The 57,671-nt window shown below is 40.5% G+C and carries 53 protein-coding genes, 1 riboswitch and 1 other annotated feature (2 of these 55 cut by a window edge); of the genes, 2 read left to right on the forward strand and 51 right to left on the reverse strand.

Annotated elements, in window-relative coordinates:
- The 39 genes from ACPLOV_RS01415 to ACPLOV_RS01605 all read right to left on the reverse strand — a co-directional run.
- Positions 1–757: the 5' portion of an ABC transporter ATP-binding protein gene (locus tag ACPLOV_RS01415; RefSeq protein WP_424910398.1), read on the reverse strand. 47 nt of this gene lie to the left of the window's left edge; only the first 757 of its 804 coding nucleotides appear in the window; the start codon lies at positions 755–757; its stop codon lies beyond the left edge, outside the window.
- A gap of 17 nt (positions 758–774) precedes the next feature.
- On the reverse strand, positions 775–1,620 hold the full coding sequence (locus tag ACPLOV_RS01420; RefSeq protein WP_424909783.1) for an ABC transporter permease: 846 nt from the start codon (positions 1,618–1,620) through the stop codon (positions 775–777).
- A gap of 60 nt (positions 1,621–1,680) precedes the next feature.
- The gene (locus ACPLOV_RS01425; protein WP_424908756.1) at positions 1,681–2,730 is read right to left on the reverse strand and encodes an ABC transporter substrate-binding protein; all 1,050 of its coding nucleotides are present in this window, start codon (positions 2,728–2,730) and stop codon (positions 1,681–1,683) included.
- Positions 2,731–2,952: 222 nt separating this feature from the next.
- Entirely contained in the window at positions 2,953–4,104 is a 1,152-nt protein-coding gene (grdD, locus tag ACPLOV_RS01430) for a glycine/sarcosine/betaine reductase complex component C subunit alpha (RefSeq protein WP_424910399.1), read from the reverse strand.
- Positions 4,094–5,638: a glycine/sarcosine/betaine reductase complex component C subunit beta gene (gene grdC / locus ACPLOV_RS01435; RefSeq protein ID WP_424910400.1), complete on the reverse strand. Its 1,545-nt coding sequence runs from the start codon at positions 5,636–5,638 to the stop codon at positions 4,094–4,096. Before grdC ends, grdD begins: the two co-directional genes overlap by 11 nt.
- A gap of 11 nt (positions 5,639–5,649) precedes the next feature.
- The gene (grdB, locus tag ACPLOV_RS01440; RefSeq protein ID WP_424908752.1) at positions 5,650–6,957 is read right to left on the reverse strand and encodes a glycine reductase complex selenoprotein B; all 1,308 of its coding nucleotides are present in this window, start codon (positions 6,955–6,957) and stop codon (positions 5,650–5,652) included.
- A 15-nt stretch (positions 6,958–6,972) separates the two neighbouring features.
- Positions 6,973–7,443: a glycine/sarcosine/betaine reductase complex selenoprotein A gene (grdA, locus tag ACPLOV_RS01445; protein WP_424908751.1), complete on the reverse strand. Its 471-nt coding sequence runs from the start codon at positions 7,441–7,443 to the stop codon at positions 6,973–6,975.
- A gap of 29 nt (positions 7,444–7,472) precedes the next feature.
- Positions 7,473–8,759 carry a glycine/sarcosine/betaine reductase component B subunit gene (locus tag ACPLOV_RS01450; protein ID WP_424910401.1) on the reverse strand — a complete coding sequence of 429 codons (1,287 nt, stop codon included), beginning with the start codon at positions 8,757–8,759 and terminating at the stop codon, positions 7,473–7,475.
- 17 nt (positions 8,760–8,776) lie between these two features.
- Positions 8,777–9,091 carry a thioredoxin TrxA gene (trxA, locus tag ACPLOV_RS01455; RefSeq protein ID WP_424908749.1) on the reverse strand — a complete coding sequence of 105 codons (315 nt, stop codon included), beginning with the start codon at positions 9,089–9,091 and terminating at the stop codon, positions 8,777–8,779.
- 189 nt (positions 9,092–9,280) lie between these two features.
- A riboswitch (glycine riboswitch) is annotated at positions 9,281–9,370 on the reverse strand.
- A 97-nt stretch (positions 9,371–9,467) separates the two neighbouring features.
- Positions 9,468–10,475 carry an ABC transporter permease gene (locus ACPLOV_RS01460; RefSeq protein ID WP_424910402.1) on the reverse strand — a complete coding sequence of 336 codons (1,008 nt, stop codon included), beginning with the start codon at positions 10,473–10,475 and terminating at the stop codon, positions 9,468–9,470.
- An 11-nt stretch (positions 10,476–10,486) separates the two neighbouring features.
- On the reverse strand, positions 10,487–11,545 hold the full coding sequence (locus tag ACPLOV_RS01465) for an ABC transporter permease (RefSeq protein WP_424910403.1): 1,059 nt from the start codon (positions 11,543–11,545) through the stop codon (positions 10,487–10,489).
- 1 nt (position 11,546) lies between these two features.
- Positions 11,547–12,401 carry an ATP-binding cassette domain-containing protein gene (locus ACPLOV_RS01470; protein ID WP_424905989.1) on the reverse strand — a complete coding sequence of 285 codons (855 nt, stop codon included), beginning with the start codon at positions 12,399–12,401 and terminating at the stop codon, positions 11,547–11,549.
- Position 12,402: 1 nt separating this feature from the next.
- Entirely contained in the window at positions 12,403–13,035 is a 633-nt protein-coding gene (locus ACPLOV_RS01475) for a TetR/AcrR family transcriptional regulator (RefSeq protein WP_424910404.1), read from the reverse strand.
- Positions 13,036–13,168: 133 nt separating this feature from the next.
- Positions 13,169–14,803, reverse strand: coding sequence for a peptide ABC transporter substrate-binding protein (locus ACPLOV_RS01480; protein ID WP_424910405.1), 1,635 nt, complete (start codon positions 14,801–14,803; stop codon positions 13,169–13,171).
- Between the two features lie 27 nt (positions 14,804–14,830).
- Positions 14,831–16,561 carry a methyl-accepting chemotaxis protein gene (locus ACPLOV_RS01485; RefSeq protein ID WP_424910406.1) on the reverse strand — a complete coding sequence of 577 codons (1,731 nt, stop codon included), beginning with the start codon at positions 16,559–16,561 and terminating at the stop codon, positions 14,831–14,833.
- A gap of 99 nt (positions 16,562–16,660) precedes the next feature.
- Positions 16,661–17,863, reverse strand: a complete 1,203-nt coding sequence (locus ACPLOV_RS01490) for a cyanophycinase (RefSeq protein WP_424910407.1) — start codon at positions 17,861–17,863, stop codon at positions 16,661–16,663.
- Between the two features lie 53 nt (positions 17,864–17,916).
- The gene (locus ACPLOV_RS01495) at positions 17,917–22,512 is read right to left on the reverse strand and encodes a cyanophycinase (RefSeq protein WP_424910408.1); all 4,596 of its coding nucleotides are present in this window, start codon (positions 22,510–22,512) and stop codon (positions 17,917–17,919) included.
- Positions 22,513–22,615: 103 nt separating this feature from the next.
- Entirely contained in the window at positions 22,616–24,112 is a 1,497-nt protein-coding gene (yfcC, locus tag ACPLOV_RS01500) for a putative basic amino acid antiporter YfcC (RefSeq protein WP_424908755.1), read from the reverse strand.
- 59 nt (positions 24,113–24,171) lie between these two features.
- Positions 24,172–25,335, reverse strand: a complete 1,164-nt coding sequence (gene iadA, locus ACPLOV_RS01505) for a beta-aspartyl-peptidase (RefSeq protein WP_424910409.1) — start codon at positions 25,333–25,335, stop codon at positions 24,172–24,174.
- 177 nt (positions 25,336–25,512) lie between these two features.
- The gene (locus ACPLOV_RS01510; protein ID WP_424910504.1) at positions 25,513–27,459 is read right to left on the reverse strand and encodes a sigma 54-interacting transcriptional regulator; all 1,947 of its coding nucleotides are present in this window, start codon (positions 27,457–27,459) and stop codon (positions 25,513–25,515) included.
- 228 nt (positions 27,460–27,687) lie between these two features.
- Positions 27,688–27,795: an aldehyde ferredoxin oxidoreductase C-terminal domain-containing protein gene (locus ACPLOV_RS01515; RefSeq protein WP_424910410.1), complete on the reverse strand. Its 108-nt coding sequence runs from the start codon at positions 27,793–27,795 to the stop codon at positions 27,688–27,690.
- A 47-nt stretch (positions 27,796–27,842) separates the two neighbouring features.
- On the reverse strand, positions 27,843–28,460 hold the full coding sequence (hisIE, locus tag ACPLOV_RS01520) for a bifunctional phosphoribosyl-AMP cyclohydrolase/phosphoribosyl-ATP diphosphatase HisIE (protein WP_424910411.1): 618 nt from the start codon (positions 28,458–28,460) through the stop codon (positions 27,843–27,845).
- A complete protein-coding gene (gene hisF / locus ACPLOV_RS01525) occupies positions 28,451–29,212 on the reverse strand; it encodes an imidazole glycerol phosphate synthase subunit HisF (RefSeq protein WP_424910412.1) in 762 nt (253 codons plus the stop codon). The genes hisIE and hisF overlap by 10 nt, the downstream gene beginning before the upstream one ends.
- Before the next feature lie 6 nt (positions 29,213–29,218).
- Positions 29,219–29,944, reverse strand: coding sequence for a 1-(5-phosphoribosyl)-5-[(5-phosphoribosylamino)methylideneamino]imidazole-4-carboxamide isomerase (gene hisA, locus ACPLOV_RS01530; RefSeq protein ID WP_424910413.1), 726 nt, complete (start codon positions 29,942–29,944; stop codon positions 29,219–29,221).
- Positions 29,941–30,549 carry an imidazole glycerol phosphate synthase subunit HisH gene (gene hisH, locus ACPLOV_RS01535; RefSeq protein ID WP_424909745.1) on the reverse strand — a complete coding sequence of 203 codons (609 nt, stop codon included), beginning with the start codon at positions 30,547–30,549 and terminating at the stop codon, positions 29,941–29,943. The genes hisA and hisH overlap by 4 nt, the downstream gene beginning before the upstream one ends.
- A 1-nt stretch (position 30,550) precedes the next feature.
- The gene (gene hisB, locus ACPLOV_RS01540; RefSeq protein WP_424910414.1) at positions 30,551–31,138 is read right to left on the reverse strand and encodes an imidazoleglycerol-phosphate dehydratase HisB; all 588 of its coding nucleotides are present in this window, start codon (positions 31,136–31,138) and stop codon (positions 30,551–30,553) included.
- Entirely contained in the window at positions 31,135–32,199 is a 1,065-nt protein-coding gene (hisC, locus tag ACPLOV_RS01545; RefSeq protein ID WP_424910415.1) for a histidinol-phosphate transaminase, read from the reverse strand. Before hisC ends, hisB begins: the two co-directional genes overlap by 4 nt.
- Entirely contained in the window at positions 32,186–33,502 is a 1,317-nt protein-coding gene (hisD, locus tag ACPLOV_RS01550; protein WP_424910416.1) for a histidinol dehydrogenase, read from the reverse strand. The genes hisC and hisD overlap by 14 nt, the downstream gene beginning before the upstream one ends.
- Positions 33,474–34,130, reverse strand: coding sequence for an ATP phosphoribosyltransferase (gene hisG, locus ACPLOV_RS01555; RefSeq protein ID WP_424910417.1), 657 nt, complete (start codon positions 34,128–34,130; stop codon positions 33,474–33,476). Before hisG ends, hisD begins: the two co-directional genes overlap by 29 nt.
- 11 nt (positions 34,131–34,141) lie before the next feature.
- On the reverse strand, positions 34,142–35,287 hold the full coding sequence (locus ACPLOV_RS01560) for an ATP phosphoribosyltransferase regulatory subunit (protein ID WP_424910418.1): 1,146 nt from the start codon (positions 35,285–35,287) through the stop codon (positions 34,142–34,144).
- Between the two features lie 137 nt (positions 35,288–35,424).
- Positions 35,425–36,216, reverse strand: coding sequence for an SIMPL domain-containing protein (locus ACPLOV_RS01565; protein ID WP_424909912.1), 792 nt, complete (start codon positions 36,214–36,216; stop codon positions 35,425–35,427).
- Between the two features lie 81 nt (positions 36,217–36,297).
- Positions 36,298–36,609 (reverse strand): autorepressor SdpR family transcription factor, encoded by a 312-nt coding sequence (locus ACPLOV_RS01570; RefSeq protein WP_424910419.1) that lies wholly within the window; start codon positions 36,607–36,609, stop codon positions 36,298–36,300.
- Complete coding sequence (locus tag ACPLOV_RS01575) at positions 36,596–37,258, reverse strand: SdpI family protein (protein ID WP_424909914.1); 663 nt, start codon at positions 37,256–37,258, stop codon at positions 36,596–36,598. Before ACPLOV_RS01575 ends, ACPLOV_RS01570 begins: the two co-directional genes overlap by 14 nt.
- Positions 37,259–37,410: 152 nt before the next feature.
- Entirely contained in the window at positions 37,411–38,268 is an 858-nt protein-coding gene (locus tag ACPLOV_RS01580) for a DNA-3-methyladenine glycosylase family protein (RefSeq protein ID WP_424910420.1), read from the reverse strand.
- Positions 38,269–38,320: 52 nt separating this feature from the next.
- Positions 38,321–38,818 (reverse strand): nitroreductase family protein, encoded by a 498-nt coding sequence (locus ACPLOV_RS01585; RefSeq protein ID WP_424910421.1) that lies wholly within the window; start codon positions 38,816–38,818, stop codon positions 38,321–38,323.
- 82 nt (positions 38,819–38,900) lie between these two features.
- On the reverse strand, positions 38,901–42,041 hold the full coding sequence (gene ileS, locus ACPLOV_RS01590) for an isoleucine--tRNA ligase (RefSeq protein ID WP_424910422.1): 3,141 nt from the start codon (positions 42,039–42,041) through the stop codon (positions 38,901–38,903).
- Between the two features lie 57 nt (positions 42,042–42,098).
- Positions 42,099–42,296: a binding site (T-box leader), on the reverse strand.
- A gap of 37 nt (positions 42,297–42,333) precedes the next feature.
- The gene (locus tag ACPLOV_RS01595) at positions 42,334–43,416 is read right to left on the reverse strand and encodes a bis-aminopropyl spermidine synthase family protein (RefSeq protein ID WP_424910423.1); all 1,083 of its coding nucleotides are present in this window, start codon (positions 43,414–43,416) and stop codon (positions 42,334–42,336) included.
- A gap of 158 nt (positions 43,417–43,574) precedes the next feature.
- A complete protein-coding gene (locus ACPLOV_RS01600) occupies positions 43,575–44,690 on the reverse strand; it encodes an S-layer homology domain-containing protein (protein WP_424910424.1) in 1,116 nt (371 codons plus the stop codon).
- Between the two features lie 134 nt (positions 44,691–44,824).
- Positions 44,825–45,244 (reverse strand): PPC domain-containing DNA-binding protein, encoded by a 420-nt coding sequence (locus tag ACPLOV_RS01605; RefSeq protein ID WP_424908957.1) that lies wholly within the window; start codon positions 45,242–45,244, stop codon positions 44,825–44,827.
- 120 nt (positions 45,245–45,364) lie between these two features.
- On the opposite strand from ACPLOV_RS01605, the gene ACPLOV_RS01610 reads away from it, so the two are divergent.
- The gene (locus ACPLOV_RS01610) at positions 45,365–45,751 is read left to right on the forward strand and encodes a HEPN domain-containing protein (RefSeq protein ID WP_424910425.1); all 387 of its coding nucleotides are present in this window, start codon (positions 45,365–45,367) and stop codon (positions 45,749–45,751) included.
- A 6-nt stretch (positions 45,752–45,757) separates the two neighbouring features.
- Here the strand turns inward: ACPLOV_RS01610 and ACPLOV_RS01615 are convergent, their stop codons facing one another.
- The 9 genes from ACPLOV_RS01615 to ACPLOV_RS01655 all read right to left on the reverse strand — a co-directional run bounded on the left by ACPLOV_RS01615 (position 45,758) and on the right by ACPLOV_RS01655 (position 55,116).
- On the reverse strand, positions 45,758–46,546 hold the full coding sequence (locus ACPLOV_RS01615; protein ID WP_424908955.1) for an SDR family oxidoreductase: 789 nt from the start codon (positions 46,544–46,546) through the stop codon (positions 45,758–45,760).
- Positions 46,547–46,585: 39 nt separating this feature from the next.
- The gene (locus tag ACPLOV_RS01620; RefSeq protein WP_424910426.1) at positions 46,586–47,461 is read right to left on the reverse strand and encodes a fumarylacetoacetate hydrolase family protein; all 876 of its coding nucleotides are present in this window, start codon (positions 47,459–47,461) and stop codon (positions 46,586–46,588) included.
- 92 nt (positions 47,462–47,553) lie between these two features.
- Positions 47,554–49,482, reverse strand: a complete 1,929-nt coding sequence (locus ACPLOV_RS01625) for a TRAP transporter permease (RefSeq protein ID WP_424910428.1) — start codon at positions 49,480–49,482, stop codon at positions 47,554–47,556.
- A gap of 24 nt (positions 49,483–49,506) precedes the next feature.
- Complete coding sequence (locus ACPLOV_RS01630) at positions 49,507–49,974, reverse strand: DUF1850 domain-containing protein (RefSeq protein WP_424910429.1); 468 nt, start codon at positions 49,972–49,974, stop codon at positions 49,507–49,509.
- Between the two features lie 52 nt (positions 49,975–50,026).
- Positions 50,027–51,034 (reverse strand): TAXI family TRAP transporter solute-binding subunit, encoded by a 1,008-nt coding sequence (locus ACPLOV_RS01635; RefSeq protein ID WP_424908951.1) that lies wholly within the window; start codon positions 51,032–51,034, stop codon positions 50,027–50,029.
- A gap of 127 nt (positions 51,035–51,161) precedes the next feature.
- Complete coding sequence (locus ACPLOV_RS01640) at positions 51,162–51,893, reverse strand: LytR/AlgR family response regulator transcription factor (RefSeq protein WP_424908950.1); 732 nt, start codon at positions 51,891–51,893, stop codon at positions 51,162–51,164.
- Positions 51,874–53,580, reverse strand: coding sequence for a LytS/YhcK type 5TM receptor domain-containing protein (locus ACPLOV_RS01645; protein ID WP_424910430.1), 1,707 nt, complete (start codon positions 53,578–53,580; stop codon positions 51,874–51,876). The genes ACPLOV_RS01640 and ACPLOV_RS01645 overlap by 20 nt, the downstream gene beginning before the upstream one ends.
- Positions 53,581–53,663: 83 nt before the next feature.
- On the reverse strand, positions 53,664–54,473 hold the full coding sequence (locus ACPLOV_RS01650) for an undecaprenyl-diphosphate phosphatase (RefSeq protein WP_424908948.1): 810 nt from the start codon (positions 54,471–54,473) through the stop codon (positions 53,664–53,666).
- 4 nt (positions 54,474–54,477) lie between these two features.
- Positions 54,478–55,116, reverse strand: coding sequence for a phosphoribosyltransferase (locus tag ACPLOV_RS01655; RefSeq protein WP_424908947.1), 639 nt, complete (start codon positions 55,114–55,116; stop codon positions 54,478–54,480).
- 104 nt (positions 55,117–55,220) lie between these two features.
- Here ACPLOV_RS01655 and ndk point away from each other — a divergent pair, with 104 nt between their 5' ends.
- Complete coding sequence (ndk, locus tag ACPLOV_RS01660) at positions 55,221–55,631, forward strand: nucleoside-diphosphate kinase (protein ID WP_424910431.1); 411 nt, start codon at positions 55,221–55,223, stop codon at positions 55,629–55,631.
- Between the two features lie 3 nt (positions 55,632–55,634).
- On the opposite strand, the gene ACPLOV_RS01665 is transcribed toward ndk, so the two are convergent.
- The 3 genes in view from ACPLOV_RS01665 to coaE are tightly spaced (at most 18 nt apart) and all read right to left on the reverse strand, a layout consistent with a single transcriptional unit that may run on beyond the window.
- Positions 55,635–56,669 carry a nicotinate phosphoribosyltransferase gene (locus tag ACPLOV_RS01665; protein ID WP_424910432.1) on the reverse strand — a complete coding sequence of 345 codons (1,035 nt, stop codon included), beginning with the start codon at positions 56,667–56,669 and terminating at the stop codon, positions 55,635–55,637.
- A gap of 18 nt (positions 56,670–56,687) precedes the next feature.
- Positions 56,688–57,245 carry a lytic transglycosylase domain-containing protein gene (locus ACPLOV_RS01670; protein ID WP_424910433.1) on the reverse strand — a complete coding sequence of 186 codons (558 nt, stop codon included), beginning with the start codon at positions 57,243–57,245 and terminating at the stop codon, positions 56,688–56,690.
- A protein-coding gene (coaE, locus tag ACPLOV_RS01675; protein ID WP_424908943.1) for a dephospho-CoA kinase crosses the window boundary here: on the reverse strand, positions 57,229–57,671 show its 3' portion. The gene runs 163 nt beyond the window's last position; only the last 443 of its 606 coding nucleotides appear in the window; its start codon lies off the right edge, out of view; the stop codon is at positions 57,229–57,231. The genes ACPLOV_RS01670 and coaE overlap by 17 nt, the downstream gene beginning before the upstream one ends.

Below are 57,671 nucleotides of genomic sequence, written 5' to 3' on the forward strand. Positions count from 1 at the left end.
CTTCTTCTAAGAGTTCCCAGATGGTCTTATAAAGTTCGTTATAATGAGGAGATGTTCTGAGCCTCAATAACTCCCTGGGTCTTTCAATATCCACCCTCAATTTCGCTTTTATTCTTCCCGGATGAGCCGTCATCACCACTATTCTGTCCCCCAAAAACAATGCTTCATCTATGCTGTGGGTTATGAAAATAGTGGTTTTTTCGCTTCCTTCCCATATCCTGAGCAATTCCTGCTGAAGTATTAGCCGGTTTTGCTCATCCAGAGCTCCAAACGGTTCATCCATCAAAAGTATATCCGGATCGCTGACAAAAGCCCTTGCCACATTTACCCTCTGCTTCATCCCGCCGGAAATCTGGTGAGGGTAATAATCGGCAAATTTTGTTAAACCCATTTTTTCAAGAAATTCCAGGGCCTTCTCCCGCCTCTGCTTTTTATCTACTCCTTTTATTTTTAAACCGTATTCCACATTTTCAATAACGCTCATCCACGGAAAAAGAGATTCTCCCTGAAAAACCATAGAGGTAATTAGCCCTCCGGGATTTTTGGGTTTAATATATATTTTGCCTTCCGTTTGCTTTTCAAGCCCTGCCAGGATTCTAAGAAGGGTTGTTTTTCCGCATCCGGAAGGCCCAACAATGCATAAAAATTCGCCGTCAATTATCGAAAGGTTAATATTTTTAAGAGCCGTTAAATTTGATTTTTTATTTTTGAAGGTTTTGGTCAGTTTCTCAATCTTTATAATTTCTTCCGGGAGCATTTTACTCTTCCTTCCTATTATCGGTGTTTCCAGGGTATGGCAATTTTTTCTAAAAACTCTAAAGCGTAAGCAAAAACATAACCTAGAAAAGCGAGCATTAAAAGTGCGCAGAACATCCTCTCTATATCAAACATGTCGTATGCCCGCCATATCATCCATCCAACTCCGGCCCTTGCGGCGGAAAGCTCGGCCGCCACTATCAGCAAAAGGGCCGTTCCCATTCCCAGCTTGAATCCCGCAAAAATCATCGGAAGGGCACCGGGAATGGCCACCGTCCTGTAAATTTGTAAAGGCTTTGCTCCAAAACTCTTGGCCACATCAATGTAGATGGGGTCTATGCTCATTACCCCCGCCATGGTATTTATCAGCACCAGAAAGAATACGCCTATGGCAATTGTAAAAATTTTTGATGCCTCCCCCAGTCCGAAAACGATTAATATAAGGGGCATTACAGCCAGCTTGGGAATGGGAAACATTATGGAAATGAGCGGCATCAAAGCTGCCCTTACCGTCGGAATTAAGCCCATAATTATCCCGAGTATTACTGCAGGTACCGAGCCTACCAGAAACCCCAGCAAAATCCTTTCTACACTGACCAAAGTATGATAAATCAATTCACCGCTCAATATAAGGGGAACAAGAGTTTTGAATATCCTGGAAGGGCTTGAAAACAGCCTTACGTCTATAAAATGCCTTCCGGCCATAAATTCCCATAAAAGCAATAAAATCAAGGGTGTGAGTATCGCTACTAAATTTGTAAAAATATTTGTCTCCTGCCACCGTTTAGCATCCTTGTTTTCTTTTTTTTCCACCATTATTTCACTTTTCAAATCCCCGGCTCCTTTGTCGGCCATGATGTTCATGCAAGCCACCTCGCTTTTTATTTTAAAATTTGGCCGAAACCAGAGGTTTCGGCCAAATTCTTATTCATACTTTCCGAGTATAGAAAGGGCATAATCTACAAAGCTGTTATCCACCACATCTTCAGCTTTAATATCTCCCGTCAAAAGGCCGTATTTTTTATACCAGTCAATATCCGCCTGTATGCCTTTCATTCTGACGTATCCGTTGGGGTTTAATCCTACCGGGTACATTTTCTTATATAGCTCCTTATCCTTAACGGTAGAATATTCGGCAAGTATAGAAATTATTTCGTCTTTATTTTTATCTTTAAAGAAGGCATCGTTGTAGTCCCTTAAAGATTTTATATAGGCAAGCATAAATCTTTTTGCCACTTCCGGCCTTTCCATCATGCTTTTACCGTATACCAAAAGGGCAATCTGAGCATCGGGGTCGTATTCCGCTGGATCCTTCCATGGATCGGCGATACCCTTTTCCACGGCGGATGTCACGAAGGGTTCAATTACCATGCCGCCGTCAATGCTTTTATTGCTCATTGCGGCAACTATATCCGGGAATGCCCGTATTACCTGAAGGTCTACATCTTTTGTAGTAATCCCCGCTTTATTAAGTACCCTATCCAGGCAAATTTCATCAAGAGAGGCCGTTCCCACTACTGCAAGCTTTCTCCCTTTCAAATCCTTAAAATCCTTAATTTCGTCCACTAAGTCCTTTCTTATTATAAGTCTGTAATAGCCTTTCCCCGGTACATTTATCCCTTTGTCTGCAACAATTTTTATGGGTATTCCTCTTAGCATAGCATTGAAAAGTCCCGAGGAGGTAACGGTGCACCCCACATCTAACTGGCCGGCACCCAGGGCATTTATCATCTCCTGCCCGGTGTTGAATTGAACCGCTTCAATCTCAATTCCCAGCTCCTTATAGTATCCCTTTGCCATTCCTATTAGCACGCCCGCATCGGATACCACCTGTTTCATCCCGACGGTTACCTTAACTGCAGGGCTTAATGGTGTTACTCCCGGAAAATTTGTTTTTGCATTTACATTACCCCCGGTGTTATCGGTAGAAGTTTGCCCGGTTTTTGCACACCCTCCAATCAGAAGAACCAGCATTGATAAAATCAGCAAGAACGCCAAAATCTTTTTCACCTTGATCCTCCCCCTATTTTGATAGGATTAACCATATAACTATAATATTTATGCGGACGGGCTGTGGTTACAAAGTAATTTTATTTTCCTATAGCAGTAACGATTATCGCGGGTGTAATAGCACCTATAAGTGAGGAATATAAACCTGAATAAAGTAAAAAGCCGGGGAATTCTCCCCGGCTTTTTTTAGCCTGTGATATAACCTTTTTCTCTCAAGATTTGCAAAGCTTTACTTATATCCTCCTCAGCTACCAGTATTACGGGGCCCGTGCACCCCATTCCGCTTTCAGCGTAAATGCCGCTTCCCCAGAGGGCTTTTACTGCATTTTCTATTTCCAGTACATCAATTCCTGCGATTTCTTCGGTTACACCTTTTTTAGGCGGTATTGCTTCGCCTTTTCCCACCTCTTGCGTTTTTCCCGTTATTTCTTTAATAACTTCTTCCATTCCCGCTGCCTTTGCCTTTTCAAATTCCTCTTTTGCGACCTTTTTTATGTTGCCCCTTACCAGCTCTGCGGCAAATTGAATTGCCCCCTCCACCACCGGGGCACCGGAGGCCCTTGATAGAATAAGAATAAGCCTTTCGTAGTTTTCCCCTATCCCCGGTCCGTATCCCCAGCCAAGGGCTTCGTAGTCGCCGCCGGTAGTGAAAGCCGAAAAGATTTTCATCAAAAGGTTTCCGGTAAGCGAATCCGTCACCATAACATCGCAGGAACCGGTCAAAAGGTCATTTCCGCGCATTACCGTTCCCCCATCCGAGCGTATGGAGGAAGCAAAGTTTATTTTATACCCGTTCTTGGAAAGGTTTATTAAGGCTCTCTCCACCTGTCTTGCTCCCTCTACATTCAATATCCCGAGGCCTGGATTTTCTAACCCGAGGGCTTTAGCCGTAATTATCCCGTAAACCGCATTTTTTATCATTGCTTCTACCCTGTTTGCCGACGCGGTGCCGGTGGTGGTAGCAATAAGCATGGGCTTACCTTTTGCAGGGGTTACCACCCTGCCTACAGTAGAGACACCTATGGGGAAATTGTAGTGCATGGTTACCGCCGCATCAATTTTACCGCTGTCAAGAAGCATTTCCATTATTCTATGAGCTTCTTCTAAGGTTTTTGCACTTTCAAAAGAAAGCCCCGCTTTTTCTGCTTCGTCTTTTGGTCCTATCGCCAGCACCTTTATATTCAAGGCCTTTTCTGCTCTTTTTGCAGCAAAAGCTATCATTTCTGCTGGGTGTTCGCTTCCAAGAAGGGTTATACCAATGGTAACGTCTTTACTTTTATTTTTGTTTTCCAGTACATCGGCGAGGCTTTTAAAGAACTGCGCTTTATCAAGGGGCATCGGCCTTCCCCCTCTTTTCAAGGTATTCGGCAAACTCCCTGAAAGCCTCCGCCACATAGGAAGTAAGATCGATATCCTTCGGTACTTCTTTTTTAATTCCGGGGTTCTTCTCCATAATAAAGGATATACCGTCAAAAAGGTTGGTCATCCTGGCCAGGAAAAGGCTCCCTTTTCCGATAATCATCGCCCTTGTCATAGTGCCTTTTAGTATCTTATCCCTCACATGTCCTATGACCGGAACCCCCGAAGGTATATGCCCCTGGGTAGGCGCAAAGCCCGGAACTCCGTGTTTTTCCACAAAAGAATCCATTTCTTCCTTTTTGATATCCCCCCGCTTTACACCGATTGCCGCTATCATCTTGTAATTGGCTTTGGGTACATCCCCCGCTCCGGCAGGTTCCGTTATTTCCGGGTTTTGAAGCTCAGGTGCGAATTTATCCACATCGGTGGGTTTTAAGCCTATAGCATCCAGTGGATTGTAAACCACATACTGCATGACCGCCTGAGGCGATGCGCCGGCGGAAATGGTATGCTTACCTATGGAATCAAGCCTGATAACAGGGTTTATTCCATCATTTTCCGAAACAAGTACTGCAAATCCTCCGAGGACGTCCTCCAAAAGGGGCATACCCTTTGCCACATGGTCCCTGCCGTTCATGCCGAGTTTAGCCGTCGCTCCTCCTGCTACTACCGCCACCTTTTTATATACCCCGCTGTTAACAAGGGCTGTTGCGGCTATCAAAGCATGGGTTGGCCCTGCGCAAAAGCCCCTCATATCTGCCCCGGTGGCATTCAGGCATCCGGCAATTTCACCGATGGCTTTTGCAAAGTTTCCTCCACCCCTTTGGTTCATATCACCGCAGGCTTCTTCCGAGCACTCTATGATGTAATCAATTTCTTCGGGAGCGGTACCGGTATTCTTTAAAAGGTGCTTTAAAGCAAGAACCGCAGATGCCTTTGTGGATATGTTTTCTACCATTACATGGGAGGAAAGGGTTTCATCCCTATCATGGGCTTTCCTGACACATCCTATAAGTTCTCCAGAAGCTTTTAATTCAACTGCCCCTTCCTCTATATATTTTTCAATAACCTCTTTAGGTTGACCAGCCTTTAAACGTTTAAGGTCGTTTTCGTTAATAAGGGGATGTTTGGAAAGTTTTTCCCTAATCCTTTCTGCAAATTCCTTTTCCAGTATAACCAGGTCAAATACATCGGAAATCGCCATGAGCCCGAAAAACTCATCTTCCGGCATGATTTCACCATATGGCCCGAATCTTTTTGCACCTGGAATTGAGTTTTGATACCAGGGCCTTTTAATATTCTTTAAATCATCGGGAAAAATGTTGCCGATATAAGTTTGATTCGGGGCATAAGATACCGCGTCTTCGTATTTTCTGATATGGGAAAATGCTCTTTTATAATAATCCGAACGGGGATTATCTTTTTCTAAAAGCTGGGTGGTGCCAGCCACCATCATGATGTGGGGAACGTGAACCAATATGTAGCTGGCACCGGAAATAACAGCACCCGACATAAAAGCCCTCCTTACTCAAATACAGTCTGCCTGTCTACATCTACGGTCAATGCGTTCAGCGCTTTTAATACCAGTTTCCTTCTTAATTCTTTTTCCTGTTCCTTAGTAAGGGCCGGATTGCCAAGGGGATGCGGTATGGCAACTGCGGGGACGATCCTGTTAGCCCCTACAGTCAGGGATATAGGAACTATTGTACATACGTGAACCGTTGGTAAACCTGCCCTCTCCAGTTCTTTTACCATCGTTGCACCGCAACGAGTGCAGGTGCCTCAGGTAGAGGTAAGGATTACCGCTTGTACACCATCGGCCACAAGTTCTTTTGCTATTTCCTGAGCAAACTTTTTCGCATTTCCAACCGAAGTTCCATTACCCACCGTCGCATAGTAGTATCTGTGGAGTTTGCCGATAACGCCTTCCTTTTCTAATTCCCTCATTACATCTACGGGAAGTACCCGGTTGGGGTCCTGATTGGCATAGGTGGGATCATATCCTCCATGGGCCGTCTGGAAGGTTTCGGGGGTTAAAAAGTCCACACCTTCAATGTCGTATTTACCAAATTTTGATGCGCTTGAAGCCTCAATCCTGTCCGGGTTCCCCTTTGGCACTATGCCTCCCGATGTTACCAAGGCGATTTTTGCCGATTTTAGATCCTTTATCGCCGGCGCGGGAGTTACCCTGTCAAAATCCGGCATGGGATATTCCGTAACAAAGGGTTCACCCTTCAATTTTTTAACCAGCATATCCACGGCCCTTTTTGCACCGTTTTCTTCCACAAATACGTTTTTCCTTATGCCCCTGGCAATATACCCTTCCTCCCGGGGAAGGCCTATTTCTTCCCCTTTAGCAAGTTTTAAAGCCAATTTTGCCATTTTGGGAACCGCTTCTCTCATACCTGCAGCCGATCCTGCGGTCTCAACGATATATACATCTTTTTTGTATACTTCAACTCCCGGGTTTTCGATAAACATACCAGTAACTGCAGGGATATTGAGGGTTTCTTTAACCGCTTTGCAGAGCCTGCCGCAGGCCATGCCGTAGCGCCCCGCATTAAAAGCAGGTCCTGCAATTACCAGGTCCGGTTCGTATTTTTTTATCCTTTCTAAAACGTCCTTTAATGCCTGTTCAAGGTTTTCATTGAAATAGCTGTCACCGCAAATTACGGTTCCTACTATTTCCGCTTCTCCGGAAAAAGCCGCGTTGAAAGCCATTCCCGGACCTACCGGGCCCTCCTTATCTAAAGGAGGAATATCGGCTTTCTCTTCCCCGCCGATCTGACCGAAAAACTGATTAATATAGTGTACCACCCTGAATTTTTTCATAAAAGGGAACCCCCTTTAAGCTTTATATTTGGAGTACTGCTCCCTGTACTTTCTTACTTCCGAGCTGAGCCCCTCCACGTCCAGTACCATTTCCATGATGCCTACATTTTCTTCGTATACGTCCTTATCCACCGCTTCTTTTACTTCAGGTTCCACAATGTGGTAAACGGCAAGTCCAAGGGCGACTCCTGCTAAAGGCCCTGCAAAAGTAGGATCGCCATTGGTAACGGTTTCCGCAGCAATTCCCGCTGCTTCAGGTTCGGCACCTCCGAGAATGACTACGACGTTTTCTGGGCCGTATTGTTCGGCAAATTCTTTTATCCTTTTTTGGACCTCCAGGTCCATTGCACCGGCGGCTGTTCAGACAAAGCATTCGGTGGTAGCAAATACCACTTCACCTTTTGTGGTTTTCATACACGCTTCAATAGCAGGGCCGGGAACGCCGTCCCTGTCTCCTACAATTACTATTTTTTTGCCTTCGAACATATAAATCCTCCTTCTTCTTATTGTTTTTTCTAATAAGTTACTGCACTCAGTTTTGTAAAGCCCACTTCAGAAGTGGCACCGGTGATAGCCTGAATCTCTATCTCAATGCTGCCATCTTCCCTCAAAGATTTCTGGGAACCTCCCGCAATCAAGGTTGCGGTATCCACAAGCCCTATAATTTTCTTCATCGGCGGGAGGACGATTACTTCATTGGCATTTCCGCTTGTTACCACCGCATCGGCCCTTGGATCCGCATCGGCCAGGGATTGGGAAGCCCCATCCCTTCCGGCGTATTCGTCGGTAATTAATACCGTTTTAACGCCTTTTTCTTCAATTTTCCTGCAGTTCATAATAAGATCCGTGTCCGGATTTCCAAATCCTTCTTCCGTTATAATAACTCCATCAAGCCCTAAGTACTCTACTAACTTAGCAGTATAATCCGATGACCTTTCCTTATCGGCAAGGGTGACATTTTCATTAGTAATTATCACACCCACAAAGTTAATATCCTCTCCGTGGCGGCGGTAAAGCTCCTCTATAACAGGGTTATTCATATGCACATAGGTGGTATTTTTATCACAGGCAGACACGCAGTTTCCGCTTACTATAGCTCCATCCATCAATTCCGTGGGGTATATGAGGGTAGGAATTATCTTTTTAGCATCCACCCCGTAAACATAAGTGTCATGCAAAAGTCCCTGGCTTTGCAGCTGATAAACATAGGCTACTTTTGGTAAATACGGGTATTCCGCAATAGCTGCCGGGAAAGGCTTTGTTTCATAAGTCCTGACTTCTTCGGGCACCTTATCCTTTACACACTTGGCTACAAAAGAGGCAGCCTTTAATCCCGCAAGCCTTATGGCTTCCTCGTGCTCATGCTGGGTTAGTCCTTCCACAGGGTTTGCAATTACAACCAGATTTACCAGCTTTGAATAAGGAGTATATTCTGCTCCGGGGCCGCTCATATCAATAATGCCTTCCTGGAAACCTACGATTCTTCCACAGGTAACCACCGCCATCCCCTTTAATACGTGAGTCCTGCCTTCACCTGCCGTCAGGGGCTTACCCAGAAAACCGGGAAAAACCGTGCCCTTTCCGCTCACCTTTACCCTGGGTTCGATAACATCCTTAACGGGTATTATCCTTACCTCTTCTCCCGGCCGGGCAACATCCAAACTAACCTCCTTTATCCTGGCATCCTCCAGCAGGTGATCTGTAAGGCCCTTTTTGTCCACGGTGAGAATGCCGTTTTCAAAACTGGTCCTGTCTCCCAGAACCACATCCTTCACATAAAAAAGCCCTAATTCCAGTTTCATCCTTTCACCCCCGAATTTTAAATATTCCTTTTTATCATGTCCTCAATCATTTCCACCGTAACATCCTTTGTGACCTGATCTACCTTCTCCCCTCCTTTATAGATGATAAGCGTGGGAAGCCCCATTACTTTCTGGCTAATAGCAAGGCGCATGTTTTTAGAAGTGTCCAATTTGCAGAATTTAACCTTATCGCCGTACTTTTTCTCTAATTCTTCCACATGGGGCATCAATGCTTTACAGGGTTCGCACTTTGGTCCCCAGAAGTCTACCAGCACCGGCCCTTCGGCTTTTAATACCTCCTGTTCAAAGTTTTCTGCAGTCAACTCAATCATTCATACCACTCCTTCACCGTCATATTTTTATTTTTTGTTAAATTTCCCCTGTTATTCCGGCGAAAAATAAAAGAGGAATAAAACTCCTTTCAGAGTCTTATTCCTCCCTGTAGCCTTAAAATACTTTTGTGATAATTTTCCTTTAAGGCTCCATCCTTACCCCATTAATTGGATTAATTCTCCAGGGGCTGTCGGGATGCGGTCCTTTTGCCTGAGAGTTTCGCGACCCTTCGCTTTCCCCTTCGGCGCCCCATACAGGGTCTCTCCCGCACCCTTCATCCAAGTATTTAATTTTTCTTTAAAAAAGGAAAAACCTATTTAAATTACCAATAATATTATATATAAACGTGATAATAAAATCAAGAAGATTTTTAATTTATCGATTTAATTGGATAAAATTTATAACTCCCTTTCGTTTAAGCATAGAAAATATGAAAATGCTTAACCCAACAGCCCATGTATTGTAGATGATTATTTGCCTCCAGGAAATATTCCCGATAAAGGTTCCATAAAATCCTTTGAAAGACCAGTATGTGGGAATCCAGTAAAGGAAAATCTGCTTACCTTCGGGAAGCATCAAAGCCCCTACCACGGAACCGGATAAAATTATACCGAGCACCTTTAAATTTGCAATCCCCGCAATTTGATTACTACTTAAAGAACCCACTATAAAACCTACTAAAACGGCTATTATGGTTCCGCATAAAGTCATTACAAAAAGTTTCCCTGAATCTACATTTTTTATCCCAAGAAGCCATATAATAACATACCCCAAAATCAACGGAATCAAAATTCCAATTAAACTTTTCCCGATAATGTATTCATATCCTTTCATCGGAGTAACAGATAAAGCACTTAAAGTCTGGGATTCTTTTTCTTCAATTATATTAAAACCTATTACCGCTCCGCATAATGCAAAAAGCATTAAAAAAAGCGATGCGGCTTCAACTACCGCCACGGGCGAATTCTTCCTCCCCAAATCCTTTACCATGAAATTTACTTCAATATCTTTATGATAAAGGATATCCTGCATAATCCTTTGAGTGAGCTCTTTTGTGTCATTAGATTCATTCCCTTCAAATATTATTCTGTACTCATCCCCGACCTTTATTATCCCCGCAATATCATCCGCACCCCATATCCTTTTTTCAACACCTTTCCCGTCGTCAAAAACTTCCACGCTGCCGTATTTTCTCAATTCTTCAATTATTTTCCCTTCAACATTTTTATCCACTGCAAACTGCAGCGCCGCAGTATCAGCCCCGGCAATAAAAAACCTTAATACCAAAGCTAAAATAACGGGTGCCGCTATCATATACAAAAGCAGCGAATCCCTTAAACTGCCGGATAAATCCCTTTTAAATATATTAAAAATTCGTCGCATTTTTTCACCTCCTATTCCCATAGCAAGTATTTTTCATAAAGTTTTGCGGTAAGGATAAAACCTATTATATTAAAAATAACCAGACCCATAATCCCCGTCCATACAATACCGGAATTCCCCGTTGGAAAAATAATTTCTTTTGCAGTAAAAAGCAAATAATAGGTAGGAATAACCTTTACCAGATTAGGAGTAAAACTGGGATAAAAATATGAAAGAAACGGCAGGGAAAATAATACGCTTACCGCAATTATCCATACACTGGCCTGAGAAATGTTGTCAAAAAAGCTTGCCAATATCAATCCCAGCAAAGCCGCAGCAATACTCCCCAGAACCAAATAAATCATTAACCAAAAATAATTTACCGTATTGCCCATCGTAAGAAGTGTTAAAATTAAGCAAGAAATAATCCCAAGGATTACCATTAAAATTATTTTAGAAAAAAGATATTCGGTAATTTTTGCCGGTGCAACAAAAAGCGCCTTAATGGTCCCTTCTTCTTTTTCCATAAAAATTAAAGCAGCAATCAGGAAATAACCCAGTAATATGGATTCCATTACAATAAAAGCCGGAATCATTATTTTATTAAAGGGGATTTCTTCTACGACCCTGTATTTATTTAAAGTTTCGGTCAATACTTCAGGCATACTTATATTCATATTTTTCAATATTTCCTGTTTAAAAGACAACAGCAAAGCATTTCTTATTTTTTGATTTTCATGTCCTTGAAAGATAAATTCTATTTCTGGTTTTTTAGAAGGATTTTTTATTATTATCCCTAGGCTGTTGAAATCCCTGTTCATTTTTTCTTCCAATTCTTTTATCGAATTTACCTCAAATATTTTGTTATTTTGAAGCTTTGCTTTTTCAATAACACGGTTAACGGCTTGTAAAGAACTGCTTTTATCCTCTATATAGTAAAAAACCTTGGGCTCTATATTTATTTTTTGTGGAAATACGTAATTTGTTAATGCCGCAAAAAGTAATGCAGTAGCCACAACGATCAAAAAAAAGAAATTCCTGTACGCAATTTTTAAATCCTTTTTGAGCAGGGTGCAAAATCTTTTAAACACCTTAACTCAACCCCCTACCCGTCACCTTAATAAAGATCTCTTCAAGGGTTGCTTCCTGAGAGTGAACCGTCTCAATATCTTTTTCCCTAATTAAATAATTTAATCTTTCTTTGTCTTCATCGTTTTCCATTGACAGCAATTCCCTTTTTAAAACTCCCTCTTCCTTATATTCTACCCTTACCATGTTTTTCCCGTATTTCAATTTTAAGTTTCGGGGAGCATCTATAAGGACTATTTTCCCGTCATTAATAAAAGCAACTCTATCGCACAGTTCATCCGCAATATACATATTGTGGGTTGTCAAAAAAACGGTAACCCCTTCCTTTTTCTTCTGCCATATTATATCCTTTATAATACTTGCGGTATTGGGGTCTAAACCGGAGGTTGGCTCATCCAAAAACCACATTTTGGGGTTATTTATCATAGACCTCACGAAAACCAACCTCTGCACCATACCTTTTGAATATTCCCCGGCCCTTTTTTTTGCGTCCTTCTCCAAACCCACCATCCGAAGAAGTTTAATGGGATCTTGTGTAGGTACGCTGAACATTTTTCTGTAAAATTCCAGATTCTCCAATCCTGTTAGCTTTTTATAAACATTGGGCTGTTCAAAGCACACCCCTATAATATTGAAAAATTCCTCCGTAGGTTTTTTAATGTTGATTCCTGCAATGCTTGCTTCACCCTTTTGTAAAGGAAGAAGCCCGGTTAAAATCTTTTGCGTGGTGGATTTGCCAGCACCGCTGGGTCCCAAAAATCCGAAAATTTCTCCCTTTTCAATTTCAAAGCTCAAATCCCGAACCGCATAGTGTTCATCACCGGTATAAGAAAAATAAAGATTTTTTACGGAAAGCATTTTAATTCCCCTTTCCTTTTGCCTTAATACCGTTTTCAATAATATAAAGCATCCTATCCACCAGGTTGTATATCCCCATGAGGTCTTCCCCTTCTCTTGTCTTTAGATAATACTCAGAAATATCAATGCTTAAAGAAATAATGAGCATGGATACTAAGTCTACATCAATGGCAGGATCCACCTCCCCTTTTTCAATCCCCTTTATCAATAGGTATTTGAAAAAATCCCCGCTTTTTTTCCTTGAATCTTCCATAATTTCGTCAAATAACTCGCTATCCTTTTCTTTTAAAAATCTAACCCCGATAGAAAAAGGCTTGGGATTATCTTTTGCATACTTTATTCCAGCTATATAAAGTTCGCGTATAAGCTGAAAAATGTTAAGTTTTTCAAAATCCTTCATAATATGCTGCATATACATTAACTTTTGCTGAGCACTTATTTCAATAATGTATTTATAGAGGTCTTTTTTATCCTCAAAATACTGATAAAAACTTCCTTTAGCTATCCCCGCTTTTTCAACTATCCTGTTTACACTCGCCTCTTTATAAGGGTGTTCGGAAAATTCGTCAACAGCCGCTTCAATAATTTTTTGCCTTTTATCCTCCGGCAAATTAAAAAACGTTGATTTTGGCATTTGATACCTCCTTTGAAAATTTATGACCAAGTGGTCATAATTTGATTAAAAAAATATGACCAAAAAGTCACATGACCTCTTGGTCATATTATATAATAATAGAAAATTTTTGTCAATTTAAATATCTATTGTTTTATTTTTTAAAAAAGGCATACACAAAATCAATATCCACTCCTCCTATAGGCGCTCTTACGAGATTCTGCAGTTCACTTTTTTTCACCCATACGTTCTGGGTAAAATAAAGCGGCACCATCGGAGCTTTATCTAAAAGATATTTTTCAGCTTCAAACATAATTTCTGCCCGTTTTTTAAAATCGGTTTCTTTCCCGGCATTTTTAATCATACCATCGTAGATCTGATCCTCCCACCCGCTGTTTTTCATATTCTCATCGGGAAGCCAGTATTCAAGATAAGTCATGGGATCATTGTAGTCCGGCCCCCACCTCGTTATCATCACTTCGTATTCTCCCTTTCTCATCCGCTGCAGCCTTTCTTTGAAGGTTACCGTTTTTACCTCGATATCGATACCTAAATTTTTCCTCAGCATATCCTGAATAATTTCTACGCCGGTTTTGGTTCCGGAAGTGTCATCTACCATGAGTTCAAAACCGAGCTTGTTTGCTTCGGAAATGCCAAGCTCCTGCATAGCTTTTGAAAGGTATTCCTTCGCTTTTGTTACATCAGCTTTGGACGGGTAATACTCCATAGGAAACTCATGTACGAATTTCTTTTCCACTCCGTTCACATCCGGGGGTATGAATCTGGTAGCAGGATAAGCAGCTCCTTTAAATGCCATCTTTATAAAATCTTCCCGGTCCAGAGCGTAACCTATGGCCTTTCGGAAGTTTTCGTTGGCAAGCCAGGGTTTATCTTTGGATTTCATATTGTATCTTATGAAATACACCCTGCCTGTGTTGTATTTTTGCGTATTTTCCCCGGAAATTACACTTTCTATAAGAGCTTCCGGAACATCAGCAAAATCTACCTGGCCCTTTTCAAACATCTGATAGGCGGTATTTTTATCACCAATTATATATACTCTTACCTCATCTAATTTTATCTCATCTTTATTCCAGTAATTAGGATTTTTTACCAGTACCAATTCCTGCTCATGCTTCCATTCTTTCAAAACAAAGGGCCCGTTGTAAAGAGCTTTATCGGCATCAGTGCCGAATTTGTCCCCCATTCGTTCTACAAAATCCTTTTTTACAGGCATAAATGAAGCCATTCCCAAAAGACCATCGAAATACTTCGTGGGAGCTTTTAATGTAATTTTCAAGGTTTTGTCATCCAGCGCCTTTACACCAACCATTTCGGGATCGGAAATTTTCCCTGTATTAAATTCCTCCCCGTTGAGTATATAATATCCGATGAAAGCGTAATTTGATGCCGTTTTGGGATCTAAAAGCCGTTTTATGGCGTACTCAAAGTCGTAAGCTGTTACCTTTGACCCATCGCTCCACACCGCATCCCTCAAATGAAAGGTATATGTGAGCTTGTCGTCCGACACATCCCAGCTGCTGGCGATGCCGGGTAAAACCCTGCCGTCGTGTACCCTCACCAGCCCTTCGTAAAGGGCATTTGCGATGCTGAAGCTATAAGAATCGGTCATGTGCTGGGGATCAAGAGTTGCAAGGTCCGTAGTAATCGAAAATTTTAGCTGACTACCTTTTGATGTACTTTCTCCGCTTGGAGCACAGCCTTGTAAAATTAAAGAACCCATCAAAAAGAGAATTATAAAAAGCGAAAGAATTCTTTTTTTGGTCATTAATAAACCCCCTTAAATTCAAAATTTTTATTTTAGATATTTATTTACAATCCTTTCATAGGTTCCGTCTTTTTTGATTTCTTCAATACCCTCTTCGAATATTTTCTTATATTTGCTTAAATCCTTTTTCTTGCTGAATCCCAGCCGGATATCCGACGAGGTTTCTTCTATCATTTTGTATTTGTTTTTCCTTACTACCTGATTCAGTTTTTTACTTTTCAGGTAATAATCTCCTACAAATTCATTTAATATAACAGCGTCAACAATACCTTTTATCAATTTCGTGAAAAGAATATCTTCGTTTAAACTTTTATCTTTCAATATGGATTTATCGTTCAAGAATTTTTCATCATAGTTGTATCCCTGTATTATGCCGATTTTGTATTTTTTTAAATCATCATACTTTTCAATGTTTACACTCGAACTTTCAAGGGAATAAACGGCTTTGTAAATTTTGCCGTATTCTTTAGAAAAATCTATGAAATCTTCCCTTTCTTTTTTGTACGATACGGTTGGTATCAAGTCTGCCACGCCGCTTTTTATGGCTTTCAAAGACATATCCCATGTGGTAACCCTTGTTATTACATCTATATTTCTTCTATTAAATATTTCTTTAATAATTTCTATGTCTATGCCCTCCAGCTCGCCTTTTTCATCGTTATAAATAACGTATGGTTCATAAGGAGAGCTTACAAGTATCAATTTTTCATCCTTTTCTTGCAAAAATTCGCTTTCGTTAATTTCAGAAGTCAACTCTATGCAATTGTCTTCCATTTTGCTGATGATATTCAGCAGTTCGCTTATATAATCCTTTTGCTCTTCGATGGCTTTATTAACATTAGAGGTCGAGTTTTCTATTTCTAAAATTTCTTTTGATATATTTTCTATAAAGCCATTTACTTCATCTGCTCTGCTGAAAATATGGGATATTTCTTTTTCGATATTTTCGCTTTCTTTTGTTGAATCATATACGTATTTTTCTATATCGTTTATATAGTTCATTATTAAGCTCAGTTTATCAAAATTCTGGGTGATATTTTTTAAGACTTCGATAATGGAAATATTGATCATGTTGCCTATTTCCTTAATTTGATTCAAAAGTGTACTGACTTCTTTTGAAACTTCCTTCGTATTGTAAGAAAGCTTACGTATTTCGGATGCCACCACTGAAAAACTTTTGCCCCGTTCTCCGGCATGTGCGGCTTCTATAGTCGCATTGAGCGCAAGTAAATTAGTCTCTTCGGAGATGTTCTTAACTGATGAAATTAATTCCCCCGCACGTTTTGACCTTTCTTCAAGGTTCTTTACAGCGCTTTCGGCTACTTCAAGTTTTTTCTTTAAAGTATTTAGATTTTCCATAATGGATATAACTTCACCCTTTTTTGCCGCAATATTTTGATAAATTTTGCCAGAATTATCTACCACCGTTTTTATATTTATACTGGTCTTCTCTATTTTTTCGTACAGGTCTTTTGTAAAATTTTTTGTCGAAAGAATGTTAGAGGTTTGTTTTTTTGCCGCTTCCGAGAGCACTTTACTCTGCTCTGCAATGCTCCTCATCGCAATGGAAATCTCCTCAACGGAAAAGGAAAGACGGCTGAGCAAGCTCAAATACTTTTCGGCTTTCCCCATAATCCCTTTAATCCATTCTTTAATCCCATTTACACTAAAAGAATTTTCCGGTTTAAAAGAAGGATTTTCAACACTCAATAGATCATTTTTTAACACATTTACTGCTGACTTCCATTTAAATATCATAATTTTATCAGCCCCTCATTATCGGTAAAAAGTTTGCCCCAAAAAGTACCCGATGCGGCCCGATTTTTTTTAAAAAAACCGGGCCGCTATCTATATATTTTAGTAGGGCGTGATCTTCAAATATTCGTTTATTACGGTGTAAGAACTATCGCCATCTATACTCTGCCAGTAACCGTAAGTATCCGAATATCTATCCCATCTTAACCTGAAACCGAGTTTTGCTTTCTTATCATATTTTTCTCCTATCGCATAAATTTCAGTTTTGCTGTCCACAAGTTTTACGAAACAATCGTAAGCGGTATATGGATCAAAAACTGCATTTGTGTAAATCGTTCCGCTGTAATACTCATTGCCCCTCAAATTTATCTTTACAGGATTTGGCGTGATGTTTTTAGTTGAAAGATTAAAGGTATCGCCCTTCGAAATATAATGCATTTTAATTCCAAGCAGGCTGAAGTTACTGTAGCTGTAATCTCTATAAGCATTGGTTAGGTCTATTATAGTAATCCCCCTCTTCCCCAAGGCCGTTATGGTATTACCCTGAACTACCATTGCGGTATCCTCATCTATACCGAAAGCAAGGTCAAAGTAATAATCCCATGCAGCCCTTATAAGCCTTCCAATCCTACCCCTTGCGTGAAAATGCTGGTCTACGAGTCCTCCGCTGAAAAATCCGAGCCCTCTGTACAGGGTTACGCCATTCCCCAGTGTGGGGCCCCAGCTTGAACCATACCTTAAAGCATCAAAACTTTCACCACCAATAATCATTGGATTTGACATCAATGCAGCTCCGGCACTGCTCCCCGCTATTACTCCCCCGTTGTTGTAGACATTCCATATAGCCTGCAATGCCGGAGTCATATTCCCGCTGGAATCATACAGAGCCGTTACAGCACGCATTTGGTCGCCGCCGGTAAACCAAATTCCTGTACAGGAATTTATGGTATTTACAATCTGCTGGCTGTAAGCATTAGTAGCGTAATTGTCAATTGTTATGTCTATTAGCACTACATTTCCCGCTCCATAGGAAAGAAATAGATTTCTGTAAAAATCGTAAGAACCGTACGGGTCAGCGCTGTTTACCGGTATAACGCCTATAACCGAATTAGCCCCACCTGCCAGCTGAATAATCTTGTTGTATACCGCGGCATTTGTGTCGCTGAGAGCACCTCCTACGATGACAAGGCTCCCATTAGTTTGCTCCTTTGCATTTGAATTAGATGGTACCCACACGCCAAATGCCAAAAACCCAATAAACGCAAGGAGCATAACACATATTAAACTTTTTCTCCAAGTCTTCATTTTTTCTTCTCCTTTTTTTATTTTTATTTCTTTTAATCACATTTTCATAAAACTTAGCGATTGAATAACCTGTACATCAATGCTGCAGCTTCGTATCTTGTAAGTTTATTTTGGGGATTGAGTTTATTATTGCTTCCCTGGATGATGCCAGCATTAACAGCTTTTATTACCTCTTCTTTTGCCCACCGGGAAATCAATGAACCATCATTGAACTGCTGTAAAGCATTTTCGTCAATTTCAACATCTCTCAAAGCTCTTCCAATAATAGTAAAAGCCTCTTCCCTTGTAATCTTATCATTTGCTTTGAATAGACCCTCTGAACCCTTTATTATCCCTAAATCGTACAGTGCCTGGATATAACCCGCGCCGAAATTTTCTGCCCCAATATCCGCAAACACTCCTTTATATTCTTTTTTTTCAATTCCCAGAGCCCTGCAGAGCATTACTGCAAATTCAAGCCTTGATGTGGTGCTGTTTCCTTTGAAACTTCCGTCTAGATATCCAGTTACCACTCTCTTCGCCGCCATCGATTCCACATACTTGCTGTACCATTCACCCTGCTTTACATCGTTGAATTGCTTTTTATATTCCATAACAAAATATTTTCCTGCCTCATCCGGTTTTATAGTTCCTACTATCTTCCCCTCATATATCTTCCCTCCTTTGAAATCAAAATTCTTTGTGTTTTCGTTATAATAATACAGCCCCGCTAAATCGGGATTAATATTTTCATTAATCTTTACTGCCAAAACTATCTTCTTTTCGAGGTTTTCTATTCCTACATTAATTTCAAATGCATCGCCTTTATTGAATAATCCTAAGGGTAAAATTATATTTAAATCATTTAATTCAACCTTCTTCACATTAATATTTATATCTTTATTCTTCAATTGATAAGCTATATCTTGCCCCGATAATTGTATAGAAATTTCTGGCAATTCGATTTTTACTATTTTACCGCTTAAATCTCCAAAATCCCCCTTTTGTAATACAAGTTCGATTTCCTTAATGCTTTCATCTATTTGGGGTGCTAATAATACTACCTTCTGATCTCCGGGATTTTTAACGATATATTCCCTATTTACCGTAATTTTTGCTTTTCCGCCTTCCTTAACCATATCAATATCCTTCATTTGCGGTTTTGAATTTTCTTTCTCTTCTTTTTCCGATGCCGTCGGGGATATTACGCTAACCGTACATATTGCCTCAAAACCACCATCTACGGTAACAGCCTTAATTACCGCCGTGCCTGAGGTTAAAGCTTTAACCTTTCCACTTTTGTCCACTGATGCTACACTGCTGTTGTTGCTTTCCCATCTTACGTCTTTAATATCCGCGCTTTCCGGCTGCACATTTGCTGTTAAGTTTACTTCTTGTCCCGGTGTTATAATGACAGATGTTTTCGATATGTTTAATCCCATTACCCTTACGGGATTTGGTTTTATGTCCATTTCCAGATTATATACTGCATATTTTTCATCAGCTTTAAATGCCCTTGTATCAGAAGTTTTCCTGTAAATAACTAGGAATGACGGGTCATTTTCTTTTGTAACGCCGTACGCGGTGCTAAAAAAGCTTTCAGCAACACTCTTTATCAGTTTTGTATTTTCCAAACTGGCGAAAACATTGTTAGAAAAATATTCCTGCCCCGAAGGATTTATCTCGCCTTTTTCGGTTATAATTTCATTCGTTCTAAAATCAAAAATATCCCCATCAGTAAGATATGTTACCTTCAGCCCTCTAACCGAAAACGGAACTTTATTATTTTCTTCAGATCTTTCACCGAATACTGCATTACTTGCATCTATTATAAATACCCCATTTTCTCCCACAACTCTTCCTCTGTTACCTTTTATTATTATTGCCGTATTTTCATCGACTCCTATACCTATTGCTTTCCCAGAATCCCTAAGGGCGACTGCAAGTCTACCTATTCTTCCCCTTTGGTCAAAATGCGAGTCCAATATTCCCTGAGTAACAAAGCCAAACCCTTTCATCATAATAGACTGATTTGGCTCGGGTATATAATCGTACTGTGTTACAGGATACATTTTTATATTATTTGCCGTAAGGTCTTCATAGCTTGTTCCACCACCGAACATTGGATCGCTCTGTATATGATCTCCAGCACTTGTACCAGCAATCAACCCTCCGCTTGCGTATATCTCCCTTATTGCCGTCATCAAAGGAGTATCCTTACCCTCATCAGTCAAAAGGCACCTTGCGTGTCTGAACTGATCCCCGCCGGTGAAAAATACTCCAAAGGCTTCATTTACCAAATCGATATTATCTTGTTTGCTTACTTCATTCTGATAATTATCTATGGCAACAGGTATAAATACGGGCTCCATACCGTATTTTACAAAGACCGGTAGATATCCTTTGAAAGAATTCTGCGCATCGGAAAAGCTCGACCTGGAAGTAGGTACAATAGCTATTTTTGGAAATTTCCCGCCCGCTGCTTTTCTCATTTCGCCGTATATGGCATCGTTGTAATCAGATAAGGCCCCTCCTATAGGCATTGCCGTAGATTCTTTAGAAATTACATTTCCAGCACTATCTTTCACTCTATAAGAATTAAATTCTATTTCGAGGTATTCACCAAAGCTTAAATCCATCTCAGGAATTGTTATTATAGCTTTGTCCTGTGCACCTATGGGCTGCCATGTAACTTGAGATAACGAAATATCCACCGGTATTTTTTCACCGCTACTAGTAACTTTATATACCGCTGTTAAAAGGTCGCTTGCACTTTCTATTTCAAGTGTCTCTTCATGAAGCTTTTCATTGAAGAGTATTTGGATATTTGAGATTTTACTTATTCCTGGATACTGAACCTTTCCGATGGGCGGAGTTGTATCAGCACAGACAGGGCTTGAAATCGTAGGTTGGGCTTTATTTCCGCTCGGATCTTTTACCTCATCTTTATAATATATTTTTAATACGCTGCCTTCAGGGATGTTAACAGGCTGTGGAAAAACTATTTTTACAATAGTTTCCGTAAGCCAAAACACAGAATCAGTTGAAGAATATGGAATTATTGTTTCAACATTTTCGCCTTTTAATATTTCAATTTTTTCTATAAAATCAGCAATATTATTAATATTCCTCGTATTTTGAGAAAGCGTCTCGTTAAAAATTATAAACAATCTATTATATAGACCCGCTTCAAGAACTGGTATTTCTCCTATTGGATTTATTTCATCAATAACCGTAAACTTGGCACAGCCGTAATTTTTAACTTCTGATTTGGTATTTTTATCAACAACTGCATATGCAATGAAAACCTTGCCGCAAATCATCGGATTTACTTCTCCGCTGTTTTTGTCCACCGATGCTACATTTTTATTGTTCACAAACCAATAAATATCTTCGTCGTCTCCTATAACTGCAGGAGCTGTTAAAATTTTCTTTTCTCCCGCGTTAAGCTGAAATACTCCCCCTAATCCCTGATTATCCTTATCTGAAATAGAATTTAATGCAGTTTCAAATATCGGTCCAAGTTCACTGTAATTTTCGTAGTAATAGCTGTTTCCGTGCTTAGGTACACCGTATTCGATTAATCCTGCAACTATGAACTGTTTTTCATAAGGTAATGCATTAAAATTGGATATATCTGTTAACCTAAGAGCCCTTATATATTTTTCAGTTTCGTATTTGTAATAGGCATAGTCGTTAATCGCAGCTAGCGCAACAGCCTTTTTCAATGCATCTGCAAATACATCGACGCTGTCGTATCCTCCCTGAGGCTTTAATTCCTTTAAAACTGCAGGCACATCGGTTCCCTTCCCGGTATTTGTTAATTCCGACCACAGGGGTGGATTTAAATTTTCCACTGCATTTCTTATTTCGGTATCATTTTTTGCATTATTTACCGCATTCATTGCACTTTGCCACTTATCCCTTTCAATTTCTGTATTCCACTTGGCCTTCGCCACGGCAAATTCTACAGCATTGGCAAATTCTGCAGAACTTCCAAAGCCCTGTCCTTTTTTCTCATATATAAGACGTGAAGCTTCATTCTTTTCATTATCCGTCAGGCTGTTCCATCCAAAGCCTTTTAGTATCTCAAGTATTTCTTTTACCTCTTCTTCTGTCCTGGCGTTGTTGACCATATAAACGGCCTGTTCTATGGTTATTGAAGAAGGCTGTCTATCGATGGTTCCCGCAAGGACAAGTCCTATTACTCCATTATTACCAACAGTAGCTAAGTATACATAGTATTTCTTTTCTTGATAAGGCTCACCGGTCACTTCCATTGTTGCTCCTATACCGCTTGTTGATATTAATCTGTTGGCTCCACCATCTGCCCATCCTTTATCTAATTTCCTTGCTTTATTATTTGCAATCAACTCATTTTCGATATAATCTTTTTCCCAACTAAATACTTCTTGAGCCACACTTTCAAAATTCTTTGTGGAAAGAAAGACTAAATAATAGCTAACTTCGCTATCGCCAGCCGAAGGTGGTCTAAATCCTATTCTATAATCGTCGACTTTTTTTGCGTCGCCTCCATTAATTAACCAAAAATTTACTTCTGTCGCCGGGTAGTTATTGTTTATTTCAGCCAATGCCATACCTGCTTTAATGGCCGAAGTGAAGAACAAAAATAGTATTAAAGCAGCAATGGTTTTGCTTATTTTTTTCATTGCCCTCTTCGACCCCCCTTACCCTATTTCGCAGACCTTTATTTTCCATTTTAAATATGATATTTTTTCTTAGGGTGCGGATGTTAATCCGCACCCTGATTTTTTAGTTATACCCTATAACATGAGCTATAATTACGAATATGCTGCCCAGGAGGAATAAAAAGCCCTGCATTTTTATCTGCCATTTTGCCCATTTGCTCCAGTCAAGCCTTGCAACACCCAGGACGCCCATAAGACACGCGGAAGTTGGCACTATTACGTTTGTAAGGCCGTCGCCCAGCTGGAATGCGAGAACGGCGGTCTGCCTGGTAACACCCACAAGGTCTGAAAGCGGAGCCATTATCGGCATTGTTAGGGCTGCCTGCCCGGAGCCGGATACAACAAAGAAATTGAATACTGACTGGAACAAATACATAAACCATGCGGAGAGCAAGGAGGGGAATTTCCCTATGCCCTGGGACACGGCATTAAGGATGGTATTTAATACGGTCGGGTCAGACGGGCTCGTTCCTCCCAACACTATAAGTATTCCTTTTGCCATACCCACCACGAGCGCTGCTCCCGTAAGGTCCGATGCCCCTTTAGCAAAGGATGAAGCTATATCGTTTACTGTCATGCCGTTTAGTTTGAAGATTACTCCTATTATGCCTGCCACAAGTCCTATAACAAAAAATTGAGAAGCAATTTCTGGAATGTAATAGCCCTTTTTGGTTACACCCCATACAACCCAAATTATACCTATCAAAAGGGTAAGTAACACCAATTTATGCCCGGTGGTGAATTTAACTTCTTCTTTTTCAGTTTCGGAATTAACCTTCACCTGATTTCTGAAATACTCGTCGGACTCATAAGAAATGGAGTTTAATGGATTTTCCTTAACTCTCACGGCATACCTCCAGGTGTACCATAAACCCGCTGCGGTAAATACAGTCCACATTATTATCCTGAAAGGTGCCCCGGAAAACACCGGCACATCGGAAACTCCTTGAGCTACAGCAAGGCTGAAAGGATTCATCCAGGACGTGGCAAAACCTATCTGGCTTGCAACGTAGGTTATGCATATGCCCACTACTGAGTCGTAGCCCATCGCGATAACCATCGGAACCACAATCATAGCAAAAGGTATGGTTTCTTCGCCCATCCCGAAAACTGCTCCGCCTAAGGAAAACAGGACAAATAAGACGGGTATTATTAAAGACTCCCTTCCCTGCGTTCGGCCAATCATCGCCATTATGCCTGAATCCACAGCTCCCGTTCGCAAAACTATGCCAAAGGCTCCGCCGATAACAAGAATAAAAGCTACCACACCTACAGCAGATCCCCATTTATCCCCCGTTACCAATCCTTCAAATACGTAATTGAGAAAACCGTAGCCGCCGAAATCCTCTGTACCCCATATCTTAGCAGGCTTTTTAACAGGCATGCCTTTTTCGTCGAGTTCATACTGGAAGGACCCGGGAACGACTACCGTTTTAGTTTTTTCCTTTCCATTTTGAATGTATGTCTTTTTTGCCGTTTCAAATTTTCCTACCGGCAAAAGCAAGGTCAAAATCCACGCCGCCAAAACCACATAAAATATGATTACATAAGTATGAGGCATATTTATGTTTTTAAACTTACCCAGCAAGTTTAACCCTCCCTTTTGATTTTTAGCTTTTTTTAATTCCTTTCAAAGGTTCCGAAAACTTCTAAAACGCCTTCCCTTACCATCCACCTCCCCTTTGCCAAAACGCTTTCGATTTCCAGATTTTCATTTAAAACCACCAAATCCGCATCCCATCCCTCCTTTATTTCTCCTTTCCCTTTTAACCCGTGTATAGTTGAGGGATTTTTTGTCACAGTTGAAAGGGCTATTTCCAATGGAATTTTGTATTTAAAAAACATTGCCTGAACGCTTTTTATCAACGCGGAAACGCTCCCCACACCCAATCCCACCAATCTTTTTTGGGAGTCAAATAAGGGTAAACTTCCGTTTCCGTCAGAACTTATGGTGAGGTTATCCGCAGGTACTCCGGCCTTTATCGCTTCATATACGGCTTCGGCTGCCGTAACTTCATCCTCATCGTATACCTCCTCTCCCGCGGTATAATCGCAGTATCCTCCTTTCATACCAAACTCAAAGGACTCCTTCATCAATCTGCGGTTCCTGTTTAAATGCGTGGGCTGAAATTGAGAAAGGGGAATATCCGCGTAATCGGCGGCATCGTATATAATTTTCAAGCCCCTTTTCCCGTCTCCCACGTGTAAATGCACCTTACCTTTTTTGCCGCCAATCATACCACCTACGCGGGCTTCTCCTGCAATTCTTGCAAGTTCCTCAGGCGAGATCCCGGAAGACCGGTGATCGGATATTGCCACCTCTCCTACCCCCACAACCTTATCTATAAAGATTAAATCGGATTTAACGCTGCCCGTCAGGGTTGGAAGCGGAATTTGATAAGCCCCTGTATATATATAAGTAGAAACACCTTCATTTTCCAGGGATTTGGCTTTACTGTACAACCTTGCCATTGACCTGGTCACACCATCCGTGCCGAGACATCCTATAACCGTTGTAACGCCGTTTTTTGTAAGTTCGGAAAGCCAAATTTCAGGGGTCGATGTCTCCGGCCCTCCTTCTCCGCCGCCTCCTGTTATGTGAACGTGCTGATCGATAAATCCCGGACAAAGGTATTTTTCTTTTAAATCCACAATTTCCAAATTAAAAGGGCCACTTATTTCGCATTTCTCCCCCACATAAATTATCCTTCCAGCTTCGATTACAACATCGCATATTCCCCTATCCTCGGGTGCATAAACATGAGCATTTTTAATGTGAATCATAAATTTCCTCCTTAGCTAATAGGCTTTAAATAGTTTTGGTATAATTTAATATTTGCATTATTTATGCCATAATTATGATTATTTTTTATATCCCAAAAACTCAAGAAAAACTTAAACTTTTTCATCTTGTACAAAAAAAATAGGCTTCAATGGGCTTAATTTAAAACCCATTAAAGCCTATTTTTCACCAATTAATGCCCTTCCCTGAAGCGTTAGCGCGGTACCCTGCCTTCCCCTGCCGGAAATTATATATCCCTTTTCCTTCAGATCTTGCAAAAGTTTTCTCACCTTTGAAGGCGTCACGTTAAATCCCCTCTCGCACATCAGGCGGGCTATGCTGTTTCTGCCTAATTTTATACCCTTCACCTCTCCTTCCCTTATGATTTCAAGCACATTAATCAAAAGGTCATTTATTTTCGTTTCCCGTAATAACGAATCTTTATTTTTCCCGTCCTTTAAAGTTATAATATCGGGTAAATCGTAGACTTTTGGAATACCCTGAGCCATTGTCAAAAGGTACTCCACGCAGTTTTTTATCTCCCTCACATTGCCGGGCCAGGAATAATCGAGCAGAATGTTTTTCACCTCTTCGGATAGATCCTTCCAGTGCCAGGGCGGTACGGTACGGGTTTGGTTTATAAAGTAATCAAATAAAAGCGGTACATCTTCCACCCTTTCCCTGAGCGGTGGAAGAAATAAAAACAAAGGGGTTAACCTGTAAAAAAGGTCTTCCCTGAATTTATTTTCTTTCACGAGTTTGAAAGGATCCTGGTTTGTCGCAGCTATTATTCGGACATCCACAGGCACCATTCGGTAGCCGCCTATTCGCATTACTTCCTTTTCCTGCAGCACTCTAAGAAGCCTTGCCTGTATTTCTACAGGAATTTCGCTGATTTCATCCAAAAAAACGGTACCGCGATTGGCCATTTCGAAAATTCCCGGTTTGCCTCCTTTTTTTGCTCCCGTAAATGCCCCTTCTTCATAGCCGAACAGTTCACTTTCCAGCAAATTTGCCGGCAGTGCAGAACAATTTATCGCAATAAAAGGAAATTTGCTCCTTTTAGAGGCGCTGTGTATTGCCTGTGCGAATATTTCCTTACCCGTACCCGTTTCTCCGTATATTAGTACATTTGAATCACTTGAAGCAATTTTCTTAGCTTTCTCTATTGCTTTTAAAATAGCCGGGCTCTTACCTACGATATGATCAAACGTGTATTTTGTAAAAAAACCCTTTTCTTTTGCCTCGATGCGAAGTTTTTCTTCCATCTCGGCTATATCGCTGGCAAATCTTAGGTGTATGACCAAACTTTTTCCCAGTGAGACCTGAGTCATTATCATTTTTTCTCCTTTAAAACTTACTATATCATTTCCCATTCCTGTATTAATAATTTTTTCTACTTCGATCTTTTTTAATATTTTTCTCGCTTGATTGTTTGCGAATATTATTTTCTTATCCTCATCCAAAGCGAATATTGGGTCCTTAACAAGGTCCAAAACCGCCTCTATCTGCTTTTTCGAGTTTATTACATCATCCCGGGCAGAAATTAGATTTTTATTTAATTCAACTAATTCTCTTATATACCTTGCCGAAAGGTAGTTTGCCCTTTCCTCCAGCAAACCCAGTTCCCTTAAAATTTCTACCATCGTCGTAAGGTCTATCAACCTGCACCCTATATCCACCACTTTTTTTATGTAATTCGGAACATAGCTGGATTCCCCGGGCGTAACAGCAATCTCCGCTTCCGGGAATTCCTTTGCTCCAGGATAATACGGAATAAAATTTATATGATTTATTCCCAGTTCTTTAATTTGATAGACCGTCTCTTCAGCGGTAATTTTTGTATCGTTTACGAGTAAAACGGGCAAATCGGAAGAAAGCTGCAAGATAAGGTCCAGGTATTTGTAATTAATAGACCTTTTTGCGAGCATGACTTTTCCGTCAAAATTAATATCTAAATCCTCCAGCAAGGTATAATGGGTAAGTAAAATAATATCCGCTTTTAAATCCCTGGGGATGCCTTTTTCCATAGAATGGGCCTCGATGGTTATCAAATCACCGATAATATCCTTTAGCTGATTTGTCAACATTCGGCTTGTATTTTCCCCTTGAGAAACGAGTACCACTTTTTTCAAAAAAATCACCTCTTAGAGTTGTCCCAAAAAATTCCCCAGTTTCAAACCCTTTTATGTTATTATAATAATTATAATATTTTTTATTCTATGTTAAAAATTGAAAATCCTTTTAATTTATTGAAAATCGGATAAATAATACAAAAAAAAAAGAGACTTAAAAAAATTTTTTAAGCCTCTAAAAAGTAGGTTTCTTAAATTTTTCTTTCTAAATCAAATAAACTATACATTCAATTCCAGCTCTGCCAATTTTTCTTTTGTTGGAATTCCGTTTTTATCCCAACCCTTTATTTCATACATTATGTCAAGAAGCTTATCCTGATCAACCACTTCGCCTTTCCCGGGGCCGTCTTTTGCAGGTTCTTTGCTAAAAATTTTTACCCCCTTTTCTTCAACTCCTTTAAAACTTCTTCCCAGTCCATATCAAAGTAAGAAAGCATAACGCTTAAATGGTATATAAGGTCAGCGACTTCATAGGTTATTTCCGATTTTGAGCTGTTTTTGGCTGCTATTATCACTTCAGAAGCTTCTTCTCCTACCTTTTTTAATATCTTATCTAAACCCTTTTCAAAAAGATAACAGGTGTAAGAACCCTCTTTCTTGTTATTTTTTCTGTCGTCAATAACTTCCATCAAGTTCTTTAACACTTCAAATCCCGCAAATTCTTCCTTTTTAATAATTTCATTGAAAAAACAGGTTCTATTACCCGTATGGCACGCCGGCCCTTTTTGTTTTACCCGTGCAAGCAAAGTATCCCCATCGCAGTCGTAGTGTATTGAAACCACTTCCTGGACATTCCCGGAGGTTTCTCCTTTTTTCCAAATCGCATTCCTTTTTCTGCTAAAATAGTGCATAAAACCCGTTTTTAATGTCAATTTAAAGCTATCCTCGTTCATGTAAGCAAGCATTAACACCTCACCGGTGGTGTAATCCTGCACCACAACGGGGATTAATCCGTTATTTTTTGTGAAATCCAGTTTTTCTTCTACTTCCATTTTGCCCTCACCTCAATACCGTTTTCCAAAAGGAATTTCTTTAAATCCCCTATTTTAACCTCTCCAAAATGAAAAATTGAGGCGGCAAGGGCTGCATCGGCACCAACTTTAAAAACTTCTAAAAAATGCTCTGCTTTTCCCGCACCTCCCGATGCTATTACGGGAATATCGACGTTTTTGGAAATAAGTTCGGTTATTTCTAAATCAAAACCTTCTTTTGTGCCGTCTTTGTCAATCGATGTCAGGAGTATTTCTCCCGCACCCCTTTTTTCCACCTCTTTTGCCCAGGAAAGGGCATCCATCCCCGTATCAATTCTTCCCCCGTTTATATAAACCCTGTAGCCTTCCTTATGCTTTTTTACATCAATCGCCACAACAATACACTGGCTTCCGAAAATCCTGCTGGCCTCATTTATTAAATCGGGGTTTTTAACCGCAGCGGAATTTATGGAAACCTTATCCGCTCCTGCGATTAGTATCCTCCTTATATCTTCTACCGTCCTTATTCCCCCACCTACGGTAAAAGGGATAAATACGCTCTTTGCCACCTTTTTTACCACTTCTATCATTATATCCCTTTTTTCACAGGATGCGGTAATATCCAGAAATACCAGTTCATCGGCCCCCATCTTCTCATAGGCTACCGCCGCTTCTACTGGGTCCCCCGCATCCACAAGGTTAACAAAATTAATGCCCTTTACCACCCTTCCTTCCTTTACATCAAGGCAGGGTATTATCCTCTTTGCCAGCACCTTACTTCACCCTTTTAAATTTACTTTTCTTAATAGCTCTTTTAAATTTACATTTCCGTTATAAAGCGCCTTTCCAATGATTACACCGTCTATTCCCAGCTTCTTTACCATGAGCACATCCTCTTCGCATCTTATACCACCGGAAGCTATTAAAAAACCTTCAAATTTATCCCTTATTTTTTTTGCAATATCTAAATTCGGTCCTGAAAGCATTCCATCCCTTGAAATATCGGTAAAAATAAGTCTTCTTATACCCATTTCCTTTGCCAATTTTAAAGATGATTCCAGATCCAGAGGTGTTTTTTCCAGCCACCCCGAGATTTTTGGAGTTTCCCCTTCAAAGTCAAGGCTTAATGCTATTTTCTCCGCTGAAAATTCTTCTAACATCCTATTAACTTCATCTGTTCGAGTAAAAAAAGCAGAGCCAATTACTATACAATCTATTCCCGCATCTATCAATTTTTTAGCCGTTTCGAAATCCCTTATGCCTCCTCCGCACTGAACGTAAAGATTTGTTCTTCTTTTTATTTCCGCAATTAATTCAAAATTAACCACAAGCCCTTTTTTTGCACCATCCAGGTCTACCACATGAAGGCAGTTTGCTCCTTCGCTTTCCCAGTAAAATGCCTGTTTTAAAGGGTCTTTGCTGTATACCGTAACTTCATCAAACCTGCCCTGAGTTAATCTCACACACCTTCCATCCTTTATATCAATAGCCGGGAAAATCCTCATAGCAACCTCCCAAAATTCTCTAACAATTGTAAACCCGCTTTGCCGCTTTTCTCCGGATGAAATTGTGTTGCAAAAATGTTCCCCTTTTCCACGCTGGCGGTAATTTCCCCACCGTATTCCGTAACTGAAGAAACATCTTCCATTTCCGCATCGGCAAAATACGAGTGCACAAAGTAAAAATACTCTCCATCTAAATTTTTTAAAATCGGGGAATTCTTTTTCACCTTTATCCTGTTCCACCCCATGTGGGGGATTTTTAGCCCCTGTTTTTTTGGGATTAATTTTACATCACCTTTTAAAATTCCTAACCCTTTTTCGCTACCTTCCTCACTGAATTCAAATAAAAGCTGCATGCCAAGGCATATTCCTAAAAAAGGCACTTTTTCAATAAGGATCTTTTTCTTTAATGCATCAATCTTTCCATTCAATTTCAGCCTCCCCATAGCCTCTTTAAATGCTCCAACCCCGGGAAGCACCAAACTTTCTGCCTTTAAGATTTCTGCTGCATCAGAAGTAAGAACTACCCTATATCCCAGATACTCAAATGCCTTTTTCACACTGCCGAGGTTCCCCATGCCGTAATCGATAACCGTAATTTCTTTCAGCCTAAAGCACCCCCTTGGAGGAAGGGATACCATTTTGTCCGGTATTTCTTACCGCATCCCTTAGAGCCCTGCCGAAAGCCTTAAAAATTGCTTCAACTATGTGATGATCATTACTGCCGTAAAGTTTTGCGATATGAAGGGTTACCTTTGCACTGCCGGAAAAAGCCCTGAAAAACTCCTGCACGTTTTCCAAACTCATTTCTCCTATTTTTTCCCTGTTAAACTTTATATCAAAATTTAAAAAGGGTCTTCCCGAAATATCCAAAGAAAATAACACTAAAGCATCATCCATAGGCAGCAAGGTATATCCATACCGGTTTATTCCCCTTTTATCCTCAAGGGCTTTAAAAACCGCTTTACCAAGAGCAATACCCACATCTTCTACGGTATGATGGTCATCTACCCTCAAGTCTCCTTTTACCTCAACGGTTAAATCAAATTTCCCGTGGAGGGCAAACTGATGGAGCATGTGGTCGAAAAACCCTATGCCGGTATCCGCTTTACAACTTCCTCTCCCATCTAAATTCAGGAAAATCCTTATATCTGTCTCACCGGTCTTTCTTCTTAATTTTACAATTCTATTATTCATTTTCTATCTCTCCATTCTTCCAGGGCCTTTAAAAGCTCTTTGTTTTGCCCCTCAGTTCCAACGGTTATGCGTAAAAGACCGCTACCATCCTTAAAACCACTCTCAAAGGGAAAATACCTCACGGCAATACCCTTTGACCCTAAAAATTTCTGGAGATCCTCCAGCCCCTTTCCTACCAATGAGACAAAATTTCCATAGCCATCAATAACTTCAAATTTCAGGTCCCTGATTTTCCTTTTTAATTTTTCTCTTTCTTCAATCGTTTTTTGAATATTTTGCTTTACCCTGTCAAAATTCCTTAATACCTCTATTGCGGTTACCTGAGTAAAATAGCTTACATTATAAGGAGGTTTGACTCTATGCAAATAATCAATAATATTTTCCGAAGAAACCGCATAACCGCACCGTATTCCCGCAAATCCCATTTTCGAAAAAGTCTTTAATACAATCAGGTTTTCATGTTTTTCCACCAGATCCACATAATCCCAGGGAGAAAACTCCGAATACGCCGCATCCACAACAAGAAGCTTACCTTTTATACCTTCAGCAATTCGAGATATATCCTTTCGGTTAATAAGAATCCCGGTAGGATTATTGGGAGTATCTAAAAATACCGCCTTTACCCGGCTATCCCGGGCCTTATTTATTATTTCGTCTGTATCTATCTGCCAGTTTGCACCAAAGGGAACCGGTAAAACCTCAATATCCAGGAGTCCGGCGGTGATCCTGTACATTACAAAAGAAGGCGATAAAATTAATATGGCTTCGCCTTTTTCGCATACCGCCTGCATTATTATCTGAATGAGCTGGTCGGAACCGTTGCCAACTATAAAGTTTTTCTTTTGCAAGCCGTAAAATTTCCCCAGCTCCTCCCTTAAGGCGTCCGAATTATTCTCAGGATAAAAACGGATATTATCCATGTTTTCCATCAAAGCTTTTCGAATTTGTTCTTTTAATTTTTCATCCAGGGGAAATTGATTCTCATTGGCATCTAATTTAATCGACCAATTGTCTTCCTTTACTTCGTAATTTTTGTAGCTTTCTAATTTATTCCTGAACATCTTCCATCCTCACTTTCAGGGAATTTGCATGTAAATAAAGTCCCTCCCGCTCTGCAATTTTAATTGCATAGTCAGCATACAGCCTGAAGCTTTCCATTGAGTATTCCACTACATTGATCCTTTTCACAAAATCATATACTCCAAGGGGAGAGAAAAACCTGGAAGTCTGATTGGTGGGCAGGACATGATTTGTTCCTGCAATATAATCCCCGATGGGTTCGGGAGAAAATTTGCCCAGAAAGACCGTCCCGGCATTTTTTACATCATTTAAAAGCTCACCGCTATTCTTTGCTATTATTTCCAAATGTTCCGGTGCAATTAAATTAGATATTTTCACCGCTTCTTTAAGGTTTTCAGCAATAATAATCAAGCCGTATTCATCGATAGACTTTTTCGCAATTGTTATGTTATTTTTATAAATACCTTCATTTTGCTCCAGAAAATTTTTTAAACACCTTAAAACTCCGAAAGCCAGGTGTTCCGAATCGGTAATCAATACTGCCATGGCATTTTCATCGTGTTCCGCCTGGGAAAGCAGGTCATAGGCTACATATCTTTCATCCGCCGTTTCATCGGCAATCACCACAATTTCACTGGGTCCTGCTATTAGATCCACATCCACCTCACCGTAAACCTGCTTTTTGGCACAGGCAACGTAAATATTCCCCGGGCCAACAATTTTATCTACTTTTGGTATCGTTTGTGTCCCAAACGCAAAAGCCGCTACAGCCTGGGCTCCACCGATTTTAAAAATCTTATTTATCCCGCAGACCTTGGCAGCCGCAAGGATATAAGGACTAATTTGTTTATCCTTCCCGGGTGGTGAGGTCATGTAAATTTTTTCCACTCCCGCTACTTTTGCAGGTATTGCGTTCATCAATACGGTGGAAGGATACGCAGCCTTGCCCCCGGGCACGTAAACGCCCACACTTTCCAGAGGTAATACCCGCTGTCCCAATTTACTACCTTCCTTGATATAAAACCAGGATTCCTGTTTTTGCTTTTCATGAAATTCCAGGATATTTTCATAGGCTTTATGTAAAGCTTCCAAAAAATCCTTTTCTACCGATTGATAGGCCTTTTCTATTTCCTCATCCCTTACTTCTAATTCTTCCTTATTAAAAAAAACGCCATCCAATTCTTTCGTCAGCTCAATAAGAGCTTCATCCCCTTTTTCTTTTACTTTTTCTATAATTTCTTTCACCCTTTTTTCTACACCGGTCAATTCTCCCGGGGACCTTTTTTTAATGATTTTTATGAGTTCTTTTTCAAAATCACGACCTTGGGCAAACAATACCTTCAAGTTCCAGCCCCCTTTCTATTCTTCCGACTATTTCGTTTATTAAATCCTTCTTCATTTTAAGACTTGCCCGATTTATAATAAGCCTTGCACTTATATCAAACAATTTTTCATATACTTCAAGGCCGTTTTCCTTTAACGTTCTCCCGGTTTCCACCACATCGACTATTCCATCCGCAAGCCCAAGCAAAGGTGCAAGCTCTACCGAGCCGTTAAGCCTTATCACCTTAAGGTTTTGATGGTTTATTTTTTCAAAATACTCCCTTGTTACTTCCGGGTATTTTGTCGCAATGACCTTATCCTTTTTTTTTATAAACTCTTCTTTCTTTCCTTTTATACCCGCCAAAGCAAGAAAACAGCGCCCAATACCCATGTCCAGAATCTCAAAAATATTTACATTTTTCTCCATGATGACATCCTTCCCCACCACTCCCATATCCGCCGCTCCGTATTCCACATAGGTGGGAACATCAAAAGGTTTTACCAGGATTATCCTTAAATTATTTACTTCGTCTATAAAAATTAACTTCCTTGAATCTTCTTCCATTTTTATGTTTAGAAGACCGCACTTTTCAAAAAAATTCACCGTTTCCTGCGCCAATCTCCCTTTTGGAAGTGCAATTGTAATCATTTTCTCACCCGCTATAGAAAAATTATTTCATCGCCTTTAAAATAATATATTTTTTCGGCTCCCAGTTTTTTTGCTCTTTTTAAGCTATCTTCGGGTTTTTCCGGAAAGCTTTGAAAATAAGTTTTATCGTTAATAAATCGGGTAAAATTGAAGGCTTTTTTAAAACCTTCCTCGTCATAACCGATGTAAACTTTATAGCCTTCCTTGAAACCCCCTGCTTTTTCCAGAATCCTCTCCAAACCCGCTGCAAAACCCACCGCATAAAGGTTTCGGTTAAATTTTAAAAACAGTGAATCATATCTTCCTCCGCTGAGGACGGGATATCCCAGGCCTTCAATGTATCCGGTAAAGATAATACCCGTATAATAATCCATATGCTTGAGCATCCCCAAATCCAAGGATATGTAATCTTCGTAGCCCATGGATATCAGCCTCTCGTAAATAAAATTTAATCGTTCTAAGCTTTTTTTTGAGATTTCATTTCTGGCATATTCCTTTGCTTTTTTCAATACTTCCCCTTTTCCGTAAAGCCTGGTAATTTTTCTGAAATCGTCTATAACCGAATTTTTTATGTTTTTGTCGCTGAGAAAATTTTCAATTCCTATGTAATCCTTTTTATCTATCAGCTTGCACAGAATTTCAGAGGATTCCTCATCAAATCCATAATCGAAGGTAATTCCTTTAAAAAAATTTACCTCTCCGACATCCACGGTAAAACTTTTAAAGCCAAGCTCTAAAAGGGTTTCTACCGCCAGCGCTATTACCTCTATGTCTGCAAACGGATCATCTTTTCCCATAATATTTTCAATCCCTATCTGGTGAAATTCCCTGTAATCCCCGGCATTTTCGGTAATATACCGGAATACCTTCCCAAAATAATAAAATTTTATAAAATCCCGTCCCTCATCATTGATCCTTGCCGCCATCTCCGCTGCCGACAGGGTATACTCCGTCCTCAAGGTCAATACCCTGCCGTCGTAATCCACCACTTTAAAGGAATTGTTTTTATCCTTGTAATAAAGGTCTTCGTAGTCTAAAAAAACCGATGGTTCAACCGGTTCATAACCGAAACTCCCGTAAAGTTTACCAATTTTTTCTCTAACCTTTTCTAAAAAAATACTGCCCGGCGGGCAGTAATCCGTAAATTTTTTACCCATTTATATGCAACCCCGCTATTTTATAAATTTTTACTTCTTTAATACATTAAATAGTTAATTTGATAATATTATAAATTATATGCGGAATTTTGGCAAGTATAAAATATTAAAAATAAAAAAACGCGGAAAATCCGCGTTTACTTCAATGCAGCCTTATACACCATGTAGACGGTTGCCGTAACCTTCACGGGTTCCGGGTTTTGAGGCTGAGGCACATATCCTTCAGCCCTCTGAGCCATGTCATAAGCTTTCATTACCGGGTAATAATAAGGATTGCCGAAATCCACCCTGACCTGTTCGGGTCTTATTAGCTTTGCCCCAAGACCGTCAGCGCTTATCTCTATGGATTCCTTGGCCTGTCTAATCGCCTCGTTTATCGCCTGCTTTTTATACACCGATATGTTTTTTACCCCGTACTGAACGCTGTTCACGTAAACATTCTGAGTGTTGGAAGCCACCGCCAGGATGTCACCGACTTCTTTTACATCATTGGCTATGACTTTTAGCCCGCTTTCCACTACATATTTGATTACGTATTTTACAGGCTTTTCGGGTGCGGGCGGGTAAATCTGCGAATTCGCTTCTCCCTGCATCGGCTGGACAATGGGTTCCTCCTCTTTTATCTGGTAATTGTAAAAATACGTCGTTTTTACTTCCACCTTAAATCTTGAAAGAGCTCTTGTCAATTCCTGAACCCGCAAGGCGTTGTCCCTCTGGACGGTATCCCTGGAAAGGGATTCATTTCTTACCGTAATGTAAATCTCGGCCATATCAGGGGGGACTTCTACCGTGCCGGTAGCGGTGGTTTCAATATTAAAATACTCGGCTGCCGGTTCATCCCCAAGGGCAGAAGATGATATAACAGGTGCCGCAAGGAGGATAATAAGGGCAAAAGACAGGAGTTTTAGAAATTTCAAATTGTTTTTCATATAACCTCTCCTCATTTTTATTTTTTTCTTTACATTAAATAAATACGTAAAATTTTGCCTTGTTTTCGGGGTATTTTTAAATTAATCCTTGCTTTTTTTACCCAGAATTTCCATCCCATAGGAAATAAGGTCCTCAAATACCGACGTGTTTATCGAATAGTAGATGTTCTGACCCCTTCTTTCGTCTACCACCATCCCCGCCTGTTTTAATACATTCAGGTGGTGGGAAATGCTGGGCCATGAAATGTCAAAAAAGGAGGCTATTTCGCCGGCGGTCAAATCCCTTTCTTTGAGCAGGGAAAGAATCTTTCTTCTCACCGGATCGGAAAGTGCTTTAAAAATAATATTAAGATTCGTAACCTCTCCCTCCTTTATTTTCTTACTTTTGACCATAAAGCTTTTTGTAGATTATATAAGAATAGACAAAACCGAAAATAGTCACGGAAAAAATAGAAATCATCCCCGTTATAAATGCCAGCGTTTCGTTCATTAATACGCTTAAAACCCATACGAAACCTGCAATTACCCATAACGGCCCGGATACCCGGTGGGTTTTGTTCCATACTTCTTCGCTGGCTAAGGTCCACGGGGTTTTTATACCGTAAGTATAATTGTGGCGGATCTTACCGAAGTAATTCCCGATGAAAATAAACATAATTCCTATTGCCACCCTTACTATTTTCCCGACTGGTAAAGAATATCCCAATCCAGCAAGAAGAGTGACCAAATAAAGTCCAAACATAAAGAGCACAAACACCACTTTAAAGCCCTGGTAAACTCCGGCAAATTTTTTATAGTTCTCCGACTTAGGGTCTATCCGGGGGACCACCATTAAGAGTAAATATATTCCCAGTGTAAAGGTAGGCATGAAAAGAATGTGAGATAATTTGCCGGTGTAGCCGTCAACCTCCCCCCGTATATTCCAGTGGGAAGGCACTCTCTCGGGGAGGTACGGGTAAAGTAAAAAACCTATTACATATAAAGATAAAATAAGTATCAAAAGAAGGGTATCGGTGTTAAACTTAAGACCCCTTTTTTCCATCGCAGGACAACCTCCTTAGATATTTAGAAAAATTTCTAAATATATTATAACAAAAAACTAACCGAGAATAAATACTTTTTAAAAATTATTAAAAATATAAGAGTGACAATCCTATTGAAATGATTACTAAAAACGGTACTGTAAAAAGATTATTATATATTTTTGCCGCGAAAATAATAAAATAAATACTGCTGGACAAACCCTGCTTTATCTGCGAATTTTTTATGAGCAAAATCAATTATTTCTTTAATATTTTTTTGGCAGCCATTAAAATAAATTTCCTCAACCGCCCTTTTTATCCATACGTCCACCGGAAAGGAATCGTATTTTCTGTATGAAAAAAGCAGGATGCAGCTGGCGACCTTTATCCCGACCCCTGGAATTTTAACTAGCTCCTTTAACGCATCTTTTGAATCAAGTTTTTCTATTCTTTGAAGGTCCACTTCTTTGGACTTCACCATTTTAGCAGCTTTTATTATATATTTTCCGCGAAATCCGCACCGGGTGCAGCTTATTTCTTCCTCCGTCAAACTGCTCAAGGCATCGGGAGTGGGAAAGGCATAGTAAGTTTTACCTTTATAAATGATAGGGCTACCGTAATTTTCACATAGCCTTTCAATTACCCTCTTTATATTTGGTATGCTGTTATTGGCAGAAATTATAAAGGATATCAAAGTTTCCCAGGGGTCCTGGTGAAGAATTCGATTCCCGCTCCCATCGGCTATGGCTTTTTTGAGCTCCGGATATTCCTCTGTCAGTTTTTCCTCCAGGGCATTGTAATCCCGGTTAAGGTCAAAATAATCCATTATAAATCTTATATCTTCTTCCTTTGATGAGCTGCCTTTGCTTACTTCCACCAAAAGCGTATTTTCAGAGTAATCAACCGCCAAAAACCTGTTTTTTACAATTCCTGTAAATCGTCCGTTTTCTTCTTTCCAGCGAAAAGCCTGCCCTCCATCCAGCACGGCTTTTAAATTAAACGGCCTTACATTTTCAAAAACGTAAAGCATATTTCCTCCCCCAAAAAATATAAACCGCCCGGAAAAATTCCGGGCTTTTAATCTAATACCTTTCCCACTTTAATACTTCGGATAACGGCTTTTTGGCTGGGTTTGGATGTTCCTGGGAATAACCGAGGGGCACAAGGGATATAAGCTCGTATTTTTCAGGGACGTTCAAAAGTTTTCTCACTTCCTCGCTGTAAGGCCTCTTATACCCGGCCACCCAGCAGGAATCTAAATCATGGGCTTTAGCTGCAAGTATTATATTTTCGGTGGCTGCAGAGCCATCTTCTACGTGGAAGGGGTTGTCCTTTTCGCAGAAAACCGCCACACAACAGGCGGCATCCTTTATAAATTCCCCCCAGGTGGCAAGCTCGGCTATTTTATTTTTAGTATCCTCCTGGGTTACTACTACAAACACCCAGGGCTGAAAGTTATTGGCAGTAGGGGCCAATCTGCCGCAGTCGATAATTTCTTCCAGCACTTCCTTGGAAATGGGCTTTTTAAGAAATCTCCTGACACTCCTTCTCTCTCTCATTACCGTAATTGCATCCTTCATTAAAACCGCCTCCTTGCTATATGTATTTTGCCCGCCCTTTATATTCTACAAAAGGGGCGGGCAATTTTCAAGTTTTCTTAATTTAAATCTTTTTTATACCCAGCATTACGCTGAATCCATTTACATCCCATTCTCTGAGATAAACATCCGGAGGCATCTGTTCATCGGATAAAGTTAAGGCCAGGGTATCTTCCTTTATGCTTTCTCCAAAGACATTTACCGCTTCAATTACTTCCTTTGAGCTCGAGGTATAATAAACTAAAATTTTATCTTCTACTTCAAATCCCGCTTCTTTTCTCATATTCTGAATCTTGCTGGTAAGCTCCCGGGCTATTCCTTCCAGCAATAATTCTTCCGTGATATGGGTGTCCAGCACCACATAATATCCCGCTTCACCTTCGGTGCAGTATCCGGCTTTATCCTCCGCGCGAATATCCAGTTCTTCCTCTTTAATAGTTATTTCCTGCCCATCTACATTGATCTTAATTTCGCCTTTTTCCCTCGCTTCCCGGATCAAGGCGGAAGCGTTTGCCGCAGAAATCTCCTTTGCTATTTTGGGCATCAGTTTTCCGTATTTTGGACCCAGGAGGTCAAAGCGGGGTTTAAGCATATAGGTGAAGTATTCTTCCGCTACATCTATATACTCGATTTCTTTAATGTTCAGTTCGTCCTTTATTATATCCGTTAAATCCTTTATCAAGTCCTCATCCTGGGCATTCCTGAGCTGTACCATCATCTTTGACAGGGGCTGACGGTTTTTAATCTTTGCTTTGTTTCTCGCCGCTCTTCCCAGTTCCACGATTCTCCTGGCAAGTTCCATTTTATGCTCGAGAACCGGGTCAATTAACTCTTCTTTTACTTCAGGATAGTAGGTCAGGTGGATGCTTTCAGGAGCTTCAGGGTAAACTTCCCTTACAAGGTTTTGGTAGATTTCTTCCGTTATAAAGGGCACAAAGGGCGCTGCCATCTTTATGAAATCCACTAAGGCTTCGTACAAAGTCAGATATGCAGAGATTTTATCCTGATCCATCTCTGACTTCCAGAACCTCTCTCTGTTTCTTCTGACATACCAGTTGCTCATATCGTCCACCAGTTCTTCTAAAGCCCTGGCAGCCGAGGTAATGTCGTATTTTTCCAGTTCTTCCCTGACTTTTTTATTGACGCTGTTTACCTTAGACAATAACCAGCGGTCCATCTCGGGCCTTTCTTTTGGTTCGATTTTGTAAGCCTTTGGATCAAAATTGTCGATATTGGCGTAAAGTACGAAGAAGGAGTAAACATTCCAGAGTGTACCTAAGAATTTCCTCTGGGCTTCGCTAACCGCCTCTTTATAGAACCGGCTTGGTGCCCAGGGCGGACTGGAAACGTACAGGTACCAGCGCATAGCATCCGCACCCTGGTTGTTCAAAATCTCCCAGGGGTCAAGCACATTGCCTTTATGCTTGCTCATCTTCTGGCCGTACTGGTCCAGCACGTGTCCCATAACCAGCACGTTTTTATAGGACGATTGGTCAAAAAGGAGCGTCGAAATTACAAATAAGCTGTAAAACCATCCCCGGGTCTGGTCAATGGCTTCAGCAATAAAATCCGCCGGGAAGTGATTTTCAAATATTTCTTTGTTTTCAAAGGGATAGTGATATTGAGCAAAGGGCATGGAACCGGAATCGAACCAGCAGTCGATTACTTCTGGCACCCTTCTCATATCCTTGCCGCATTCAGGGCAGGAAAGGATTACTTCATCCACATAGGGCTTATGAAGTTCGATGTCTTCAAAAGGAACTTTGCTCATTTGTTTGAGTTCTTGAATGCTTCCCACCGCATGGTGATGACTGCAATCTTCACAGACCCAAATGTTAAGAGGTGTTCCCCAGTACCTTTCACGGCTCAGACACCAGTCGATGACGTTTTCCAAGAAATTCCCGAACCGTCCGTCTCTGATATGTTCCGGATGCCAGCCGATTTTCTTATTTAATTCTAAAAGCCTTTCCTTTATAGCGGTGGTTTTTATAAACCAGCTGCTTCTTGCATAATATAAAAGGGGTGTATCGCACCTCCAGCAGAAGGGGTATGTGTGCTTATACCTTTCAGCTTTGTAAAGCTTTCCGCTTACCTTTAACTCCTTAATAATACCTTTATCCGCATCTTTTACAAATAGCCCTTCCCACAGAGGAACTTCTTTTGTAAATTTTCCCTGAGCATCTACCGGTTGTAATACGGGTAAACCGTACTTTTGTCCCATCCTGTAGTCGTCTTCGCCGAAGGCGGGAGCCATGTGTACTATTCCCGTTCCTTCATCAAGGGTTACAAAATCAGCTAAAACCACATAGAATGCCCTATCTTTTTCTTTTTCAAAGAAAGGAAATACGGGTTCATATTTTTTACCTGCTAATCTCTCTCCGGGGAATTTTTCGACTATTTCATATTCCCCTTCCAAGACGGAGAGCCGTCCCTCTGCTAAGATAAGGTAATCCTCGCCCTGTTTCACCTTTACGTAGGTGTAATCATCCTTTACCGCGAGGGCCACGTTGGAAGGCAGCGTCCACGGCGTTGTTGTCCAGACCAAAAAGTAAGTATTTTCTTCATCCAATACCTTGAATTTTACAAATACCGATGGATCTTCCACCTCTTCGTACCCTTGAGCCACTTCATGGCTTGAAAGGGATGTTCCGCAGCGCGGGCAGTAGGGCACCACCTTATGCCCTTTGTACAAAAGCCCTTTTTCCCAGAATTTCTTTAATGCCCACCATACCGATTCGATATAGGAGTTGTGGTAGGTAACATAAGGGTCATCTAAATCAATCCAGAAACCTACCCTTTCCGTCATCTTCCTCCATTCCTGCTCGTAGGTAAAAACGCTCTCTTTGCATTTTTTGATGAACTCTTCCACACCATACTCTTCTATCTGCGGTTTTCCGCTAATACCCAGCTGTTTTTCCACTTCCAGCTCCACCGGGAGTCCATGGGTATCCCATCCGGCTTTTCTGTCAACCCTGTAACCGAGCATTGTCCTGTACCTGGGAATGAGGTCTTTGATTACCCTTGTCAGGACGTGGCCGGCATGGGGCTTTCCGTTAGCTGTGGGAGGCCCCTCGTAAAAAACGTAATTGGGGGCATTTTTTCTCTGTTCAATGCTCTTTTTGAATATGTCATTTTCCTTCCAGAACTCGAGTATATTTTCTTCTATGGGGACGAAGTTCATGGTGGGTTCGACTTTTTTAAACATCCTCTTTTTTTACCTCCCTTATTTTTTTGAAAAATAAAACCCGCCCTTTTAAGCAACGGAAGGGGCGGGTTATATCCGCGGTACCACCCTAATTTGGGCTCGTTTGAGATAACGGCTTTCTGCCGCTGGCGCCTACTTTTTTCGGGCCAATACTCGGGGGTGATCTTCGAAAAGCTTTTGCCCGCCGGGCTTTCACCAGACCCCGGCTCGCTTTGGAGCATATAAGCTTTCTACTTTCCCCTTCATCGCGTTTTGTGCTATAAAATTTATTAAATAATATACAATAATTTTGTTATTTTGTCAATGAAACCGGCTTGTAAATAAGCGCTTCGTTATCCAAATACAGTTCGCAGTCCTGAGGGGTATTTTCCACACCGGAAAATCCGCTTACTGTTTCGATCCTGAACATTGAAGAACGATACCAGTTCAATTCAGGCTTTACCTGGACGAAGGAGTAATCGTCCCTGATGCTTTCTAAAAGATAATCCCAGTTGACGTAATGGTTGAAATCTTCAATTATATCAGTAATAGCCACATCAAATTTGTTTAATAGCATCCTCTGGAATTCTCTCCACTTTCCAAAAGAGGACTCCGCTTTTGTTATTCCGAAATATCCGGCACATCCTTCGCCTTTTAATCCCGCAAGCCCTCTTTTCATTACAACTTCCAGAGCTTCTATAGTCTCGGGAGGATCGGTAGTAAAAGTATCAAAGGCCTTTACAAATTCCTTTGGAAGACTTTGCCTGAAATCGTATTTGTAGGCTTTTACCGGCAGCTCTAACTGTACCGCTTTTTTGTTGATGTAATTTATAATTCTATCATCAATTTCCAGAACAACAACTTCCTGGGGAAGCTCCGACAAACCGGCGGCAAGGCTAACCAGGTCATCGTCCCCCAGCACCAGAAGTTTTTTGCCCTCTAAATCCCCTCTTTCAGCCATAAGGGCTATACGGCTTATAACCGTCTTTGAAGTAACATAACCCTGGTCGTAGTCTATAATGGCCTCGGGACGATCCTTTGTCTCCTGTTCAAATCTTTTAATCAATTCGGTGAATTCAGAAAGGTCAAGACCCCGCCTTTCGCAGTGAGGACATGCATAATGCCTTTTGGGGTAAATCCTGTACATTTCCACAAATTCTTTTCCTGCCTTAGTAAAATTCAGGACACCATTCCCCTTGTTTTCCAAAAAGCCCTCTTTTATAAGGACACCCACGGTTTCGGCTACCATATTAAAAGGTTTTTGGGAAAGATAAACCACTTCCCAGAAATGCGAGCCCCTTTGAAGGCATGAAAGGATATTCTCCACATCCCTCGCGGTAGTTTTAATACCCGTCCTTCTTTCTACTTCCCGGGCAATACCCGCTATTCCGGTCATGGTCCACCTCCGCACTAATTGATTTTTTAAAGCACATAAAAGGACCCTGTATGTATTTTGCATACAAGGCCCTTACAGAAATAATTATAAAATAAATTTTATTTTCGTCAATAGCCCATTTTATGCCTTTATAAATTTATAACTCAATTTATGTTCAATTATTTTATTATTTTTACGCTAATTATATTTTTATCATGGGCTTTTATTTCCACATAAGATCCTTCTTTTAATTCCGAAAGGCGGACTTCTTTTCCATCTTTATTAACAGAAGTATTTTCGGTCAAATTAAAGGTTAAAGTGTTACTTTCGTTTAAGAGATACCATTCCTTGACCTCCAGTATCGGGCCTCTCATGTATACGGAAGCCCCTTCCTTTACCTCGCCAAAAACCAGAATATTTTTATTAACATTTTCATCCAAACCGGTGGTTTTCCCCGTTAACACATACCGCCCATTTTCGGTGTCAAGTTCATAGTGCAGTCCCTCGATATCGCTCACCTGGACTACGCCCGGGTAAGCCGTGGTTTGTTTCCCGTAGGTATACAAAGATACGGTTTTATCTTTTTCATTCAAATCCACAATTATGCCCTTTACCGTTACCGTCACCTTTTGATTATCATCATTATCACCTAATAAATCATCCAGATTGTTTATTATAACTGCCATTTCAGCCCGGGTAACGGGCTTATTGGGCATAAATAGATTTCCCGGATAACCCTTCATAAGCCCAAGATCGGTTATAACATAGACGTATCCTACCGCATCTTTGGGGATTGCATTTGCATCTTTAAAGGAAAGCCTGTCGTTCATATGGCTCTGGGCTATTGATTCCTTGCCTATTGCCCGAACTACATACCTTGCCACCTCATACCTTTTTGCAGGTTCATTGGGACGGAAATTTTTTAACTCTTCGGATTTTACAAGTCCTTTCTCTACTGCTAAAGCTACATAATAGTAGCCTTCCTTCCATGATAGCTTAACATCCTTTACTTTTTTGGGGAGCTCCGATTTAAAATCAATTTCCTTTTCCCAGCCCATTATCCTTAAAGCCATAATAATTGCCTGCAGATGGGTAACGGGATCCCTCGGTTTAAATAAGCCATTTGGAAAACCTTTTATTACTCCTTTTTCGTACATCCTGTCTATGGCAAATCTGGCCCAGTCAAAACCTTCCCCTACATCCTTAAAGTTTAGTTTTGGCTTTGCAAAAGCCGCAGGGGCTATAAAGGATACCACAAGTAAAACCATTAGAAGACCCGCTATAAATTTTTTCATGCCAACACTCCCTTTCTTCCTTATTTTCTTGCTTACATTTTATAAATACGTAAAAAAGATTAATTAAATTAAGGTGAATTGATTTTGTAACATTTTTGTAACAAAAAAACATCCCCTAATTAAAGGGGATGCCGTTAACACCACAAATTGAGGCCCGTTATCTCATCCTTTTTTCTTTGGAGCTCGGGTCCTATTAATTCTCTTATGTAAAACTCACCCGCAAAAACTTCTGTACCCTCAACTAAGTGCCCCCCAACCACATTTCCTTCTTCATCGGAAAGGGCTATATGGAGATGAAGCATAGGCTGACCGTTTAAAAGTGAAATATTTCCGCTACAGCTTATTATTTCCATCGGCTTATCGAATTCTAAATTGTAATACTTCTTCTCCCCTTGATTGTAGTAAGCGACCTTCGCCTTTTTGCAGGCGCCAATTACTTTTACAGTTCCCGCGGTGATCCCTTTTTCCCGAACAAAATCGGTCAAGGAAAGCAAAAGATCGCTTTCGTAATCAAGTCTTCCGACGAATTCCCGCCCGGCTTTGTACTCGTTCATCAGCACTGCCATCACCTCTATTTAATTTTTTACAAAAATAATTATACCATTTCACTTCCTTTTTATCTATTTTAGACAATATTTGTTATAATAAAAATATAAAAAAGAGGAGGAAGTTAAATGCATCGAGAAGTTCTTGATTGGCTCGAAAGCTCCGATTACGATTACGAAACCGCAAAAGCTATGCTTAAAGCCGGACGATATAATTACTGCATCTTCATGTGCCATCAGGCAGTAGAAAAATTATTAAAAGCGTTGATTATTCATTTGAATAAAGAATTTCCACCAAAATCTACTAATTTAATTACTTTACTAGAAATGGTTGACAACAACCCCGATAAAAATATGGAAACGATAATATTAAAATTAAATCCTCACTATATGGTATCGAGATACCCAGATGCTGCTGGAGGAGTTAATTTCAAGATGTATAATGAACAAATCGCTAAGGAGTTCTTATCCGATACAGAAAGGCTGATACAATGGTTAAAACAAAAGATGAATTAAAATAACTTAATACGCTTTCACCATGCCGCCATCGATGAGGATGATTTGCCCGGTAATGTAGGTATTTGCCGGTGAGCATAAAAATACCGTTAATTTTGCGTATTCTTCAGGCGTTCCGTATCTTCCAAGGGGAATATTTTTTGAAGTCTCCTTTCTTAACTCCTCAACGGTAATACCTGCCTTTTCCGCCCTTATCCTGTCAAGGTATTCCACTCTGGCCGTGCCGATTCTTCCAGGCCCTACTACATTGACCAGAATATTGTATTTCCCCAGCTCCTGAGAAAGGGTCTTGCTTAAGCCCACTACGCCCATCCTGAAGGTATTTGAAAGAATCAAGTTCTCCAAAACCTGCTTAACCGAAGAAGAAGTGAAATTTACAATCCTTCCTTCATTGTTTTTTTTCATATAAGGAAGTACTTCCCTTATAGTCCTGATGTAGCTTAAAAGGCAAAGTTCATAGGCTTTTTGCCAAGTTTCGTCATCAAAATTATCAAAATTCCCTGCCGGTGGACCACCGGTATTGTTTACGAGAGCGTAAACATCCCCGAAGGCCTCAACGGTATTTTTTACCAAGCGCTTTATATCATCGTAATTTGTCATATCTCCCACCGTATACAGCGGTTCTTTCCCTGTCATATCTTTTATTTCTTTTTGCGCTTTTACCAGTTCCTCCTCGGACCTGCTGAAAAGCATTACATTGGCGCCTTCCCTGCAAAATTCCAGAGCTGTAGCTTTCCCAAGGCCCGAACTGGATGCTGTCACTATTACGGTTTTATTTTTCAATCCCAGTTCCATTTTATTCCCTCCAAAATGATATATTTAATTTGACATTGTTTACTTTCTGACTTTCAGATCGACTACATTATTTATAAGAGGCTCAAAGCCATCGATCCAGCATTCGACCACATCTTTGTCATTAATCTGTACCGCTCTTGGCGTACCGGTAGAAATAATGTCCCCCGGAAGAAGTGTCATCACCTTTGAATGGAAGGATACCAGAAAGTCCGGCGGGAACTTCATATTTGAAACCGTATTTTGAGCAAAAATTTTTCCGTTTTTTACCGTTGCCACCCTTAATTTCATTACATCCTCTATTTCATCGGTGGTAACCATCACAGGTCCGAAGCTGAAAAAGGTATCGAAACTTTTTGCCCTGGTTAAATATCTGGGGTTTTTCCTTAAAATATCCTCTGCAGTAACATCGATTATAGTGGTAAACCCTGCGACACAGGAAAGCCAGTCTTCCCTCTCGACATCTTTGCAGACCTTCCCGATTATAACTCCCAGCTCAGCTTCGGCGGTGGTCTTTTCGGACTGGACGGGAATCTTTATAGCATCCATTGGGCCGATAATCGTGGTATCGGGCTTCATGAAACTTGCCGGTTCTTCATCGGGAGCTTTTTCTGCCAGATCCGAAGCGTGTTCCACATAATTTAATCCTATTCCCCAGATTTTCCTGGGCCTTCTGTATAATGGCGCGTATTTTATTTCTTCCTTAGGGATAAACTCAAGTTTTTCTATTTCTTCTTTTCCTCCTTTTTCATACCAATCCTTCATTTCATCCAATTGTCCCTTTTTGATAATTTCAAATAAATCCGAGGACCAATTTTTATTAAGTTTTTCGTTTACTAAACTTACAGAAACCGCACCTTTTGACGTAATAACTGCTGCTACTTCCAGTCCCATCAATTTTATCGTGGCAAGCCTCATAACCATTACCCTCCTTAATATTTAAAATTAATTCCCCTTTGGCCCAGGAAATTAAGCCAAAGAGGAATTTATATATCATTTTAATATATTATTTATCTATCGAAAGCCTTCCTTTTTCCAAGTTGAAACAGTAAAACACCGGCTCCTATAACAATCCCGATTAAATCGGTCAATCCCCCCGGCTTCATCAAAAGTAAACCTGCGATCATCATCAAAACTCTTTCAATATTATTGAGGGGTTTTAAAAGATAACCTTCAAAGGAAGACGCAACAAAAGTAACACCAATAAGAGCTGTAACAAGTGATGTTATAATCGAAACAGCATTGCTGCCGATGCCGAGAAGTACGGGATTATATACGTACATAAAGGGCACTATAAAGCCTGCTATAGCCAGTTTAAAACCTTCGAGCCCGGTCTTATACATATCACCTCCGGATATACCCGCTGCTGCATAGGCTGCCAGTGCTACAGGAGGTGTAATATTCGCCAGCATGGCGTAATAAAATACGAAGAAGTGGGATACGAAAGGTTTAACACCCAGTTTCAAAAGTGCCGGCACCGCCATATTAGCCGTTAAAAGGTAAGCAGGAATTGAAGGCATCCCAACTCCCAGTATAATACATGCTATCATTGTAAATACCAGTGTCAGGAACAAATTGCCTCCCGAAAGGGAAATAATAGCACCTGCAATTTTGGAGCCAAGTCCCGTCAGTGTAGAAATACCAACAACAATACCTACAACAGCACAGGTTACCGCAACGCTTAAAGAACCCTTCGCACCGGACTCTAAAGCCTCTAATATTTTCGACAGATTCATTTTATTCTTCGGCGTCAGCCAGCTGACGGGCACCGTTAGGAGGATGCCGAAAAAGGCTGCAAAGGTAGGAGTATAACCTTTTACGAGAAGGTAAACCAGTACAATCAATGGTATTAAAAGGAAAAACTTTTCTTTAAAAATTTTGCTTAAGCTCGGTACATCCTTTTTGTCCAATCCCCTTAAATCCATTCGAACCGCTCTGAAATAAACCGTTATAAAAACTCCAAAATAGTAAAGCAATGCGGGAATAATAGCCGCGTACATTATATTGACATACTTTACCCCAAGGATTTCCGCCATAATAAAAGCTGCCGCACCCATTACCGGAGGCAGGATTTGCCCACCGGTAGAAGCTGCTGCTTCCACGCCACCGGCAAATTCAGGGGTATATCCTATCTTTTTCATAAGGGGTATAGTAAAAGTTCCCGTTGTAACCACATTTGCCACCGCAGAACCGTTTACGGAACCCATTAAAGCACTGGAAAGTACAGCAACCTGAGCGGGTCCACCCCTTTTATCCCCGGCTATGGCGAGGGCTATCTCGGTGATGAAATCGCCAACCCCGGATTTTAACAGGAAAGAGCCAAATATTACAAAAAGAATTAAATACTGAGCCGATACTCCTATGGGCGTACCGAAAATACCTTCCGTTGTCAGGTACATATATTCAATTATTTCTGGAATCGAAAAACCTTTATGGGAAAAATACCCGCTGAGCAGGTTACCCGTCAATCCGTAAAGTAAAAATATCACGGCAAGCACGGGAAGAACCAGTCCTGTTACCCTTCTTCCCGCTTCCAGCACTAAGATTACCAGCAAAATCCCAACCATAATATCAATGCTGGTAGGCATACCCGCCCGGTTCACTATCTCATGAAAATTTGTCTTTAAATAAAGGTAGGGTATAATGCTCGCAACAATGAAAAGCGCATCTATAAATTTTGTAAAGACATTTTCTTTGGAGCTCATGGGATAGAGGAAGAATATAAGGACAAGCATAAAGCTTACGTGAATTGACCTGTGAATTATTGCTGTAGGGGTTCCGTGCCAGGAAGTATAAAGGTGATACAATGCCATTGCTATTGCTATTATTGATACCAGCTTTTTTAAATTTCCCTTTAAATCCCTGGTCCTTTCCGTTTTATCGTATTTTTTTATGGTTTCCTGTATTTGATTTTCATTAATTACCTGTTTGTCGCTCATAAAAAAATCTCCTCCAGAACAAAATTAGTTGAAAAGTTTCCCTGCCCGAATCCTTATGACTGCATTATCTTTAAAAACATTTACCAGGTTTATCTTTTTGCTGCCGATTTTCAGGTAATGGGGTGAAATCTTCGAAAGCTTTATATCCAAAAATTCAAATTCCTTATCTACTTTATCGTAAACTATAAAACCGTCTTTTATTTCCACCTTCCATCCATCTTCAATGCTCGAGGGAACACCGGGGCCAATGGAAGCCACTTTCATGGTTTTTAACACTAATTTTCCCCTTTTGATCTCGAAAATATCCTCCCAGGGCTGTTTTTCACTGGAGTGCACAAAAATAATCGAAAAAGTATTACTAAAGGAAGGTATTCTTACAGTTTTTTCATTAGATGAAATAACGATAAAATATAGGCTGTTTGAGATAAAGACTATAATTAAAAGTATTAATAAAAATATAAAAACCCATGCTTTTCTTCTCATTTTATGCATTTAGATAGAGAGCAGTTAAATTGCTTTAACTGCTCTCTTTACCTCCTGTTTTTTATTTAATTAAGCCCTTTTCTTTGTAGAATTTCTCCACTCCAGGATGCAAAGGTATTACCATATGTTCAGTAGCCCTTTCCAAGGTTACATCCTTTAAGGCTGAGTGGGATTGTTTTACCGTTTCCCAGTTGTCAAACATTGTTTTTACTAAATTATATGCCATATCCTCGGACATATCTTTGTTTACTACAAGATAGTTCTTCAAAGCTACGGTCTTTACAGGTGCGTCCACACCCTTGTATGTTCCTGCCGGAATCTCCGCTTCAAAGTAGATGGGGTACTCCTGCTTTAATTTTTCAATTATTTCCGGAGCTATCGGTATAATCTTTATATCCTTGGTAGTGGCAAGCTCGGTTATGGCCGCAACGGGAAGTCCGCCCGTAATAAATCCCGCATCGATGTTACCGTTTGACAGCTGCTCGCAGGTCTCCGCATAGCTTAAATAATCTGCTTTTGCCAGGTCATTGTAGGTCATACCGGCGGCCTTTAATATACCGCGGGCGTTGAACTCGGTTCCGCTGCCGGGTGCACCCACACCCACCCTTTTACCTTTTAAATCGTATACGCTGTTAATTTTGCTGTCCTTTCTGGTTATAAGCTGTACGTAGTTGTCGTGCAAGGAAGCAAAGCCCAGAACATTTGCCAGCGGTTCCTTGAACATTTCCTGCCCTTTACTGGCAAGGTATGCCACATCGCTCATGGTAAAAGCAATCTGGGCTTTATTTTCATTTATCATCCTCAGGTTTACCACGGAAGCCGCGGTGGAAGAGTTCGTGACATTAATACCGGAAATTTTCTCATTCCACAAGGAAGCTAAAGCGCTGGCAATAACGTGGTAAGGTCCGCCCGCTCCTCCGGATGCAAAGGTAATTTCCGTTTTTTGAGCTGGAGCGGAATTTGTCGAACTGTTTTGAGTTCCCGAATTCTGCTTTGCTCCACAACCGCTAAGAGAAAATATAATCAGAGAAAATACCATTAAAAGCGGTAAAACTTTTTTAAGGTTCAAAATATACGACCCCCTTTTTTGAATATTTATCCTATCATTTAATATCAAAAAAGGAGGTCGTTCGTAAATAATATTTAAATAAATACCTATTTTTGTTAAATGAACAATACGAAAATTGAAATGAAATTTATATATTCAAAATCGATTTCAATTCATTGGCTTTGGTTTTTGAGACAGGTATTTCTATACCCTCGCAGCCGCTCAATTTTATTAAATAGGTATTATTAAACCAGGGTATTATTTCCCTTATTTTTTTTAGATTTATTATGTAGCTTTTATGCACCCTGAAAAAGCAGGAATTTTTTAACCTTTCCTCAATATTTTTTAGAGAGTATAAGGATTTATAAACACCGCCTGCAGTCTTTATTATGGAATTTCTACCCTCGGCTTCGATGTAAATAATTTCATCGATATCGACAAAAATCAATTTCGAATCCGATTTTACAGGGAGTTTTTTTACCTCATCAAACTTTTTCCCGGGCCCTGCCGCTTCAACTTCAATATTTCTTCTAATTTTTTCTATAGTTTTTTTAAGCCTTTCTTCGCTGAAGGGTTTTAACACGTAATCCAGTGCATTTAGTTCAAAGGCTTTAACCGCATATTCATCGTATGCAGTAGTAAAGACGATTTTTATATCCTCGTCAATAGATAAAAGGCTTTTTGCAATTTCCAGCCCATTTAAATCATTTAATTTTATATCGAGAAAAACAATATCGGGGTCCAGTTTTTTTATGGCATTTAAGGCTTTTTGCCCGGAATTGATAATTCCTATTACCTTAATACTTTTATCCACCTTTTTTAAAAGGTATTTCAGCTCTATTGCAGAATACTCTTCATCTTCAACTATTAACGCCTTCAACCGCATCACCCCTCACCCGTATTATCACCGATGTGCCCCTTTGCTTTTTGCTGTAAATATTAAACTGAATATTGCTCCCGTAGAAATATCTAAACCTTTTGTAAACTGATTCCAGGCCAAAACTGCTTTTCGGGAAATCATGAGAATTTAACTTTTTTAAAAGTTCCTCTTCAATGCCCACACCGTCGTCCTTAACGCAGATCAAAAATCCTTTACGAATCCCCTTTATTATTACCGCCACATGTCCCCCTTCTTCCTTTGGAAGGATTCCGTGCTGTATGGCGTTCTCCACCAGAGGCTGCAGAGTAAGCGGCGGTATTTTGAAATTCACACTCTCATCCTTGGCAAAAGTGATTTTCAATTTGTTTTTAAACCTTTCTTTTTCCAGCGCCACATAGGATTTAACGTGCTCCAGTTCCTCATCGATATCTATGAGAACATCCTTTTTATTCAGATTCTTCCTGTAGAAATTCGACAGGTGATTAATAAGTTTTCGCGCCTTAAAAGGCTTTAACCGGCACAGAACGGAAATGGTATTCAGACAATTAAATAAAAAATGCGGGTTTATTTGATTTTGCAGCACCTTTATTTGAGTCAAAGCGAGAATCTTATTTTGTTCTTCAATCATGCTCAGCTCAAGCTGGGTTGAAAATAACTGCGCAAGCCCCAATCCCAGTTCCACATCCGTTTCGCTTATTGAGTTTTCCGCACACCTGTATAATTTCAAAGTCCCGATTATGTTGTCCTTTATTTTTAAAGGAAGAACAATCGCCGACTGAAGTTTGCATTCGGGAAATTTACAGTCTATTTCCCCCTTACTTTTGCTTACCACATAGGTGCCTTCCTGAATTACCTTTTTTGTAAGGTTTGTCAACAACGGCCCCCCGGAAGCATGATGGTCCGACCCCACTCCGAGATGGCAAAGTACTTCCTTTTCATCGGTGATGGCTATTGCGTCAAAATCCGTCATATTAAAAATAATCTCTCCTGCTTTTTTTGCCGTATCCCTGTTTAATCCCTTTCTTAAAATAGGCAGGGTACGGTTTGCAATATTAAGACAGAGTTTTGCCTGATAGGCCTGTAACTTTTCCTTTTCTGTAAAAATGGAATCGATAATCGCTATGAAAATGGCAAGACCTACGGCATTCACAACGGTCATGGGAATCCAGATGACTTTAACCACCGCCAAGGCTTTGGCAAAGGGCCTGGAAAAGATGAGCACCATTATTTTCCTCAGGGATTCGCAAATTACCCCGAGGACAATTCCGTAAACCCATTTATTGCGTTTATCCTTGGCAATGTAATAGGAATAACCGGAAATCACCCCTTCAATAATAGTGGAAATGCTGCAGGCTTTCAAGGTAAAATCCGCATTCCCTATGGATAGCCTGTGAATAACCGAAATTACTGCGGCTCCTATTCCCACCACCGGCCCGCCGTACAGCCCTCCCGACGCCACCCCAATAATTCGGGTATTTACCAAGGAGCCTTCGTAATTTATGCTGAAATAATTCCCCATCATGCCGATAATCCCGAATATTGTAATAAGTAATAGGTTTCCTTTAAAAGATTTTTCGTTCTGGGTAATAAGCTTGGTAAAGGTTTTCGATTTGGATAAAAGGTAAATTATTATAATAAAAAGGCCCAGTTTGTTCAGTAAATTGTATATTAAACTGAATATTATCATTTATTACCACCTTTTTCTTTTTTTCAAAAAAATAACCCTCTATAATAGCTTAATTTCTACCATAGAGGGTGTTATTAATTTTTTCACTTTAAATAACCGCTTAAAACCAGGAAAAGCATCACAATTCCAAATATAATTCTGTAATAAGCAAAGGGCTTAAGGGAGCGGTTAGAAACATAAGAAAGGAATTTATCGATAGCAATCAGGGCAACGACAAAGGATACTAAAAATCCTGCCCCCAGCGCCTGCCACTCCAGGACCCCCATAGTACCTATCCCCTTTAGAAGGGAAAAAAGGGATGCCGCAATCATCGTGGGTATTGCCAGGAAAAAGGAAAACTCCGCCGCACCCTTTAAAGAAAGGCCGGCAGCAAGGCCACCCATTATCGTAGAAGCCGACCGGGACATTCCGGGAAAAAGGGCAAGGCATTGAGCTATCCCTATTAAAAGCGACTGCCCGAAACCGGCTTTTTCTATCTCGTTTAACCCGTACCTGCCAAAGGCATTCTCCACAAGAATCATGAGAACTCCACCGATTACCAGAGCAATTGCTACTGTAAAGGAAGAAAAAAGATAGGTTTCAATATAATCGTTTAAGAGCACCCCCAGCAATGCAGAAGGAATGAAGGCTATAAAAATATTAGACCACAGGCGAAAACCGCTCTTTCCCGGGGCTAAGTTTAAAAGGGATTTAAAAATTTTTTCCCGGTAATAGAAAATTACTGCTAAAATAGCCCCTAACTGGATAACTATTTCAAAGGTGATGTGGAAACTCGCCCCTTTAAAATTCAAAAAATCTCCTGCGATTATAAGATGACCTGTGGAAGATACGGGTAGAAACTCCGTCAGTCCTTCCACAATACCCATTATTATTGCCTTAATTATCAGCGACATATTCTTACCTCTTTTCCGTATTTTTTAAGATATTTATTACTTCCTCGTCTTCCACCTGGGAAAAATCTTCGTAAAACTGACCAACGGCATAAAAAGGCTCTTTCGAATAAATAAAATAAAGCTCATCGCAAATCCTTCTAAAATCCTCCACCGAATCCGGAGCGATAACCGGAACCGCAACAACTATCCTTTCTGCATTCAGTTTTTTCAAAAATTCTACGGCTGCCCTTACCGTAAAACCGGTGGCGATACCGTCATCGACAATTATCGCTTTTTTTCCTTCCAAGGAATCGTAAGAGTCCTTCCCGCGAAATTTAAGCAAGTTTTCCTTTATCTTTTCCAATTTAAGTTTTGCTTCCCTTTCCAGATAAGACCTCTTAATACCGTACCTCCTTACCGCTTCTTCGTAAACAAAAAGTGTCCCATCGGGAGCCACAGCACCTACCGCAAATTCCTCATTAAAAGGAGCCCCAACTTTCTTGGTAACAACCACATCCAGGGCAAGAGAAAGCTCCTCTGCCAGTACGCCACCTACTACCACCCCGCCCCGGGGAATAGCAAAAATAACAGCCTTTTCATCCTTTTTATAATGGGAAAGCAGTTTTGCCAGTCTTTTCCCCGCGTCAATTCTGTCCTTCAGCACCTATATTCCCTTCTTTCTTGATGAAATGCAAAATCTTTTATAAAATAATTTTTATACATAATTTCACCACAAATTGTATCCAAAAGAAGGAGGAATATTATAATATGGAAAAGACCTTCGTAATGTTAAAACCCGATGCGGTAAAGCGAGGCCTTGTGGGAAGCATAATAAAAAGGTATGAACAAAAAGGCTTAAAAATCCTCGCCTTGAAAATGCTTCAGGTGACCGAAGACCTGGCTGAAAAACACTATGAAGAGCACCGGGATAAACCCTTTTACCGGGAGCTCGTAAGCTTTATTACTTCGGGCCCAGTAGTAGCGATGATCCTGGAAGGGCCCGATGCTGTAAAGCTGGTCCGGCTTTTAAACGGCGCAACCAGAGTCGAAGATGCCCTACCGGGTACGATTAGGGGTGATTATGCCCTTACCACCCAGGAAAACTTAGTCCATGCATCGGACAGCAGCGAAAGTGCCCGGAGGGAAATTGCGCTGTGGTTTCCGGAATTTGCTTTTTAGTATCTATTTCACCCTTTTAAGTTTTGGGTTATCGATTAATCCCGGGATCCTTCCTCTTTTTGCAACGGGCACTCCGTCCACCATCTTAATATCCATGGTCATGTCAATTGGTGAGGCACCGGAGATATAGCTTCCCACTCCGAAGGCGTCGGCTCCTGCTTCCGAAAGTTCTCTTATCTTATCGGGAGTAAGTCCTCCGGAAACGAAAATCTTTACATTATTGTATCCCTTCTGGTTTAACCTCTGTCTCACCTCATTTACCAGCTCTTTTGTTACGCCTCCCCTTTCGCTGGGGGTATCCAACCTAATCCCTTCCAGCGCACCTTTGAGAGCCTCGGCGACGTTTAAAGCCTCTTCGGCCTCATCCTTAAAGGTATCCACCAGGATTATCCTCGGTGAATCGGGAGGCATAATCTCATCATAGGCTTTTGCTACGGTCACCGTATCCCCTGCAATAAGAATTGCAGCATGAGGAATGGTTCCGGATGGCTGTCTTTTGAGTATCTTCGCAGCAAGAATGCAGCTGGCATTGCTGGCGCCTCCCACAATCGCAGCCCTCTCCATAACCGGAGCCACCGCGGGATGAACATGCCGTGCACCGAAACAGATAAACATCTTATCCTTAGCCGCTTCCCTGCACTCCCTTGCTGCCGTGGCCCAGCCGCTGGACTGGGCGAGGATCCCGAGAAGCGCCGTTTCATATATGCCGAATTCCTCATAAGGCCCTACTATCCTCAATATTGTCTCCTTTGGATTAAAGGTTTCCCCTTCCGGAATAGCGTAAATCTCGATGTTTTTCTCTTTTAAAAGGTTTAATACCTCCTCGAGTCCGCATAAAATACCGCTTTTTCTCGCAAAAACCTCGGCAACCACCCTTTTACCTGCTACTCCTAAGTGCCGCAATATCTCCATCGTCTTAATAAAATATATATCGGTGGTAGCACCGCATTTTATTTCTTCATGGGTTGCTGAATAAAAGAGCCTTTCTTTTTCTACTTCAAAGTCCTTTACATCCTTCAAAGATTTAATTTCTTTCATATCATGACCTCCAAAACTTTATTTTAATCTGTACAATTTTTTATACCAATAGTACGCTTTCTTTACCTTCATTACAAAAAATTTTGTCTCCTCAAAGGGTATTTCCTCTTCTTTTTTATTTTTTACATCAAACAATCCCCTATCCACCCATTCCCTCACATTGCCCCTCCCTCCGTTGTAAGCCGCTAAAGCTAAGGTAATATCCCCCTGAAATTCCCTTAATAGGTCGGATAAATACCAGGTTCCAATCATAATATTGGTTTTTGGGTCCATCAGGTCAATTTTTTCTTCCTTTATGCCCATTTTTTCCGCAGCCCATACCGCTGTGGAAGGCATTATCTGCATAAGCCCTACTGCACCTTTATTAGATATGGAAGAAGGATTGAAATTACTTTCGATTTTTATTACCGAAGCAATAAGATAAGGGTCTAAGCCGTACTCCTTCGAATATTTCACTATATAATCCTCGTACTTTAACGGGTAAATGGTCTTCAAAAACCAGTTAAGGTTAAAAAAAAGTGCAGCGATTAAAGAGATTACCAGCAAAGTAAATACATTATTAATTTTTTGATTCAACTAATTCCCTCCAATATTCCTCTACCTGTTTTAGAAGTTGCGAAAAATCCCCCGAATTATTAATTATTCTGGTGGCATATTTTACCTTTTCTTCCTGGGGCATCTGAGCCCTTATCCTGTCCTTAGCCTCTTTTTCATCCAAAAAGCTATCCCTCTTTAATAGTCTCTCTAACTGAGTTTTTTCATCAATGGTAACCAGCCATACCTCTTCCACCATTTTGTAAAGACCAAGCTCTATCAAAAGGGCCGCATCTATCACCACAACCCTTTCATTCCTCCTGGCGGCTTCCTCCAATCTCCTTTTTATTTCCTCTACAATTTTAGGATGGGTAATTTTATTTAACAGGGCCAGCTTTTCTTTGTCTGCAAAAACTATTCTGCCCAATTTTTTTCGACGCAGGCTTCCGTCTTCATTTAAGATTTCCT

Source organism: Thermovenabulum sp., from assembly GCF_049723235.1.
Taxonomy (GTDB): Bacteria; Bacillota; Thermosediminibacteria; order Thermosediminibacterales; family Thermosediminibacteraceae; genus Thermovenabulum.

What these genes read in the sequence shown, in the direction of transcription:
- ACPLOV_RS01460 (WP_424910402.1), bottom strand. Translation starts at nt 10,475, where the DNA reads ATGCGACGAATTTTTAATATATTTAAAAGGGATTTATCCGGCAGTTTA.
- ACPLOV_RS01605 (WP_424908957.1), bottom strand. Translation starts at nt 45,244, where the DNA reads ATGAACGAGTACAAAGCCGGGCGGGAATTCGTCGGAAGACTTGATTAC.
- ACPLOV_RS01595 (WP_424910423.1), bottom strand. Translation starts at nt 43,416, where the DNA reads ATGACCGGAATAGCGGGTATTGCCCGGGAAGTAGAAAGAAGGACGGGT.
- grdC (WP_424910400.1), bottom strand. Translation starts at nt 5,638, where the DNA reads ATGTCGGGTGCTGTTATTTCCGGTGCCAGCTACATATTGGTTCACGTT.
- ACPLOV_RS01450 (WP_424910401.1), bottom strand. Translation starts at nt 8,759, where the DNA reads ATGAAACTGGAATTAGGGCTTTTTTATGTGAAGGATGTGGTTCTGGGA.
- trxA (WP_424908749.1), bottom strand. Translation starts at nt 9,091, where the DNA reads ATGATTGAGTTGACTGCAGAAAACTTTGAACAGGAGGTATTAAAAGCC.
- ACPLOV_RS01575 (WP_424909914.1), bottom strand. Translation starts at nt 37,258, where the DNA reads ATGGAAAAAAGGGGTCTTAAGTTTAACACCGATACCCTTCTTTTGATA.
- iadA (WP_424910409.1), bottom strand. Translation starts at nt 25,335, where the DNA reads ATGATTCACATTAAAAATGCTCATGTTTATGCACCCGAGGATAGGGGA.
- ACPLOV_RS01665 (WP_424910432.1), bottom strand. Translation starts at nt 56,669, where the DNA reads ATGAAAGAAATTAAATCTTTGAAGGATGTAAAGGACTTTGAAGTAGAA.
- ACPLOV_RS01650 (WP_424908948.1), bottom strand. Translation starts at nt 54,473, where the DNA reads ATGTCGCTGATAATTAAGGCAATAATAATGGGTATTGTGGAAGGACTG.
- ACPLOV_RS01565 (WP_424909912.1), bottom strand. Translation starts at nt 36,216, where the DNA reads ATGAAAAACAATTTGAAATTTCTAAAACTCCTGTCTTTTGCCCTTATT.
- hisA (WP_424910413.1), bottom strand. Translation starts at nt 29,944, where the DNA reads ATGAGGATTTTCCCGGCTATTGATATAAAGGATGGAAGGTGTGTGAGA.
- ACPLOV_RS01470 (WP_424905989.1), bottom strand. Translation starts at nt 12,401, where the DNA reads ATGCTTTCCGTAAAAAATCTTTATTTTTCTTATACCGGTGATGAACAC.
- ndk (WP_424910431.1), top strand. Translation starts at nt 55,221, where the DNA reads ATGGAAAAGACCTTCGTAATGTTAAAACCCGATGCGGTAAAGCGAGGC.
- hisIE (WP_424910411.1), bottom strand. Translation starts at nt 28,460, where the DNA reads ATGGAAGTAGAAGAAAAACTGGATTTCACAAAAAATAACGGATTAATC.
- hisG (WP_424910417.1), bottom strand. Translation starts at nt 34,130, where the DNA reads ATGATTACAATTGCACTTCCAAAAGGGAGATTGGCGCAGGAAACGGTG.
- ACPLOV_RS01610 (WP_424910425.1), top strand. Translation starts at nt 45,365, where the DNA reads ATGCATCGAGAAGTTCTTGATTGGCTCGAAAGCTCCGATTACGATTAC.
- hisC (WP_424910415.1), bottom strand. Translation starts at nt 32,199, where the DNA reads ATGTTCAGGAATAAATTAGAAAGCTACAAAAATTACGAAGTAAAGGAA.
- ileS (WP_424910422.1), bottom strand. Translation starts at nt 42,041, where the DNA reads ATGTTTAAAAAAGTCGAACCCACCATGAACTTCGTCCCCATAGAAGAA.
- ACPLOV_RS01585 (WP_424910421.1), bottom strand. Translation starts at nt 38,818, where the DNA reads ATGAAGGATGCAATTACGGTAATGAGAGAGAGAAGGAGTGTCAGGAGA.
- grdD (WP_424910399.1), bottom strand. Translation starts at nt 4,104, where the DNA reads ATGCCCCTTGATAAAGCGCAGTTCTTTAAAAGCCTCGCCGATGTACTG.
- ACPLOV_RS01600 (WP_424910424.1), bottom strand. Translation starts at nt 44,690, where the DNA reads ATGAAAAAATTTATAGCGGGTCTTCTAATGGTTTTACTTGTGGTATCC.
- ACPLOV_RS01630 (WP_424910429.1), bottom strand. Translation starts at nt 49,974, where the DNA reads ATGCATAAAATGAGAAGAAAAGCATGGGTTTTTATATTTTTATTAATA.
- ACPLOV_RS01420 (WP_424909783.1), bottom strand. Translation starts at nt 1,620, where the DNA reads ATGAACATCATGGCCGACAAAGGAGCCGGGGATTTGAAAAGTGAAATA.
- ACPLOV_RS01490 (WP_424910407.1), bottom strand. Translation starts at nt 17,863, where the DNA reads ATGAAGACTTGGAGAAAAAGTTTAATATGTGTTATGCTCCTTGCGTTT.
- ACPLOV_RS01580 (WP_424910420.1), bottom strand. Translation starts at nt 38,268, where the DNA reads ATGCTTTACGTTTTTGAAAATGTAAGGCCGTTTAATTTAAAAGCCGTG.
- ACPLOV_RS01570 (WP_424910419.1), bottom strand. Translation starts at nt 36,609, where the DNA reads ATGGTCAAAAGTAAGAAAATAAAGGAGGGAGAGGTTACGAATCTTAAT.
- hisB (WP_424910414.1), bottom strand. Translation starts at nt 31,138, where the DNA reads ATGAATAATAGAATTGTAAAATTAAGAAGAAAGACCGGTGAGACAGAT.
- ACPLOV_RS01620 (WP_424910426.1), bottom strand. Translation starts at nt 47,461, where the DNA reads ATGAGGCTTGCCACGATAAAATTGATGGGACTGGAAGTAGCAGCAGTT.
- ACPLOV_RS01495 (WP_424910408.1), bottom strand. Translation starts at nt 22,512, where the DNA reads ATGAAAAAAATAAGCAAAACCATTGCTGCTTTAATACTATTTTTGTTC.
- ACPLOV_RS01425 (WP_424908756.1), bottom strand. Translation starts at nt 2,730, where the DNA reads ATGCTGGTTCTTCTGATTGGAGGGTGTGCAAAAACCGGGCAAACTTCT.
- ACPLOV_RS01480 (WP_424910405.1), bottom strand. Translation starts at nt 14,803, where the DNA reads ATGACCAAAAAAAGAATTCTTTCGCTTTTTATAATTCTCTTTTTGATG.
- ACPLOV_RS01615 (WP_424908955.1), bottom strand. Translation starts at nt 46,546, where the DNA reads ATGGAACTGGGATTGAAAAATAAAACCGTAATAGTGACAGCATCCAGT.
- yfcC (WP_424908755.1), bottom strand. Translation starts at nt 24,112, where the DNA reads ATGCCTCATACTTATGTAATCATATTTTATGTGGTTTTGGCGGCGTGG.
- ACPLOV_RS01560 (WP_424910418.1), bottom strand. Translation starts at nt 35,287, where the DNA reads ATGGGTAAAAAATTTACGGATTACTGCCCGCCGGGCAGTATTTTTTTA.
- ACPLOV_RS01485 (WP_424910406.1), bottom strand. Translation starts at nt 16,561, where the DNA reads ATGATATTTAAATGGAAGTCAGCAGTAAATGTGTTAAAAAATGATCTA.
- ACPLOV_RS01475 (WP_424910404.1), bottom strand. Translation starts at nt 13,035, where the DNA reads ATGCCAAAATCAACGTTTTTTAATTTGCCGGAGGATAAAAGGCAAAAA.
- ACPLOV_RS01625 (WP_424910428.1), bottom strand. Translation starts at nt 49,482, where the DNA reads ATGAGCGACAAACAGGTAATTAATGAAAATCAAATACAGGAAACCATA.
- ACPLOV_RS01645 (WP_424910430.1), bottom strand. Translation starts at nt 53,580, where the DNA reads ATGATAATATTCAGTTTAATATACAATTTACTGAACAAACTGGGCCTT.